Genomic DNA, 57,671 nt, shown 5'->3' on the forward strand with positions numbered 1-57,671 from the left:
GGTGTCTTTTCCCAATCCGCTTTACTGACCTCGGGAATCGATGGGAGAGCCTTGTCTTTCATCCGCTTACTCTAGCAGGTACTCTGCTGATTGAAACTCTCACAACTCAGACCCCCTGAATGCTTACGTTGAGAGACCTGATGGCCCGTGGGGAAGGGTTAGATATCACTTTGCTAGGTATTGCCTTGGCCAATGGCGCAGCTTATTTTGCCTTGGGTTTGCTGGTGTTTGGCTGGGCCGAACGTCAAGCAAAGCGCAAGGGGATTTTGGGCGGTTATTAGAGTCTTAGGAACGATTGGTAACGGGGGACTCTTCCGTGGAAATTTATTTGTCGTACCCTAGGTGCAGTTGCATGGCAGATGAGTTATGACATTCTGGACTGGCTGGTTAACCGTATTTATTTTGGGTCTAGTGGCCGTAGTCACCCCCGGTCCTGACTTTGTGCTCACGTTGCGCAGTAGCTTGACCTATTCCCGCCGAGCCGGTGTCTACACCGCAGTGGGCATTGGTTTAGGTAACACCATCCATGCCACTTACTGTTTGATTGGTATTGGTGCCCTGATTTCCCAGTCGATTTTGTTATTCAACGGACTCAAGCTGCTGGGGGCAGCATACTTGATTTATCTGGGGTTCAAGTCTCTGCGAGCCAAGCCAGTCAACGCCGAATCCTGGCAAGATAATCGACGGATCGTCAGTGCCTTGGCCGCTTTTCGTCTGGGGCTGTTTGGCAATCTGCTGAACCCCAAAGCCACGCTATTCTTCTTGGCTCTATTTACCCAGATTGTGCAACCCGGTACACCATTGGCCACCCAGGCAATCTATGGCGGCACAGTGGCTTTGCAGTCCCTGGCGTGGTTCGCCCTGTTGGCCATGCTGATTTCCCAACGGTGGATAAAACAACTGCTGAGCAGTATTTCCCATTGGCTGGAGCGGGTGACGGGGGTGTTGCTAATTTTACTGGGGTTGCGGTTGGCTGTGGCTAAGCTCAGCGACTAGCGGGTTTGAAATACACTGAGGCTAAAGGTATAGCTAAATCCTGCGAGAAATAGGACCAAAAACGGTAGGGAGAGATAATGGTGGTTGAGGAGTGCGATCGCAATTGTCAGCACCAAATACACCACCATGACTAATTCCAAATAGGGCACCCAGTTCTTCTCAAACTATAGTGACCATGTCGGACAGATACATGTTTTCAGGATTGAGGGCGTTACGTGGATATTGCCTTGGGTTTACTGGTTTCGTTTGTGGGTTTGCTACTCAGCGCCCTGTATGGTGTGCCTCTGGTGTGGCCCTTGGGGGGTGCGATCGCACTTTTCATCCTAATCCATCGCCGCCGTGGCCAGTCCCTCCCGACATTACTCAAATACTGCTGGCAAGGGGCCAAACAATCCTGGCCCGTATTCAGCATCCTGCTCCTAATCGGCGCACTTATGGCTACTTGGCTCGCCGCCGGTACCGTCCCCGCCCTCGTCTACTACGGCACCCAGCTGATCAATCCCCACTACTTTATCCTCTCCGCCTTTATCCTCACGGCCCTAGTCTCCACCCTCATCGGGACTGCCTTTGGTGCCGCCGGTACCATTGGCCTCGCCCTGATGATCATGGCCCGCAGCAGCGGCATGACCCACCTAAATCTCGTGGCCGGGGCCATTATTGCCGGAGCCTACGTGGGGGATCGCTGTTCGCCCCTATCCTCCAGTGCCCACCTCATCGCCACGATTACCGACACCCCCATTTACCAAAATCTCAGGCAGATGCTGCTGACGTCCCTGTGGCCCCTGATCCTGAGCTTCCTGATCTACGGTATTTTCTCCTGGTTCTATCCCCTAGAAATCTCCCCGCAATCAGACATCAGTCAGCACATCGCCGCCGCCTTTAACCTCCATGGCCTGACATTGTTACCGGCCCTACTGGTGTTGGTACTAGCAGGGGGGCGAGTCAATGTGAAACTCACGATTATTTTGAGTTGGGGAGCAGCGACAATAGTAGCGATGAGTCTCCAGCACTACTCTCCTTGGAACGTTCTACGTTTTACCCTATGGGGCTTTCAGATGGATAACAATCCGCAGCTAGGGGCCATTTTACTCGGAGGTGGGCTGTGGCCCATGGGTCAGACCTGTGCCGTAGTGTTGTTATCCACGACATTATCAGGGTTGCTCACTGGCACCCGCAGCTTAGATTGGTTGGGTCGCCAGCTGCGGACGGCCCAACAGCCGCGCCAGCTCTTTACCGGCACCACATTGATCAGTCTGCTCTCAGCCGCCTTTGGCTGTACCCAAACCATCACCATTTTGCTCACCCATCAGCTGGTGTCCCCCCACTATCGCCAGCCAGCCTACAGCCAGCAGCAAGTCGCCATCGATTTAGCAAACACTGCCGTTGTCCTCGCTCCGATGATTCCTTGGAACATCGCTGGGCTAGTCCCAGCTACATTACTCATGGTTGGTCCGGGATTTATTCCCTTTGCGGTGTATCTCTACCTCGTTCCCCTGCTTAACTGGCTTTGGCCCTCTCGGCTAGGGTCCTACCCCCTGCCCGTCGCCCCCCAAGACTCCCTAGATTCCCCTCTGTGTTAGATCTCCCCGACCCTATATTTCTAGTGCCAATCCCTTAGGCCAGCGCAGGCGACTGCCAGTGGGTAAAAATATGGGTGCCCTGCACTCGCAGATTGCAGGAATCCAGGTCAAAGATCATCGGTTCATACTTGGGGTTTGCCGCTTCTAACACCACCACCGACTCCTTCTGGTAAAAGTGTTTTAAGGTGGCTCCTTGCCCTTCTATATAGACCGCCACAATTTCACCGGGCTTGGGGCTATAGTCATCGGACACGGGCCGAATGCCCACGTAGGCTCCATGGGGAATACCCGCACCCACCATGCTATCCCCTGAAATTTTTAGGACATAGTCATTGCGCTTCCGGCCACTGTACTCGATGTTGAGATACTCAGAGTCTGCGATCGCTGGTTCGTGACAATAACCAGCGGCAATCTCACCGCGAATGGGTAACCCTGCGGATCGGGGCTGCTCAGCATAGGGCAGATTGGATGCCTCAAAGTTGACCAGTTTAATGCTACGGGATGTACGTTTTTGCCGGGTGATGTATTCGTTCCCCTCTAGCCACTTCAGACTGTTTTGTACACTGCCATGGGAGCGGTTGGTACCCGTGATAATTTCTCTCACGGTGGGGCTGTTTTGATGTTTACGGCAATACGCCTCAATGAAACTCAGGATAGTTCCGTGGGGGGTGCGAACAGCCATGGGCCAACATCGTATAGGACACATGTATCATAGTTCAAAAGAACTATAATGCCTAGGGGTTGTCCAAAAAGCCCCTAAGGGTGACATCATCAAGTATTGAAATGGCTATTGAAAGGTCACAGGGTCGGCTGTAACCCCTTTAATCCCTAAATTTGACCTCCCTCTTGCTCCTGGGATCCCCCGCTCCTCACCAACACTTTCACCCCCGTCTTATGCCTATCATCGATGTCCAAAACCTCACCAAGGTTTACCCCGTTGCCATTAAGCAAGCGGGCTTGGTGGGCACATTACGCCACTTTTTTCGGCGCCAATATCGCCAGGTGAAGGCGGTTGACAACGTGTCCTTCACCATCGAACCGGGGGAAGTGGTGGGCTTTTTGGGACCCAATGGAGCTGGGAAAACCACCACCCTAAAAATGCTGACCGGCTTGATTCATCCGTCCTCGGGCCAGGTCAGGGTGTCTGGTCACACCCCCTTCCAGCGACGGCGCCCATTTCTAGAGCAAATCACCCTGGTAATGGGGCAAAAGCAACAGTTGATTTGGGATCTGCCCACCCTAGACTCCCTGCGGATCAACGGCGCTATTTATAATCTCTCCCCCCCGGAACAGCGGCGACGGATCCATGAGCTAGCCGACATGCTGGACCTGAATGAACAGCTCACCCAGCCAGTGCGTAAGTTATCCCTAGGGGAGCGGATGAAGGCGGAAATGTTGGCCGCCCTACTCCATCACCCCAAGGTCCTATTTCTCGATGAGCCCACCCTGGGCCTGGATGTGAATGCCCAGATCGCTGTGCGCAAATTTCTTCAGGATTATAACCAGCGATACCAGGCCACCATTGTTTTGACCAGTCACTACATGGCGGATATTACGGCGCTTTGCGATCGCGTCTTACTGATCCACCAAGGACAGCTCATTTACGACGGCTCCCTAAACCACCTGGTGGAGCAGTTTGCCCCCTACCGTGAAGTCACCGCCGAACTCGCCCACCCAGTCACCGCCGAATCCCTTGGAGTCTATGGCGAAATCCAGTCCCTTGAAGAGGGCAAAGTCGTACTGCTAGTGCGGCGAGATGAACTGACCCAAACGGTATCCCGGGTACTGGCCCAGCTGCCTGTCCGCGACCTCACGGTGACCGATCCCCCCATTGAAGCGGTGATTGGCCGAGTCTTTGAGGCTGGGGAGGTTTAGAGTTTGAACGTTGGCGTTAACCCACTTCGCCGATAAACGGCGTGCCCCAGAACTGCCAATTTTCCTTATTAAACGGCGAGCGCCACTTATAAATTAGAGACGATTCCACTTTCTGCCGGGGCCGACGTTCGGCGGGGGCATGTCGCCAAAAGGCGATGCCCAGCTGACTATCTAACCCGTGGTGGTAATGGGCCTGACGATAGTTCATCAAATAGCGCTTACAGTCGTGCTCCCCTTTCCAACGCTGGTTGGACTTTACCGTTTCCCCTACGTACAGCAGGAGATCACTGTGGTAGTCAATCACAAAATAAAGGGCAGCCACCCCCACGTCGCTAAACTGCCAACGCCAAAATTCCGTATTTTGCTGGGGTAGCCCAAAGGGATCAATCGCCTCAGCCGGATCCAAGCAAGGCTCAAACAGGCTAACTTGCTCCATGGCAGGCGTCGTTTTTACGGATGTCTGAAATATGGCAATCTTCCGTTTCCAGTCTGAGAGTTCCTGTCTGCCTAGGTCGAGTTGAGGCTGTAAGTTCTGAAATCGAGACTGGCTAACAGCCCGTTGGGCTTCATCACTGAGCAGGGAGACTTGTTTTTGCGTACCCATGGCGGCATTCCAGACCCAACGCTAGATATGGCGTAATTATCGGATTAAACCATGATAGTACCTCTCTATCTAGCATCAAGAATACCTGCTTTACAATTCCCCTGGTTTAGACGTCTAGGTGTTGTGGAGCTTCACCTAAGTAAATTTAGTCAGGAAGTCGACCATGGACCTTGTAGATCTAAGTCATGACATCGGGCCCCACCGGTCAGGAACATGTTCTGGATGATGGTACGTCCTACAAAGTGATGTAAGCGTTACTCAGATTATGAAGACATCTACCGAATCCGCAGACGAGTTTGTATTGATTCTGTAGAAACGACCCTTTAACTAAGTCGAGTTTTATAACTCCTGTCTAAGATGTACTTAGGGCAAAGGGTGGCTACCGAGTAAATACTGAGTGCACCATGAGTATTCAAGTATTTAATGCTTGCTCGTTAGTCTAAAAAAGACAAACAGTATACGGATAACCTGTCTGATGGAAATTGTGGGCAACTTAAATTTGCCGCTCATTCTGCCAGCTCATTGTAAGTATTGCTATTAGAATTATGGTCGATAGTGTTAAGACGTCCTCTCCTGCGTCAGCGTTAGTCCAATCGGAGTTTCAAACCATTCAGCTGCCCATTAGCGTGGCGGTCGTTGAAGCGACAGCGTTTAAACAGCAGTGTCAAACCCTCTTTGCTGAACAGCCCAATCTATCTGAACTCGTATTAGACTTTTCGGCCACTCGCTTTATTGACAGTAGCGGGATTGGTGCATTAGTTATTTGCCATCGATTAAGTGCGGCCCATGGCTCCAAACTGCGGTTGGTCAATGTACCTCCCCAGGTGATGATGGTGCTGGCATTAACCGAATTAGATAAGGTTTTTGACATTACCTTAGCGGCTCCGGAAGACTCTGGCCCAGAGGACCAAGTTTTGCCGGAAACTCATCCTTCCGTTAACTCCCGCGCCAAGCGAGCCCTTGATATTATCGGGGGTTTAGTCGGAGTCCTTTTGACGGTCCTGGTTTATATCCCAGTGGCCATCATTATTAAGCTTGACGATGGCGGTCCTGTCTTTTTTGCCCAGACTCGCTGTTCTTGGCTCGGCAAGCGGTTTAAGATTTGGAAATTCCGCTCCATGGTGACCGATGCTGAGGCGCGGAAGAGCGAGGTGGTGAATGAGGTAGAAGGGCCTTTATTCAAAAACGAGAACGATCCTCGCATTACCAAGATTGGTGCTTTTCTCCGCAAAACTAGTTTGGATGAATTTCCCCAATTTTGGAATGTACTGAAGGGGGAAATGAGCCTAGTGGGCACCCGCCCGCCCACCCCTGATGAAATTGATCAGTATGAAGTGGGTGCATGGCAGCGGCTTAATGTTAAGCCTGGTATGACGGGGGAATGGCAGGTGAACGGTCGTTCGAGCATCACCAAGTTTGAAGACGTGATTAAGCTCGACCTGCGCTATCAGGAAAACTGGAGCTTCTTCTACGACATTAAACTCATTGTCAAAACCTTCACGGTGCTCCTGAGCAAAGACTCTGGTGCCCATTAACACCCACAGCTAAAACGGTTCCTTAGCCGGATCCAGAAAATACAGTAAAAAGGGTGATGAAACCTTGGTTTCATCACCCTTTTTCTTAGGTATTGGCGTTAGCCAATTTCTACTGCACTGGTATCAACGGCGGTGGCCCCGTCAACACCCTTAGCAACGGTGACCATCTTATCCAAAATGGCTTGGCTAGGAACCTTACCCTTTAGAACCACCTTGCTGCTGAGCTGAGCCACCCAGAGGGTCTCAACATCGTCTAGACCATCGGTTTCATCGAAGGCTAGGGCAACACGCTTGGCTAGGCCACTTTCATCAAATTCGCCCGTCAGGCCAATTTTGCAATCGGGAATGTCATCTGCTTCAGTTGCCGCATTGGCAGGGGCTGCAGCCGTGGTTTTGGGCTCAGCCTTCTTACCGGGACGACGACCAGCTGTAATACTGGCTCCTGCAGGCTTATCCTGCTTAAACATACGCTTTAGAAAACCCATGAAAACTTCCTCTGTGAATAACCACAAGTGATGGGGGCAAATGCCTCACAATTGACTAGGTTACAGGTGGAATTCTGATCCCATCTGCATCTTCAGAAATAAATAATTGTTAATCGCAAATTCTACGTTGATGGCGGGTTTTACTCCGCCGAATGGCAGATTTTACGGTGTTTTTTGCTGGCAAAGGGATCGGTAATCGCTGGCGTACGTAATAACAGAGTGGATATTGCGATCGCACTATCCACCGCCCTGGGTCTGATGCTGGGCCTCTTGGAGTATGGCTCGGAGGTGTGGCGCTGTCATAGCCGACGCTGCTGGCTCTGGGGATTGCCTTCACATCGGGTTAGCCCAGGGAAAAGTAGCCCTGAGCTGGGGCGCGACGCTACTTTACTTGACTAACCGCTTGACTAACCTGATCGGCATTACCCTATCCTGCATGCTGGCCTTTTGGTTGACAGGGTATGCCCCATTTCAGAAAGCATTTAAGATTCCTGGCCGACACCTTAACTGTTAACGCCCTAGAGTTTCCTATCCTCTCAATTCGCCCTCTTCCAATTCCTGGGTAAACCACACATACATCCCATAGCCCATGGGCACCGCAATCAACGCCATTAGGCAGCACTGCAGAGCCAACACATACATCCCACTACTCAAACCACCCACCAACGCTGCAATTACCCCAGCCCCTAGCTTCATTGCCGGGCTCCAAATGGGATGGGTGGGCTCATCTGGTTTATGGCGCAAACAAAACTCTAAAACCCCCATCATAAATAACGCCAATCCAATCGCTCCACCAATCAAGAAACCACTGTTGCGCTGCACAATCCAGTCCGTGTCAGAGATTAGGGTTTGGGTACCCACACCTGCAGCCGTAATCGCAATGGCCAGCGGCATATGGGCATATCCCCAAACAAACGTCCAGCCCGTACCTGACTTAGGTGCCCGCCGACCAATAAAGTCAAAGTAAACCCACCAAATACCAAATGTGAGGGCTATGCCCAAAATTGCAATCACCGCCATCGGTAGGGCCAAGGTCTCCCGCGCAGCCACCCCCTGCACCACACCCAGCACCGACTCCCCCAACACAATGATCATAAACAGACCATAGCGCTCTGGCAGCTTAGACGTACTAAATTTAGGCAGTTTCGCCTGTTGCTGAATGGTAAAGGCTGGGGTGATCATATCGATAAATAGCCCCAGCCCCCATAGCCAAAACCTTACTGGCGACGGCACAAACAGCGAAATATAAAACAACGCCACCGCCAGGGTAAAGCCAGTGACAAAGCGCCTAGCCACCGGACGAAACTGAGGGTCGTGGTAGCCACCGCGCCACCATAGGAAAATTTGGATAGTTCTTGCGATCGCATAGGCCGCCCCAAACCCCACCGAAGTCTCCCCCAGGCCATGGTGAACAAACACCGCCATCCCCGCAATCGGAATCATCTGTAAAAAAATAAACAGGCGATTTTCAACTCCCTCCGTCTCAAATCGTTCCAGGTAATAGGTAGCCCCAATCCAGATCCACCACACCGGCAAAAACAAAAAGGCAAACTCTCCCACACCATGCCAGGAGAGATGCCCCAATAAATAGTGCGCCAGTTCGGCAATCACAACAACAAAGTAGAGATCAAAAAACAGCTCCAACCAAGACACCTTACGTTCTAGATCCTGGTCCTCGTCGGTCCGCAGCATCGGCCGCTGCCACCACAGTCGTCTAGCCATTGATATCCCCCTCCGATTGTTTCAGTCCCAGCTGATCAAACCCACTCTTTAGCACCAGCTTAGTATCGATTGAACCCACTTCAATATCTGCTTTCAGTAACTCTATCAAACAACGCTGTCTGAGCAATCGCTGAACCCTGAGGTGCTTACCCGGCTTAACCTTTGTCCGGGTATAAATCATACAAATCTCTTCCGAGAAGGATTCCACCCCCACAATACAAGTGGGCTCCAGAATGTCATCCTCTGCTTCACACAGTTCCGCCCCTACCCGGCCAATGATCTCAAACGCCTTTTCCGGATCAACCTCATAGGTGATCGACACCTCCACCGCCGCATCGACTGGATGCTTGGAATAGTTCACAATCGACCCAATATCACCATTTCTCAAAATCTGAACCTGGCCATTGGGATGCAAAATCCGGGTAGTTCGTAGTTCGATGGACTGTACCGTACCCTGGGCATCTCCCGTCTCAATAAAGTCACCAACAAGATAATAATCCTCAAATAAAATAAAAAAGCCACTGACCAAATCCGTCACCAGCTTCTGTGCCCCCAGACCGACTGTGATACCAACAATTCCAGCCCCTGTCAAAATGGGAGCTGGATCAATATTGAGTACTTTTAAGATGAACAGGGCTGTCCCAAAATAAATCACATACCTGAGTGAACTCACAACCAGCGGCATAATCGTTACCCGCCGTTGATAGACCGCAGCCGAAGTGTCAGCCGTCGATAGCAAAGTCTCTGAAACCACCAGCTGCATAATGTTGGTAGCCAAGCGCCCCAAAAAGATTAAGGCAATGATCTGAACTGCCTGCACCCCATAGTCGGCCAAGTTAGCAATCAAAGAAATTTGCCCCACCATCAGCATGGCCATATAGAGCCAAACCACATACTCTAAACAGCGTTTCAGAAATGGCACTAAATGCTGCAGCTGTCCATAGAACCGAAACCAGTTGTGGGGGGTAGAATACTTTTCGCTTAGGGCATCGAGACTATCAACAACAACTGCAACTGACTTGTAAACAACGACGCCAATAGAGATGATGAGATAAACTCGCCAGATTGTATATAAATAAGGGGAAACCTGCTCCGGCAAGTGCAAAAAACGAGCACACCAAATCAGGGAGAGTAACCACATCCCCGTACTCACCACAGCTCCTAGGGCATCAAACAGTTGGTCAATACTGTCATCATTGACCGTAATCTGTTCTATCTGCTTAGCAAAGCGGCTAACTCGCTCCAACAACCGTCGCAACGGTCGTTGCAAAATCCCCACCAGTACCAAAATACATATACTTTTGCCCACCCCTGCAAACAAACCGAGCCATATCGATCGGGGTGTATTTTGAATCAGGGACAGCGTGTACGTATCGGGCTGTTCCCCTTGGAGCAAGATCCAGCTGTTAAAACCTACCGTCAAAAGCAGCAGCAAAAAACCTGAGATCAGAGCAGCTCCTAGCACATTCTGCCGTAATGATTGCAAACCACTGTCATCCAATCGCAGGGGCGTCACCTGCAAAACCTGACGGGCTCCCCAATTAAAAAAGAAGTATAAAAAACAACAAAGCAGAACAATAAACGTTAGCTCAATAGAAAGTAATACAAATGTAGCCATGACCTAACGGCCTCGCTGATGGGCAAGTAGCAGATGGAACTAGCAATTTTCCCATGGCTTGATACCCTAGGGAATGATTATACGCACCTTCCAAAATTTGCTCATTCCCTAGCAACGGTGGCTAAGGTTCTAGTTGATTTAAAGGTGATATAAATTGGGGCCGTTGCTGAGTTACGCGGTTAATTGTATGGGATCTACCTCACCCCACAGCCCTTTCCAGGAGGGAGCGAAGTAAAAAAGATCAGAAGAAGTTCACCGTTATTGAGTATTGAGAATGCTCCCACTGTGGGAGCTGTTAGGCTAATCCTATTGGGGGGAACCTTGAAAACACAACTTAAATAATGTCAATTAAGTTAGTGGATCAATCGATATCTTCGAATCAATGAATCCAAATGATACTGCTTTACTATTAATCGGATTTCAAAATGATTACTATGCCCCAGACGGTATCCTGAACGGAGTTGTGGAAGCATCTGCCAAAGCTAGCAATACCGTTGTTAATACTATTAAACTGATAGAACAACTGGTCGAAACACCGGTTTTGATTATTTCTGCCCCCATTTTCTTTACGGAAGGTTATGAAGAACTGGTGGACCCGGTCGGGATCTTAAATACAATTAAGGAAGTGGGCGCTTTTCAGGCAAGTGGGAAAGGCTCCCAAACCATTGAAGAGCTCAGCCCTTTTCAAGATAAGATTTTAGAAGTGCCGGGAAAACGAGGCTTGAACGCGTTCGTAAACACTAACTTGGCCACTACACTACAGCAAAGAGGCATTCGAAATCTAGTTTTAGCGGGTGCGGTTACATCCATTTGCATTGACTCCACCGGACGCTCGGCCTATGAACAGGGTTATAATGTAATTGTGTTGAGCGATTGTATTTCTGCTCGCACCATATTTGAGCAGGAATTCTACGTTGAGAATATTTTTCCGCTGTATGCAAAGACACTGGAATCGGTAGAGCTTTTGGGACAGCTAGATCTAGGCTCATGTACTCAGCCTTCGTGATAAACTCCTATGCAAGAGCACGATATGTCTAACGAGCTACACACGCAGATTCAGTATCGCCTAATTGAAAAGCTGACTGAATCAGAGCGGCGGTATCGCGAACTGGTAGAAAGCTTACGGGAAATTGTATTTGAGTGCGATCGCAACGGCTGTCTCATTTTCCTAAATAAAGCCTGGACAGAAATCCTGGGATATTCCAAGCAAGAAGCCCTGACGCAATCGTTAGGAGACTTTATCCTGGAAGCCGATAGAATAGCTTGGCAAGCTGCCCTGCAGCAACAAATAGAAAGTAGTTTAGAGCTGCGCTTTAAGCACCAAACCGGAGTAGTCCTGTGGCTAGAATTGGCGCTCAGATTTAGCTCAGATGCTAAAATCACCGGCTCACTAAATAATGTTACGGAGCGAAAAAAAGCTGAAATACTCCTTAAGCAAGCCAATGAGCAACTAGAGCACAGGGTTCAAATTCGAACCCGTGAGCTCAGTCAAGCCAATGAACAGCTGATCACCACCCTGAAGAAGCTTCAGCAGGCTCAAGGATGGCTGATACAGCAGGAGAAAATGTCGAGTTTAGGGCAGATGGTGGCAGGTGTTGCCCATGAAATCAATAACCCGCTCAGTTTTATCCATGGCAACCTCGAACATATTCAAAACTATATCCAAGATTTAATCGGGCTGGTGCAGCAGTATCAGGCCTACTGTCCCTGTCCGGCCCCCGTAATTCGAGCAGAAGCCGAAAGGATAGATCTCGATTTTATTTTGGCAGATCTGCCCAAGATTTTATCATCCATGAAAATGGGGAGCGATCGCATCTGCGAAATTGTTCTATCCCTACGTAACTTTTCACATCTGAATGAATCTGGAATCAAAGCAGTCAATATTCACAATGAGTTAGACAATACTCTCATCATCCTCAATCATCGGCTTAAGGCAAATCCAAAACGATCGGCTATTCAAGTGATCAAAGAGTGTGCAGACGATCTATTTCCCGTCGAATGCTATGCCGGTCTGTTGAACCAAGTTTTCATGAATATCCTGGCCAATGCCATTGATGCCATTGACGACGTGGAGCGAGAAGCTGACCCCCAGCAGTTGGTAAAAGAGGGGGGGCATATCACGTTAAGAACCTCTCTGATGGACTCGAAATGGGTTCGAATCTCGATTTCTGATACGGGTTCTGGCATCCCTTTAGCGGTTCAGCCACAGATCTTCAATCCATTTTTCACGACTAAATCTGTTGGGAAAGGAACTGGGATGGGTCTGGCCATCAGCTATCAAATTGTTACGGAACGACACGGCGGGAAACTAGAGTGTTTTTCGTCTCCGGGGAAGGGAACAGAATTTGTCATTCAGATTCCGCTTCAACAGACTGTTATTTGATGGGAAATACTTGTATTCCCCCCTATCCTGCCCTGCAAAACTCTAGCCCATGACCAGGCACCAAAAGAACTACAACCAGCAGCTGAATGATTCAGCCACCTATGTCCCAAACCGTTGATCACACTAGCTTCTTCACTACGGCCAATACATCCTGGGGCTCAGCTCGCTGGGTATAGTCTGCCTCAGCAAATGCGTAGCGAATGTGGCCTGACGAGTCTATGACATAGGTGGCGGGCAAGGGTAGTTCATAGCTATCGTCACCATTATTAGTGGGAATATCAATCCCAAAGCCCTGGTACAGTGGTTGCAGAGATGCATGCAGGGTAAACACTAGACCATATTGGCGTGACACTTTGTTACCCACATCGCTCAGAACAGAAAACTCTAAGCTATGCTTCTCAGTGACGCTGAGGGAATGATCCGGCAGCTCTGGGGAAATGGCAACCAGGGTGGCACCAGATTGTTTAAACTCAGGCAACAGATTCTGGAACGCCCGCAGCTCAAGATTACAATAGGGGCACCACTCACCCCGATAGAAGTTGATGACCACTGGACCTTGAGTCAGCAGTTCACTCAGACGAACGGACCGGCCAGTGGCATCGGGCAGTTCAAAATCAGGCGCAGTGTCGCCCACGGTCAGTACCTGGTTAGAAATACCTGAGGCTTCTAGGGCATCGGTGGCCGCTGCCATCGTGTCTTGAACGTCCTGGGAAACCTGTTGCTGAAAGCCTGCTCGGTAATCTGCCAGTTGTTCTGCCAGGGAATCGGTAGCTGTCGTCATGGGAATAGGCCTCTAGTAGATTGGCTTTGTTCGAAATTCTAGAACAACCATATCTACTTTAGATTAAAGTTGGCTGAGAGATTTGGATGACATGGGCTAGCAGTCATGACATCAACTGACTCAAAAAAATACTGTTGCAGATTTCCCTAGGGAAATCTGCAACAGTATTTTATTTAAAGCTTTACAGCTTGATCCATGCTGAGATCAGCAACACGTTGTCTCAAAATGGCTCAAAATAAGGTTACTTTTTCCGACGGGTGGTCGCCATTGCCCCCAGTCCTGTCAGCACAAAAGCCGCTGTGGTTGCCGGTTCAGGCACCTGAATAGGGATCTCATCAGGCTCGGTAGGTGGCTCTAAGGTTGGCGGTTCAATCACTGGCTGTACACCCAAGACATCAAAGGCCCACCTATTGGTGCGGCTGTTGCCAGTAAAGTCACAAAAAGCGCTGTCCGCAGCACATCTTGAGAAATTTCCAGTAAAGTTGCCTGTCTGGCCAAATCCATCGGCCAGGTTGGTGCTGTTGGTAAAATTGCCATACTGGGTCAACGAGACCGTATAGTTACCAGCTGCCAGAATTACCTTTAGAAAACTATCGTAGGCCTGGTTTGTGGCAGGATCCTTCAGCACGGTGCCCGATTTATCGTCATCATTGGCAAATAGCCGATTGCCGGTGGCATCAAACAGGTTCAACACAGGGTCAAACCCACCTGCTGCAATGGGGGTGCCATCGGCTTGGGTGCCACCGCCATAGGAATAGGTTCTGAGGGTAACCGTGGACTCCTTGTCTACGCTGAAATCAAACAGCTGTACGCCAGAGTCTTGGACGAAGCTGCCACGAAGAGAGAAATCTGCAGCATGAGCTGTCCCGCTTGTACCTAGGGCGGCCACCATCGCACCAGTGATCACGCCCATGAGGGTTGACAATGGTTTCATCGGATATTTCTTAAGGGAAGAACTGTGAAGCGTGTTAACTATTGCTTTGCCGTTTTATAGAAAACTTGCCCGTGGGCCTTTATGACGGCGTTTGTGCAACAACGGTAGAAATCTGATTAAGAGTGGTAGCGCTGAGCAGCCCTGCTGCACGATATCTGGAGTGACAAGCGGTAGGAGAAGGTCATCTTCTCTGCTAGAAACAATGCTTTGGGATTTTTGCCCATCTGATATTGACAATGTAGGTAAAAAATCAAATTATCAACAAGATCTGATGCACAACTTCAACAAGAACTCAATTAACCTCTGTTAGATGTGAAATTCCGCTGAGGTTGCTTCATATTTCTGGAAAACCTTAGGGAAGGTTTGGAATGGGTGACTTTTGATCGATCAAACAGCCGCTAAATTTTCGATGGGCTGTCAACCTTCTTAATGCTGGAATGGGTCGGGATTATGGCCGTTTCCATTGGGCAATATTCCAGGTGTGTAAGTCCCAGGGGGTGAGGTCGATGCCGGTGAGGCGATTGCTGACGGCGTCAATGTCGGCTCGATGGACAATGGGTAGGACGGCGTAGTCTTCGATCAGGGTGTCGTTCATTTGGATCAGCAGATTAGCCCGTTTGTTGACATCAAGTTCGGTGGTTGATTGTTGCCAGAGGGCGTCATAGTCAGGATTGCAGTAGCGACTATAGTTTTGGCCTGACCAGTTGTTTTCTTTTTGGCTGGCCTCATCACAGGTGTAGGTTTTGAGGTATGCGGCGGGGTCTGGGTTGGTGTTGCCGGTGGCAAACATTTGTAGGTCAGCATAGAAGTGCTCCACGGTGTCTTCGCTGGCGGGGTCGCCGGAAAAGTATACTGCCGGGTCGAGGGAGCGGAGCTCGGTGCCCACGCCGATGGTGGCTAGGTTCTGTTTAATAATTTCCTGGGTCTTTTGTCGGACGGGGTTAGCGGAGGTGACGAAGAGTACCTGCATTTCGGTGCCGTTGCGATCGCGAGTCCCATTGCCATTGCTATCCACCCACCCCGCCTGATCCAGTAGCTGGTTGGCCTGGTCCAGATCAAAGCGATAGCTCGTATTGGCTGAGCGATAGATTTCCGGGGAGACCAAAAAGTTCACCGTCCCCTGACCGGCAGGACCATAGAGCTGTTCGACAATGGTGTCCCGGTCAATGGCCAAGCTGAAGGCCTGACGCACCTTGATGTCACTCAAAAACGGATGGGGATACTCTAAACTAGAGCGCTCACCGCTATCAGCGGTCTGGTTGGGATCGGTAAAGTTGAACAAAATGCGCTCCGCCAAGGAGCCAAAGCTAGTGACAAACTGGCCCTGCCCCCCCGTTTCCAGCTGCTTGAGAATGGGGGCTTCCACCTGAATGTTATAGGCAAAGTCAGCATCGCCGGTTTGCATCACCGCCCGAGCTGCGGAGGCGGCATCCCCCCCACCTTTAAGTTCAATGCGTTCAAAGGCGAGGGGCTGGCGATAGTGGGGGTTGGGTTCATACACCACCACATCCCCTGGCTTAAAGGTTGTCACCTGGTAAGGGCCGGTGCCAATGGGCTGCAAATTCGCCGGAGCCGATCGCACATTGGCTCCATTAAAGTCCTTAAAGGCGTGGGCCGGTAGGATCATCCCCGTCGTGCCGGTAAATACCAGGGACCAGGCGGGATTTGGTGCTTTAAAGGTGATTTTGACTGTAGTGGGGTCTAGGGCCTCCACCGACTCGATGGTTTCATAGGTGCCCGCCGTCGTGCTACCCACCTCAGGATTGCTCAACAGCTCATAGGTAAAGGTCACATCCTCGGCGGTGAAGGGGGTGCCGTCTGACCACAGGACATCGGAGCGCAGCTTCCAGGTGACGGCGGTGCCATCGCTGGCCACCCCACCATTTTCGAGGGAGGGGATTTCGGCGGCCAAAAAGGGTTGCAGGTTACCGGCGGCATCAAAGCTGGCTAGGGGCTCTAGGGTAATGCGGCTGGCTTCTGAATCCTTGAATCCGTTGGATAGGTGGGGATTGAGAATGGTCGGAGCCTGCCAGTACAGCAGTTTGAGGGTGCTGTCATCGCTGGCGGCATTGGGCTGCGGACTTGGAGCGGGGCGGCAGGCCCCTAATCCGACCAGCATCCATAAGCAAGGGCCCATTAACCAGCGAGCAGAGTTTTTCATGGCAGCAGTAGGGGGTAAAACCCAAAAAAATCCCTCATAATTCTGAACTTTTGAGGGAAGTGGCATCATAAGATAATGCGTTAAAGATTTCTATGAAGCAACTTGTTGACTCTTTTTATGGTTGGTACCGCGGTGGTTTACGCCATCCCCAATATCGCTGGCTGATTATCTTTGGGACTCTGGCCTATTTATTGAGCCCCATTGATATTTCTCCCGATGTGTTTCCCATTGTGGGCTGGATTGACGATGGTATTTTGATCACCCTGCTGATTGCGGAGGTCACCCAGCTGCTGCAGGGGGCATTGAATCGTAATGGGGATGAGGAACCAGCAGCGGATGAAGCGGTGAGGGAGGATGACGATACGGTGGTGGTGGATGTTGACGCCCAAGAGGTGCCGTAGGGTGGGCAAGGTACACCCTACCAGATGTTGGTTCTATGGCTTTTTCCCCTTAGGGGGCGCTGTTGCAGGTGTACTAGCTCCTTCAGTTACAGAGTCTTCTACAGCCCCTGTTTCGGATGTGGTTTCAGTTTCTGCTTGGTTAACTGGCTCCACCGGTCTCCAATTGGCAATATCCCAAGTGCTGGCATCCCAGGGGGTAAAGGTGTAGCCGGTGATGCGATCGCTAACGGCGTTAGAAAGGGCCCGGTGCACGATGGGTAAAACGGCGACATCTTCGGCCAGTTTGCGATCCATCTGACGAAGTAGGTCGTTGCGTTTTTCGATGTCCTGTTCCTTGCGGGCGGCTTTCCACAGGTCGTCGTAGTCGGGATCGCAGTAGCGGGCGTTGTTGGGTTTTTGCCAGTTATTTGCCAAGGCTGCAATGTTGTCACAGGTCCACCAGCCCATATAGATCATCGGGTCTGGAATGTCGTTGCCGATGGCATACTCCTGCAGGTCGGCATAGAAGTGGTTGATGCTGTTGGTCTGGTCCGGGTCTGCCGAGAAAAAGTCCTCGGGCCGCACCCGTTCGATCACGATATCAATCCCTATTTCCGCTAGCTGCTCCTGTACCAATGTCTGAGTAGCTTGGCGAATGGTACCAATGGAGGTTTGGAATACGAACTGGAGAGGAACGCCGTTGCGATCGCGCACCCCATCCCCATCACTATCCACCCAGCCCGACTTTTCCAACAGCGCCTTGGCCGTATCCACATCATGTTTGTAGGGTACAGGCTGCTCCCCCGATAGCTCGGGAGTTACCAGCAACTGGGAAGTGGGTTTTCCCAAATCCCCATAGAGCTGCTCCACAATAGCCTCACGGTCAATGCCATAGTCAATCGCCTGGCGTACCCGCAAATCTTTCAAAATCGGATGGGGAAACTCAATGCTGGCCCGTTCCTTAGCGCTAGTTTCCTGGCGGGGATCGGCAAAATTCAACATAATCCGCTCCACCTGGCTGCCAAACGTCAGCATCAGGGAACCCGTTTCACCGGTTTGCACCAAATCCACCAGGGCCTCCGACTCCAGCTGAATATTATGGGCAAAGTCAGCCGTGCCATCCCGTAACACATTGCGGGCAGCCACATAGGGCGGCACATCCCCCACAATTTCAACCCGTTTAAAGCTGTCCAAGGGCTGACGATAAAGTTCATTAGGGACAAACAACAGGCGACCATTGGCCTGGGTCAAGTAGCGATAGGGCCCCGTACCCACGGGCTGAAAATTAGCCGGTGCCTCCCGGGCTTTGCGATTGTTAAAGTCTTTGAACAAATGCTCTGGCAAGATCAGGCCATTTAAGCCTGTAAACGGAGTCTGCCAGCTAGCGGTAGGCTGTTTGAAGGTGATTTTTACCGTGTGTTCATCTACCGCTTTTACCGATCTAATGTCCTGGTAATACTGGGCCGTGACGGCAGCCACGGTGGAATTAGTAATAAATTTATAGGTAAAGGCTACATCCTCAGCCGTCAGGGGTTCCCCATCTGACCAGCGCAAGGTTTCCTGCAGTCGCCAGGTGACCGAACGACCATCCTCACTCACATCGCCATTTTCCACGGACGGTAACTCAGCCGCCAAAATCGGCATGAGCTGGCCATCTGGCCCATAGCTGGCTAGGGGTTCATAGACAATGCGGGCAACCTCAAAATCCTGAAATCCAGTGGCCAAGTGAGGATTTAGGGTGATCGGTGGACGACTATAAATCAGCGTCAGCACATCCGGCGCAGCTACCACATCCTCCACCGAGTCACTGTGGGGAGAATCAGGATCGGTGGCGGAGGATTCAGGGGGGGCAGGCCGTTGGCAAGCGGCCAATGCGACCAATGCGACCAGGCTGACAATCCTTTTTTGCACGGAGGGGAGGGGCAGTAAGGAGTTAGACCCGGGAAAAACCATGTGTGCTTTCTTGCGTTGCTGTGATCATTTTTGATAGTAGCCTTTGCTGTTGCAAAGTTGGAGGGAGTGGATCACAGCTTGGATTACAGTAACGCAGCAACCATCCAGATTTTCTCCTGACCACTGTCCTTTTTTGCGAAGACTTAATTGGTAGATGCACCCTGATGTCCTCCCCAGCGGAATCCGCTGGGGATTTTTTTGTCTATTTTTAGGGCCCACAACGCTACAGCAACGCCATCATCAACAATACGCCTGTCAGTGCAATACCAACAGACGTATTGTGATCAATTGTTTCCCTGGATGCTACTCGGCAGCAGGTGCGTCAGCGCTGGCCTCATCTGTCGGTGCCTCTGCATCGGCTTCGGCACTGGCTTCGGCTGATGTTTCAGGCACTTCTGTTTCAGGCGCTTCCTCTTCAGTCACCTCGGGTTCTGGCTCGGGTTCCACTTTTTTGGTGGGCTTCGGGCCGCGCATCAGAGCGGGGTTAAGCGGTGCTCTGGGCTCCCGGTCATCCTTGTCCCCTCGGCCTTTGCCCTTACCTTTACTCTTGCTCTTGCTTTTGTCCTTATCCAACGAAGGCTTACGAGCTTCCCTTTCCTCTTCGGGGGGACGATCTTTCTTTAAAATCGGCTTATCTACCATGGCACTCCGTCAATTCTGCTTTGTGATCCTAACATTTGCTTAAGGATTTACTATGGTAGCTTTTGAGCCAAAGCAAACCTTTTTTTGTCCCACCTGTTTTTGCCATCTACTCTGCCGTATGCCCTGGCTACCTGTTCTGGTCACCTGCTCTAGCTAACGACCGACGGGCGATCGGACTAAAAGTTCGGGTTGCTCGGGTGACGGAACCTTGACAGGGGCGGTTAAGGCCTCCTCCAAGGGAGCCAAGCCCACCCGCTCCTCCAAAATATCCATCACTTCCCGGCCAAAATCGTTGGGGTTTTGGCGAAATGCTTGGAGACAGACCTCCCCAAAGAATGAACCCAGGGGTTCTGGATTCCACAGCAGCTTATTGGCAACCCAAGGCAAATGAATGGCTAGGGGGTTGTAATCCTTTTTGAGGATATTGTTTTCGATGGCATAGGTTTCCAAATGGGTGTGGGGCTGCAAACCAATGAAGAAGATGGCAGGCTCTACTTTGTCACGCCCAAAAACAGATTCCAGGGCTCGGTGGTAGGCCAGGGTCTGGCGAATGGTCTCAGTCCGTTCGTCGATCACATTAAAAGAATAGTTGACCGATACTAACTCGTTAAAACCGGCTGCTTTAAGGTCACGACAGTTTTGTAATACGGTGCGCAGGTTATAGCCCATGCGCATCTTGCGCACCAGCTCCTGGGAACCACTGGTAATGCCAATCTCAAAGTAGTTCATCCCCGTTTTGACCATCAGGTCGCACAGCTCAGGGGTGAGGTTGTCAGCGCGAATGTAAGCGGCCCAGTGGATATCCTCCATGCCCGAATCGACAATCTTTTGCAACAGCTCAACGGCATCGTCCATAAATCGGCGAGCTGGAATAAACTGGGCGTCGGTAAACCAAAAATTACGAATGCCCCGGTCATAGAGCTGCCGCATTTCCTTCACCACTTCATCGCTGGGATTAATCCGGACCTGCTTGCCTTCTACAACGGTATAAATACAGTAGCAACAGTTGTGGGGACAGCCCCGCTTGGTTTGCACCCCAATGTAAAAGTCGTTTTCCTGTAGATAGTATTCAAACTCGGGCCAGATTTTTTCGATGTAGCCGTAGTCACAGGCACTTTTCTCAAGGGCGGTGGGCCATTCGTGAATCAGGCGCTCTCGAGGTTTGGTTTCGCCGACGATGTAGCAGCGTTCATCACTAATAGATTCTTGGCGAATTAGTTTTTCTAGGAGCTGTTCCCCTTCGCCGACAGAAACGATGGTGCCCTTGGGCATCATCGTGGCCATTTGCTCATAGAAAACACTGACGGCCCCACCACCAACCACTAATTTCGCATCAGGATAATACCGTTTAGCCCGTTTAATCCCTCGTTTAATTAATCCTGTGTTCTGCCACAGTTCATTGAGATAGGTACTGATCATGCGCAGCCCCCCCATGGCTCCACGCATTTTGATCAGGGGGTTGCGAGCATAGTTGAATTCAAAGGCATTTTGCAGGGGGTTACCACCGCGCCCCCCTACGGGGGCATAAATTTGAATATCTCTCCAGGAAAAGACCAGTAAATTGGGTTGAAAGTCGTCAATGCAACGATCCAAGGCTAGGCCAAAGTCTAATGGGGGAGTGGTGCCCAAATCAAAAATTTTCTGTTCTATGTCTGGAAAAACTTTATGCAGATGATCTGCCAGATAAACCACCCCAATGGGAAAGATAGGGTTGCAGGGCAGGCGGACATATAGAACTCGGTTAGCCATGGCTAGACTGGTTGCCTTACGTTATTCACTGTGAAAAAAGTGATGTAAATTTTCAGGTTTTTCACATATCTTTACGATAGCATTGCTAATCTGGGATTTCACCATTGCATTAGATGCATTGCCTTAGGGAACGGGACCCAGGGGGCGATAGTCAGAGAATGGATTAAAACCAAGCTACGAATGGACGGATAAATCAATTCTCCACAAGAACTTTTTGGTAGCTATTGAGTCACTATTCATGTCATCTGCTCCAAACATTGGTGACAGTTCTTAACCTTTCAAAAGTTTTAAGTAGCTATCCTAATTCAAATTAGAGAATATTCATTTCTTTGGCTAGATTCGGACCTAACTCTGACTAGTTAAATCCTAGTTAAATCTTAGGTAGTGACATATTCCGAAAGAGTCGAAAGGGACGAAATATTTTTTATTATTCCTCCGTAGTAATACTGTGGTAATGCTCTATTTTACCCATAAGTGGATCGATTAAAAGAAACTGAAAGCCTGATTGGTAGCAGCTTTTACAGTTGTTTGGGATCGGTAAATGCTATCCTAAGGTATTAATATCGACATCCCTCTCCTCACACATCACACACCATGGCACAAATACTTGATCCCGTACCGTTTGAAAACACTGAAACCGCCCTATGTTGCTATGTGAATAGGGCTAGTAAAATTCAGGTAGTTAGAATTACAAATATTCAGAATTGGTACTTTGAGCGTGTCGTTTTTCCAGGTCAACGATTGATGTTTGAATCTTCGGTTAGTGGACAGTTAGAAGTACACTCCGGAGCCATGGCCAGTTCTATTTTGGAAGACACGATTCCCTGTAACCGTTTGATCATTACCGAGGCTGAAGATGAGGTGGGAGCAGCCCCTGTCACCTCCATCGATGTCATGCAGCCCGTCCACAGCTAATTGCTAAAGGTTAAGTTGCCAATATTAAAATTACGGTCTCTTAATGGACGAGGGGTTAAATATTTATTAATGGGTGGGGGTAGTCGGTCAGCTGAACTGGTCTTGGGTTACCTATCTGTGATATGGCTTACACAGCCCTTGGTTTCACCTTAGAGTGCCAGGGGCTGTATGTCGTTTGAGCTGCTCTTAGCCCATGGATTTGCCTTCATTTATTTGGTTGTGGCGTATCGCAGCTTGGTCCATGGGCCTGTCGCTAACGGTTTATGCCGGTTTGTTGGTGACGGGGACCGGGGTTTGGTATGTTCGCTCCCATCAATTGTCACAGCCTAACTGGCTGCGCATTCTGCATATTGTTCTGGGCGGCGTACTGGTGACATTGGTACTGTTGCTGCTGAGCGTTGGGATTGTGGGGACCCTGGGGGAGCACGGTAGTCTGGGGCACTCTTGGCATTTGGGGGCGGGTCTGTCGGTGGTTAGTCTAGTACTGGCATCGGTGGGGGCGGCATCCCAGATTGCCGCTCGACCCTGGGCGCGGTCGTTGCATGTCGCCATTAATGGGGTGCTCTTTATAGCCTTTGCGGCGGTTAGCTATAGCGGTTGGAGCGTGGTGCAGCAGTATTTGCCTTAGGAGCATGGCCCTAGGTCAAAGGTAGTTGATTCGAACCCGTAGGTTTTCCTGTGGTCAAACGACCGTCTTGGTTGTGGAGGAGATTTATATATTTATGGCTTCGGTTGATGTGGATGAGTCGTTGGATCGATTTCGGATTTCACCGCTGATTCAGGTGACGTTGCTGAGCTTTTATGGAGCTTTGCTATTGCCGTTGCCGTTTTTAGCCCAGGCAACGGATGCACCGGTGGGGCCTGGAGTGTTGGTGACATTGGCCCTGCTGGGGGCTATTTTTTTGGCGGCTGGGTTAGGTGAGCAGGTCCACACTTCTGATCAGGGAATTGCCCTGGTGTCACCGCTGCCATGGCGGGGCTGGTCACTAAAATGGTCGGAGATTAAGTCCTTGAAGCCCCGTTCGACTGGACAGAATGGAACGGTTTATTACTTTGTTACGGCGGCGGCGGATCGGGCCTATCTGTTGCCGATGCGGGTGGTGGGGTTTGCTCGTTTGGTGCGTACGGTGGAGGCAAAGACAGGGATTGATACCCAGGATGTGGTGCCTTTGGCTCAGCCTTGGATGTATCTGTTTTTGCTAGTGATGACGTTTTTTCTCTTTTTAATGGATGGCTGGACGATTTGGATGTCTACCCAGATTGGTGTGGGTTGAATTTGTGCAGTGGACAAGGGTTAATGGACAGGGCAATCGGGCGGTGGTCATTAAAGTGGTGACTGAAGGATCATGAACGATGACAGCATCCTAGAGTTTTCAGAGGTGTCCTTACGGGCTGGGGTAGGCACTGGGCTGCTGTTGAACCGTATCTCTTTTGCGATCGCACCCCAAACCCGCCTCGCCATTGTCGGCCCCTCCGGCGCAGGCAAAACTTCACTCCTACGGCTAATGAACCGGCTGAGTGAACCCACCAGTGGCTACATTACCTATCGACAGCAGCCCCTCACCCAATATCCGGTGGTGGCCCTGCGGCGACAGATTGGCCTAGTGATGCAGGATAGTAAGCTGCTGGGGCAAACCGTGGAGGAGGCTCTGTGCTATCCGGCTCGGTTACAGCATAGAGATTTGGCTCAAGCCAGACAAATGCTGCAGCCGTGGTTAGAGCGTTTAAAGATCCCCCAAGATTGGCTGGGGCGACAGGCGGTGGAACTATCCATGGGCCAGCGTCAGCGAGTTGCGATCGCTCGCACCCTAGCCACCGAGCCCGATATTCTGCTGCTCGACGAACCCACCTCAGCCCAGGACATGGGCTATGGACAGCACTTGCTCACCTACCTCGCCAACCCAGAAAACATCAGCACCGTGGTGATGGTCAACCATCAGTTGGAACTGATGACGGCCTGGGCCACCCACGTCATGTACCTGCACCGGGGCAACCTCGTCAGTTACCAGGCTGCCGACCAGGTAAATTGGCTCACCCTAAAGCAGGACATCATTGCCCACCAAACGGATGATGACTGGGCCGATGATGATTGGAGTAATGAAAAGTAACCGGAGATTAACCGACAGCAAGGCCGCCCCCCCTAACCCACTGAATTAACTGCATTATTAACTGCATTCACAGCCCCAATGCCAACGACAGCAGCAGCAGCATGATGGCCATTATTCGTTTGTTGGATGCGCTCGATATTGAGACGGTAACCCACATTGCGAACAGTTTGGATCACATTGGGCTGGCGTGGATCAACCTCGATTTTTTTGCGTAGGGACAAGACGTGGGTATCAACGGTGCGCGGGTTATCAATGGCATCGGGCCAAGCCCGTCGCAGGAGGTCGGCCCGACTCAACGGCGAACCTTCAGCTTGGGTCAGCACATAGATCAGGCTAAATTCCTGGGGGGTTAGGTCAATAAATTGATCCTTGAACCGCACCCGCCGCTGCACCAGGTCAATATTGAGATCGCCGTAGGTGAGGGAAACCGGAGCCGTTATCTTCCGATTGCGGCGGGTCAACGCCTCGACCCGAGCCAAAAATTCTTGCATGCCAAAGGGCTTCTTCAAATAATCATCCGCCCCTGCCTGTAGGCCAGCCACCACATCGGGTTCTCCTGCTTTGGCCGAAAGAATCATCACCAGGGGACGCCCCCGCTGCTGTAGCCACTGACAAAGATCTAACCCACTGCCGTCCGACAGCTCCGTTTCCATAATCACCAGGTTCGGTTGGGCTGTCTGAAACGTTTCCTTTGCCCGGGTAATATCAGCAGATTGATTGACGCGATAACCGGCCTGCTGAAGATGCCAACTAAGTAGCGATCGCAGGTGGGGATTACCCTCAATAATTTGAACACACGTAGAGGCCACAGCTAACTTTAGGAAGCCCAGGCTTCATAACACTCTCGTAGAACACTATCAAAGACCTTAAGAATATTTTGTAGTTGCGGCTACGGGGAATGCATCCGTATTTATATATGAGCATTGTGTAGATCCCCATAGCGGCAAGTACATAGTTACCATTTAGTCCCGTAAACCTACTGGGTGAACCCTATACATTTGCAAAAGAAAATGTAATTACCCTTAGTTAAGCTGATAAAATCTTAGAGAGACTATGGAAAAAACAAAAAAACTTTACATAACTATTTCCATAGCTATTTCAATTACAGAACGGACATCCCTGTATCTACCCTTTGTATCTACCCTTCAATTCTCGTTCCTGGCCCCGTTGATTAGTTACCACTTTTGACAGCATGACCCTGACCCCTCCAGGTAAATGTTGGTTATCTAGCAGAAAGTCGCACCGTAAACCCACCATTATTGGATTACCCCTAGCAATAGCAGATTGGTCACGAGTGATCGGTATAGAGGAGACCCAAACATCATGCTTCAAGATGCAAAATCAATTCGCTATTACCAGAGAATTACAGACGCCTTAGTGGATCAATGGAATCGTGGATATCGTTCCGATGATCTGAGGCGCTATGCTGCAGGCTATCTGGCGGCCCTCCATCATAGTGATGCCCTAGAGCCGTACCTGATTCATCGCCTCGAAGCAGAAGTCAATCGATTTATGTTTGACACTTCAAACTTTGCGATCGCCCAACCGGAACCCGAGCCAGATTACCGCTAAACAGCTTTAGATCGCAATCAATAGCAATTAATCATGTAGTTAGTGGGGACATCCATCCTTTTTAGATGTCCCCACTTAAAAATAAGACGCCAACCTAGGACGCTAGGGCGACTTCGACCATTTCCTGGAGCTTACCGTTTTGGTACAGCTCAATCATGATGTCTGAGCCACCGATAAACTCCCCATTGATGTAAACCTGGGGAATCGTTGGCCAGTTGGAATATTCCTTAATGCCCTGACGAATGTCCTGGTCCGCCAGGACGTCAATGGTTTCGTAAGAGGCACCTAGGGAGTTGAGAATCTGAGCCACATTGTTGGAAAAACCACACTGGGGCATCAGTTTAGTGCCCTTCATGAACACAAGAATTTTGTTGGATGTGACCAAGCTGTCAATTTTTTCTTTAACTTCTGGAGACATGACTGCAGTACTCAATGATTGGGATAAGGATTGGGATATGTATTCGCTGTGATTGCTGTCTAGGGATGAACCTGTCTAGGGCAATCACGAAATGATTTTATCGGACCCAGCTATCAGGTGACATTAAGTCAGGTAGCATTAAGCCTGCTGAGCCCACTCGTCAGGAGTGAAGGTTCTGAGGGTGAGCGCATGGAGAGCGCCAGAGGCCATGACGGCATTGACAGACCCGTAAACCAGCTGATGCTGCTTAACCAGGCTAAGGCCCTCAAACAATGTGGATACAATCGTAGCCTGATAATGATCTTGGGTACCCGTCAGGTCTTGGACGATCACCTCAGCATCAGGCATTTTGGCTTTAATCAGTTGCTCTACTTGGTCTGAAGGAATCATAGGATTAAGGTTCGGTAGTTGCTGTTTCCTCGGTCTCAACATATGGCTGGGCCACAAACCCAATTTCGAGCAGCTGATCGTAAGCTTGTTTGCCCAAAGGTCGGGTCGGGTTTTGGCTAGCCAAAACTTCCACCAATAGGGGAATGGCAAAGTTGGGTTGCTGCTGGGCCTGATAGGCCAGGGCCAGGCTTAATGTGGCCTGATCCCTGAGTTCAGCAGCTTCCAGAGCTTTTTCACGCATCTCGGTGCTAACGCGACTGTCAATGCCCGTAAACGTAGTGAATAGGGTTTGATAGTAGCTGGATGAGGTGTTCAATGTTGTCCGCGCATTCTGTAAACGGGTTACGGCGGTACCATAGTCGGCAGCAGCATAGGCCTGATCTGCCTCTGCCATCAAAAGTTTAGCGGCACTAATGCCCGTGGGGCTATCGCTTTGATTGAGGGGACGAGCCACGTCGACCACCGCCGCACTGGGATCTTCAGAACCCGTGCGCCGATAGGGACGGCTGACAAAGCCCAGTTCAAATAGCTGTTGGTAAGAATCTAAACCTAAATCACGAGCTGGTCCCTGACTTTGAACCACTTCCACCAATAGCGGCACAGCCAATTCGGATTGGCCCTGGGCGCGATAAATTAAAGCCTGACGCAGGGTGGCCAAGTCACGCATCTGGGCCGCATCTCGAGCGCTAGTTCGCAGGGTGCCACTAATCTCAGCATCAACGCCTGTAAAAGCTGCAGCGATTTCCTGGTAGCTATTAGAGGTTTGGTTTAAATTTTCCCTGGCTGCCTGCAGCTTGCGGATGGCCAAATCATAGTCTTGACCATCGATGGCAGCTTCTGCCTCTGCCAGCAGACTCTCTCCAGCAGCCAGACCTAGGCCATCCAGATCTAATTGGGCTAAAAGGGTAGGCTGTTGTAGTACTGTTTCCGTAGCGGTCTCTGCGGCTGGGGCCGGGGTAGACAGCAGAGCTAGACTAGCGGCTGCGCCCAAAAAGGAGAACATACTTGGTTGGATAATGCGGGATAAGGAGACCATGGAGCCAACTAAATGGATGACAAGGCAGGATAACAAAGCGTAACAATTTGCCCGATGGCGATGCTTTAGTTCTCAGACCCTAATATATCGTTACAGAGGCTATCAATACACATGCTTTAGATTTTCAGGCATTGTGCCTATTGTCAAAGTGGATACTATCCCTAAAATACCTGAAATGATTGTTGGAGAAAGCTTACAGGGAGTTAGCCCAGGGCAGACAGGATTAATCTTACAACGTGGCGGAGAGGAACTACGAGTTCATAAAGTTCCCGATTGGTTGACGATTCGGTTTGAGAACCTGGCCCAGCAGCAGGCCCAGATTGATTGGATCCAGGCCCACTGGCACCCCTTGGCCGTGAAACCGGTGGCCAGGGGGCAGCTGGTGGCGTTCAAGCTGCGTCGCCAACAGCTAGAAACCTGCCTGCAAGAGGCTCGCCAGATAGAGAGTGTAAAATTTGCCAGCCATGTGTATGAATTAACCGCTAGCCCCAATACCCACCTCTATCTGCTGGAGCAGATTACGGTGCAGTTTTCCACCGGCTTCCCTCTGAGAACCATTGATGAACTGACTAAAGAGCTGGGGCTGACCCGTGAGAAAGGCTTGGCTGGGACAGAACGCACCTATGTTTTTCGAGTTGAGAAGACAGCGGTGGAAAATCCGATTAAGCTGGCCAACCGCTTAATGCGATATGGCCAAGTACTGGTGGCAGAGCCCAATGTGGTGGTATCCACCGCGCCGCTATATCGTCCTAAGGATCAGCTCTATGGCCAGCAATGGCATCTGCAGCACCAGGGCGGTCAGGGATTGGCGGCCAATTCCCACATTGCGGCAGAGAAAGCTTGGGATATTACCCGTGGCAGCCGTTCGGTGGTGATTGCGGTGACTGACGATGCCTTTGATCTCAATCATCCTGATTTACAGGGCATGGGCAAACTGGTGGCCCCCTGGGATCTCAAGTATCGAGATGGACTGCCCATGCCCAGCCAAAACTATGAAAATCATGGTACGGCGGTAGCTGGGTTAGCCGTGGCGGAAGAAACCGGCAATGGTGTCGTAGGGGTGGCCCCAGGCTGTAGCTTTATGCCCATTCAAACCACGGGCTATTTGGATGATGAATCGATTGAGCAGCTGTTTGAATGGACGGTGAGTCAGGGGGCCTCGGTCATTTCCTGTAGCTGGTCTCCCGCAGCGGTGTATTTTCCCCTGTCCCTACGGCAGCGCAATGCAATCAACCAAGCGGCCACTCGGGGCCGCAATGGGAAAGGCTGTGTGGTGCTGTTTTCGGCAGGCAATGCCAATCGACCGTTGAACGGCAAAGTGAATGAGTTGGGCTGGCCCAAAAATGCCTTGCGGGGAATTACCGAGTGGCTGGGGGGCTTTGCTATGCATCCAGACGTGATCACCGTGTCCGCCAGCACTAGCTTGAATCGGAAGGCGGCCTATAGCAACTGGGGGAAGCATATTTCGGTGGCCGCCCCCAGCAACAATGGGCCTCCAAGTATGGCCCTGCCGGATGTGGGGCAGGTGGAAACGGGACCACCGATCAGCGGGGCCTTGGACGGATTGGGCATGACCACATCCGACCGCATTGGCGACACCGGTTACAGCAGCAGCAGCTATACCAGTAGCTTTGGGGGGACCTCCAGCGCCTGTCCAGTGGTGGCTGGTGTGGTGGGACTGATGCTATCGGCCAATCCAGATCTGACCGCTGGAGATGTCAAGCAAATTTTGCAGGATACCGCCGATAAAATTGAAGACAATAACCCCGATCCTCAGCTGGGGCTGAAATATGGCCGCTATGACAACCGTGGCCATTCGCTTTGGTTTGGCTATGGCAAGGTGAATGCATACAAAGCAGTCAAAGCCGCCCGCGAGCGACACCTGGCCAATCGGCAGCTGAGCAAAACAATTGAGCAGACTAGTGGCGTGACCTTAACTATTCCGAGTGATCGAACGGCGATGCAAGAGGCCGGGATTACGATTAACCAGTATGGTCAGGTGCAGGACATTCAGGTTTATGTGGATATTCGCCATGGATTTTTGGGCGATTTATCTATTGAACTCATTGCACCCGAGGGAATGTCTGTGCTGTTGCAGGGGCGCACCCTAGGACGGCAGACTCAGCTACGGAAGACCTATACCTTTGAGACAACGCCTGCCCTGAGCTTGTTAATGAATCAAGGAATCCATGGTCGTTGGCAGTTGAAGATTATGGACCATACTGAAACCCACCAGGGGCAATTGTTACAATGGTTGCTAAGATTGGGCGTTTAGCAGATATCTGTACGCAATTTGTCGTACAGGTAAAATCCTTGCCCCGTAGGCTTCTTAGTTTGAGTTATATCTATTAGGTAAGGTTGGTAGCATAGCTTACTCATTTTTATCCTTGGGATGCTAAATTTACGTTATGCCGGTTTTATGAGCGCATAACGGAACCCTAACATTTACCTAGGTGACTGGCTTTACTGGTGTTATCTACCGATCCTAACCTTGTAGCCTCGTGTGGGGGATTTGTGAGGACATCGCTGATTATTTGAGGGCATTTAACCATCAGGGTTTAAATTGATTTACTCCTACTAGCGTTAGTCAGGGATGCTAGGGGAGATAGGACGATTAGCAGCGGCTCCATAGGCGCTGTCTGGATAAGTCAAAAAATCGAAATGACTGGATTTGTAGTCAGACTTCTCACAGATTACTAGCGGTCCATAGGCCACTAGCCTAATAGGTTGTCTACAAAAAATCGGGATGACTGGATTCGAACCAGCGGCCCCTTCGTCCCGAACGAAGTGCGCTACCAAGCTGCGCCACATCCCGTTTCAGCTCACATTAAGCAACCACTCATGCAACCAAACTATATTTGAAGCATTGGTGGGCCTTGCTACTGTTACCAGACTAGGTTATCACACTAGTCTGATGTGGTCCCTAGATAAATACTGGGAGGTATTTCTCCAGGGAAATAGGTTGAAAATCAATGGTGTGTATCCCCCTTGCCAGAGGCTTTATCGATTTTTCAAGGTTGTAGGCCTATGTTCGTTAGTTTCTTTATATACCTAACGTTTCAATCTGGTTTGGTCCGTGCATTCTTAACGTAGGGTGCAGATGATTTTTGTTTCGCTTATTAACATTAGTTTTGCTGTTATGAATCGCTGTCATTTTATGTAGACAGGTAAGGAATCACCGAGTCCGATCATGTAGCGAAAAATAACCGCTTAGGAGACAATCCGTGTTTGCCCTTAATATTGACTGTTTAAATGCTGCCGGTACGTTAGATGTAACGGCAAATATATTAAACATTACCGATGTGCCTACGGGATTTGATTTCCAGAGTTTGGCTTCTTTGGAAATGGTAACTAGCCAATTTAATGAGGTGATTTTTGCCTGTGCGATCGCACTCATTCCATCCAATCCACGGTTTGTGGCCAAAGCGGGTCAGCGGGTGATTATGCCGACGGGGAATGACAACCACCTGTCCATCGCCGTCGATAACGCCATCGACTCCTTTTGTCTATGGGGTCGCTGCACCCAACCCATGGTGCTGAAAGTATTAGAAAGCAGTGGCAAGGTACTCAATATCCACACTGACAAAGCTTTTCGGTGGCCCGATAGTTCCGAAACGGCCCTGCTACCGCTGCAAATACTAAAATTAGAAAACATGAGCAATATTGCCATGATCGAGTTATCTGCCAAGGCCCCCTTCACTATAGAAGGCCTATCCGTATAGTGGTTCCCACCAGTCACTTTCCCGGCTATTTCACCATGGTGATCATCCGAGCTGAGACCGGGTTGACCCAAACCTCACTGCCAAATGCCTAGCCAGATACCCATCCTAGATGTCACCTGGCTAGGCAACTCTTTTAGGCTTAGTCAGTCTATTTCAGTAAGGCGAAGTTCAAAAAACACGATGCTACTGAGTTCTACCCTCTAGCATTTACTAAGGACACTGTTTAAACTGCGGGAGGATCAATCAGGATCCCTAGTTGCATCCGTGTATTCCTTAGACGTTGCATTACTGAAATTATTATGGAATCTGTATTATCTCCATCGGTATTTGTTGGTAAGTCAATACAATTTGGTACGGACGGTTGGCGTGGCATGATTGCCGCCGACTTTACCTTTGAACGGGTGGACCTCGTGGCGGCCCTGTCTGCCAAGGTCCTGGAAGAATGCTACGGCAGCAATGGCAGTCGTACGGTAATTGTGGGATATGACCGTCGTTTTCTCTCCCCTGAATTTGCCAGCCATGCGGCTGAGTCCGTAGCCCAGGCGGGGTACGATGTGTTGCTATCAGAATGCTTTGCCCCCACCCCGGCCTTTAGCTGGGCGGCCCATGCAAAAGGAGCCCTAGGGGCCATCGTTATTACGGCCAGCCATAATCCAGCGGCCTATTCTGGTTTGAAGGTTAAAGGAGCCTTTGGCGGCTCGGTGCCGCCAGAGGTGACGCAAAAAGTGGAGGCGTTACTGTCTGACGGTAAGCCTGTGGCGGAGACACCGGGAACCATCACGTCCTTCAACCCTTGGCCCAGCTACTGCGAAGCCCTCCAGGGCATGGTAGATATCGAGGCGATTCGGGGGGCTATTGCCGATGGCCAGCTCACCGTATTTGCCGATGTGATGCACGGTTCAGCCGCCAGCGGATTTGAACAGATTCTCGGCATGCCGATCCATGAAATCAACGGTGATGCCGATCCACTATTTGAAGGTGGGGCTCCAGAACCGCTGCCCAAGTATATCCCGAAACTCTACAAAGCCATTAAAGAACGCTATCAGTCCGGTGCTGAAGGCCTAACTGTCGGCATCATCTTCGATGGCGATAGCGATCGCGTCGCTGGCATGGACGGCCAAGGTGAATTCCTGAGCTCCCAGGTGCTGATTCCAATTTTGATCGATCACCTGAAAGCCCATCGCGGTTTTGAGGGTGAAGTGATCAAAACTATCAGTGGCTCTAACCTGATGCAAAAGGTCGCTGAAATGCATGGTCTATCGGTGCATGAAACTCCCATTGGCTATAAGTACATTGCCGACCGGATGCTAGAAACCCAAGTGTTGATCGGTGGGGAAGAATCTGGTGGAATTGGCTATGGCCATCACATTCCTGAGCGGGATGCCCTGCTATCGGCGTTATATCTACTGGAAGCCGTGGTGAAAAGCGGTAAGGACTTTGGCCAGCTCAACCAGGCTCTGCGCCAGCAAACCAGTTTTTCAGCCGCCTACGACCGGATTGACCTGCCCTTGGCCAATATGGAAGTGCGGGCCAAGCTGCTAGATAGCTTGCAAAATGCGACCCCCACTGAGGTAGCGGGCAAGGCCGTTGACAATGTGTTGTCTATTGATGGTTACAAGTTCAACTTGGCCGATGGCAGCTGGTTGCTGATTCGCTTTAGTGGGACTGAGCCAGTGTTGCGGCTTTATTCTGAGGCGGCAACCATCGAAGACGTGCATCAGCACTTGAACTGGGCGAAGGACTGGGCTAACTCGATCGGTTAGCCCCCACGGGTAATAGATCTTTTTGAATTGGGATGAGAACCATGTCTCTTGGGATGTGGTTCTTTTTTAGCAACTGTGGCGAATTTAACACAGTAGACGATGATCCGTCTTTGTTCGATTTACGCCGACCGAAACACCCCCAAAAGGGGTGAAGACAACTCAGTTACTGATCCCCATTGATGGTAGCCGAACCGAGCCTGATCCATCGAGAAATCTAGTAATGACAGGAGCTTATCTAAACTGTCCAATCCAGGGGTATCAACTTAACCCGGAAAATCCTGGCTAGGTGGGGAATCAGGGGCCAGGAGTCATAAGCCAGTGAGGCCCTGATTCCTGACTCCTGACTTCTGAATACTATTCTTGGGAAAACGTCCCGCTTTGAGTTGGTACCCCAATCCAGCCGTGCCCGTATTATTCTGGGAAGGTCTTTGACCCAGCTGTCTGATGGTTGCCGAGGTTACGTTTACTCCCATTGCCTACATTGAATCCTGCTATCCCGATCGATTTGGAATTCCTCGACAGGCTGGGTTAGTGGCGTCGGCCTATGGGGATATTGTGTTTGAGGCCACCGAGGAGAACAAGCTGGCGTTACGGGGCATCGAAGAGTTTTCCCACCTGTGGGTGCTGTTTGTGTTCCATGGGCAGTCCTATGGTGAGTTTAAGCCTCTGGTGAGACCCCCTCGTCTAGGGGGAAATAAGGCAGTTGGGGTATATGCAACACGCAGTCCAAATCGGCCCAATCCCATTGGCATGAGTGCGGTGAAGTTATTGGGGGTAACGGCACAAAAAGGCACTTTGCGAGTACAGGTGCAGGGGGGAGATTTTTTGGATGGCACCCCGGTGCTGGATGTGAAGCCCTATGTGCCCTATGCCGATGCCATGAGCCATGCGTCTACGGCCTGGGCGATCTATCAAGAGCCGTCCCTGCCAGTCAGTTGGAGTGCCGACGCAGATACTGTTTTGCAAGGCAGTACAGATCCAGAGGGCATACGTTGTTTGATTACTGAAACCTTAGCCCAGGACCCACGCCCTGGCTATGAACGAGGCAAAGATGGTAAGTCGGGGCAGCGATGGAATATGCAAATCAGCTGCTACAGTGTTTTTTGGGTCGTGCACAACGGCATGGCGGAAGTGACTCAGTTAGTGAAAGTGGATCGATAACTAGGGTTGTTTTGGCCTTTTAGGAGGTAAGACAATTGTTGCTAGCATCTGGGTAGTTCCACATTTTTCATCAATGGCATCAATGGCATTGGTGAGTACTTGAAAAAGGGCTTGATTGAGTAACTGAGGGTAACACTCAATTATGTTCAGGCTAAAGCCATAGTCTTTTGCGACCATAATTTCAGCTCTTGATGGAGAAGATTTTAATCGATAGTTGATCATGAGAAGGATGCGATCAAGGGCTTGGTGAATATCGATGGTTTTCTCAGCGGATTGATCTAAATGGGCAAAGTCCTGTAACCCCTTAATCATTCCTTCTAGGCGCTTGGTGCCGGTCCTCATGGAGCGAAGAATGTTGGGGATATCTTGGAAGATAAAGTCCAGATCGATGGCGTCTAGTTTTACTTGGATGGACTGGGGTATCTCGAGGTCGAGCGATTGATAGAGTTTGAACACTCTTTTGAGCTCGTGGGCATATTGAGCCATGGGGGCTAAATTGCCATCAATTAAGGTAAGGGGGTTATTCATTTCATGGGCAATACCACCAACCATTTTTCCTAGGCTAGATAGTTCTTCTGCTTGGATGAGTTTACTCTGGGTGTTTTGGAGGGTGGAAAGAGTGGACCTTAATTGTTCTTCTGTTAGGGCTTGTTGGCGTATTTTCTCTTCTAAAACGGTGTTAGTTATTTGTATCCTTTGGAGAGACTGGTGTAATTTTAAATGGGTTTTAACCCGGCAATAACTTCGGCCTCTTGAAAAGGTTTTGTGACATAGTCGGCATATGGCCCATCAAGGGAATTTACGCACCACCGATGCCTTGCCATAACAGAAACGTCCCCATGCCGATGAGGATGGTTAATAGCAGATTCTTTTGCCAGAGACCGATGCCGAGGGCGGCCAGGGCTCCGATGATGCGAGGATTGCTCGGGTCAAGCCATAGGCTGTCACCATTAACTAAAACAGCGGGAATGACAATGGCAGTGAGGACGGCTGGGGGCACATAGTTTAAAGCCTGTAGCAGACGTGGTGAGAGGGTGATGCGATCGCTCATAGCTAGGAGGGGATAGCGGATGAGGAAGGTGACGAGGGTCATGCCGCAGAGGAGGGCGATTTCGTTAGTCATGGGTGGTCTTGAGGTGGTTTTCGGTGAGGATGCCGGTGAGGATGCCTGCGATCGCAGCCACCATCAGTCCCAATTGGTGGGGCATCCCCCTAGCTAATAGGGCTGTAATACCCGATACGGTTACTGTGGCCACCATAGGGCGACTGGTCAGGTAAGGAATAGTCATACCAATAAAGGTGGCCACCATGGCGAAGTCCAGCCCCCAGGCACCGGCGTCGGGAATCTGCTGACCCAGGGTAAGACCAATCAGGGTGCAGAGCAGCCAGTTGATATACATCGCTAGGGCCGAACCCAACTGAAACCAATGTTTATAAGGGGACGGGTCATCCTGACGGTAGCGCTGGATGGCCACCATAAAGTTTTCGTCGGTGAGCCAGAAGCCTAGGGGCAGTTTCCAGCCTTGGCTGAGGTGTTTAACATAGGGCACCAGGCTGACGGCATAGAGCAGATGCCGCAGGTTTACCACCCAGGTGGTAAGGATAATAATACCGACAGGTGTGCCTGCAGCCAGTAGACCGAGGGCAATAAATTGGGATGAACCGGCAAAGACAATGGCGGACATACCCATGGCTCCGGCAAAGGATAGACCGCTGGACTGGGCCAGGGTGCCAAAGATAATACCAAAGGGAATTGCGCCAACGATCAGCGGCATGGTTTGTCTGGCCCCGGCCCAAAATTCAGACCAGGGATGCTGCGCCAGCTTAGACGCGGTAGTCATGGAGATACCCAATGTAAGTACCCGTTTAGGGTAAACTGAGCCGGTTAATATTGCCTGGAAGTTGTCTGGAACATTTTTGTCAGGAGCTACTGATGTTGAGGTCTGTGGCTTTTAATATCCATGGTCCATGCCATGGAGGACCTATGAATTTGATTCATGGAATCCGATGGATAAACAGACCCATAAAAAAATAGATATGCGCTATGGTGGACTCTATAAGATTTAACGTCCGCACCCTAATGTCTATAAGGACTAGAGGGTGTGCATAATCCAACCTACAAAAATCGCTTTTTTTGTTGTGTCAAGTTCTTTAAAGGCTGATATTGCGGAATTAACATTTTCCACCACAATACCTACGCAAGAGCAGCAATTTTTTTACAGCCATCTGATGTCTTAATAGTTTCATTGTGGTGAACGACGATGGATTTGTAGGTATTTAGGGGAGCTGACTAGGGCATTGAAAGTCGAAACCCATTTGACTAAATGAATTAGTATATTTTTACTAAAGTTCGATAACATGGAACTATAAAATCCAGGTTCGTGGCCAACGATTCCTGCTAACAGGGCTTGTTATGACTTCACCTTCTACCCCGTCAGTCTCTAATTCTTCAGTAGCACCAGAGAAACATCCAGAGACATCTCCTATGCAGTCTTCTTCAGTAGCTGAGCCGGTCCAACGTAATTGGTTGATTTGGCTAGCTGCCTTGATTGTTCTCTTGGGCGGAGGCTTTGCCCTGTGGCGACTGTTGAGTGGTGGCGGTGCAGCCCCTGGGGGTCCACCCATGGGCGGAGCAGTGCCGGTGACCCTGGAGCGGCTGCAACCGACAACGCTGCGGGATCAGGCTTCGTTTGTCGGGACATTGGATGCCGAGGCGGGGGTGGTGCTGCAGCCCGAGGCCAATGGCCGGATTACGCGAATCTATGTGTCCTCGGGAGATCGGGTAGCGGCGGGCGATCCGATTATGGAGCTGAGTGCCGACCGTTCCCAGGCGGAACTGAGTGCAGCCCTGGCCAGTATCAGTGCCGCCCAGTCGGCGCGAGATAATTCTCGGTCTCGGCTCCAGGCCCTGGTAGCGCAGCGAATCCGCCTGGAAGCAGAGGTGAAGTTGCAAGAGACTGAATTTGGTCGGACAAAGCGCCTGGTACAGGCGGGAGCCCAGTCCCAGCAAGAACTGGATGAGGTGGAACGGGATTTCAGCGCAGCCGTTGCGTCCCTGGCCGCCGCCCAAGAAGAAATTGAAGCGGCCCAGGCCAGTTTGGGCCAGTCCGAAGCGTTTTTAGAACAGTCCCAGGCGACGGCCGAGGCCACCCGTGAAGACCTGCTAGATAAAACCGTGACGGCTCCCATTGCTGGTGTGGTGGGCAATATTCCCGTAGCGTTAGGGGACTACGTACAGCCCGGCGGTACCCTCACCACCATTACCCAAAATGAAACCCTAGAACTGGAAATCTCTGTTCCCGCCGAGCAGATCGGTCAGATCCAGCTGGGGATGCCGGTGGAGCTGTTAACCTTTGGTGCAGAGGCCCCCGTGGCGGCAGGTGCCCTAAGTTTTATTTCACCCCAGACCGATGCCGCCACCCAAACGGTACTGGCTAAGGCCCAGTTTGATAACGTCACGGGGGTCCTTCAAGACAATCAGCGGGTGGATGTGCGGGTCACTTTGTCAGAACGTTTGGGTCTTTTGGTGCCAGCCAATGCGATCACCCGGTTGGGGGGGCAATCCTTTGTTTATGTGGCGGCAGATGCCCCATCGCCGCCAGAGGGGCAGCCCCCGGTAGCAGGGCCGGTGGCCCTGCTGCGACCCGTCACCCTAGGGGCCATGCAGGGAAATAATTTCCAGATTTTAGAGGGGCTTACGAAAGATGAGGAGATTGTTGTCACCGGTCTGTTGAATTTGCAGGATGGGGTGCCGATTGCTCCCCAGGCAGATGCTACTGCTCCTTAAGGGTGATTTTAGCCATAGGACATCATCCCTGTCCCCGGAGGAAAGGCCAGCCGCTAAATTCCCCTTTCCCTTTTTCCCCCTTCCCCCAAAAAGAGCAGGCACAAAAACCAGCCCCCACATTCCTCCTCACCCATATCTCCCATGGTCAACTACTTCATTAAACGGCCTGTTTTTGCTACCGTTTGTGCCCTTATCATTCTGTTGATTGGTGCGGTGAGTATTCCTACCCTGCCCATTGCCCAGTACCCAGACATTAGTCCCACCCAGATTAATGTTACGGCTGCCTACATTGGGGCCGACGCTGAAACCGTGGAGAAGGCGGTGACCACGGTGCTGGAGCGGGAAATTAATGGGGTGGAGGGAATGCGGTATATCTCCTCCAATAGCAGCAACAACGGTGTTAGCAATATTGTTGTCACCTTTGACTCCAGTCGAGATAAAGATATCGCGGCGGTGGATGTGCAAAACCGGGTGTCGTTAGCCGAGCCCCAGCTACCGGAAGAAGTGCGACAGACGGGAGTGGTGGTATCCAAGCAAAACAGTAACATTCTCATGGCCATGAGTCTGTTTTCGGAAGATGGCACCTTTGACAATGTGTTTTTGAGTAACTACGCTGATCTCTACGTTGTGGATTCGTTGCGACGGGTGCCCGGTGTGGGGGATGTGGTAATTTTTGGTGAACGTACCTATGCCATGCGACTGTGGTTAGATCCGCAACGGTTGGCCAGTCGAGAGTTGACGGCTGAGGATGTGGTGGATGCGTTGCGAGAGCAAAATATTCAGGTGGGGGCGGGGCAAATTGGTCAGCCCCCATCGCCCGATGACCAAAACTTTCAGATTGACCTGCGGGCGGTGAGCCGCTTGCAAGAGGTGTCTGAGTTTGAGGAACTGGTAATCCAAACCGGTGAGAACGGTGCCCTGGTGAAGCTGAAGGATGTGGGTCGGGCGGAGCTGGGGGCGGAGAGTTACAACACGTTTTTGCGGTTTAAGGGTAATGAATCGGTGGGTCTGGGGATTTTCCAACTGCCGGGGAGTAACGCGTTGCAAGTTGCCCAGGGCATTAAGGATACCATGGCAAACCTGGCGGAAGAGTTTCCCCAGGGCATGGAGTATGGCATCGGGTTTGATACTACTGAGTTTGTGGAGCAGTCCCTCTCTGAGGTGGTGTGGACGTTGATCCAGGCGGTGGTCCTAGTGGTGCTGGTGATTTATTTGTTTCTCCAGGACTGGCGGACGACGATAATTCCAGCGATTACTATCCCGGTGGCGCTAATTGGCACGTTTGCCATTGTGAAAATCTTTGGCTTTTCCATTAACAGTTTGACCTTGTTTGGTCTCACCCTGGCGACGGGGGTAGTGGTGGATGATGCCATTGTGGTGGTGGAGGATATTTCCTCGAAGATTCAAACGGGTGGCATGCCGCCAAAGCGGGCGGCCATGGAGTCGATGCGGGAACTGACGGGGGCGGTGATTGCCACGTCGTTGGTGCTGATGGCGGTGTTTATTCCGGTGGCCTTCTTTCCGGGAACGACAGGGGCGCTCTATCGGCAGTTTGCGTTGACTATTGCGTTTGCGATCGCACTTTCCACTTTCAACGCCCTCACCCTCACCCCCTCCCTGGCCGGTCTGCTGCTGCGCCAAAACCCAGGTGGCCACGGCTGGCTCGACATTATCTTTAACCCTTTCAACCGTTTTTTAGATAATCTGCGGGAGCAGTACGGCGACACCCTGCGCATCCTCAACCAATTCAAGATTTTTGTCATTGCCGCCTTCGTCGCTTCCCTCGTATTAACCGGCTGGCTTTACAACAGTGTACCCTCCGCCTTTTTACCCGACGAAGACCAGGGCTATTTCATCACCCTGATCCAAGGGCCAGACGGCTCATCCCTCAACCAAACCAGCCAGGTGATGCGCCAGGTGGAAGAAATTATTTTGGCCCAGGACGGAGTGCGCGCCACCTTTGCCGTGGGCGGCTTTGGCTTTACCGGCAACACCGCCAACAACGGAGTGATATTCACCACCCTGTTACCCTGGGAGGAACGTCCCCCAGGAGTGACATCCTTTAGTCTGATTGGCCAGCTATTTGGCCAGTTTTCCAGCATTACCGAAGCCCGGGTGTTTCCGGTCAATCCCCCATCCATTCAGGGTCTCAGCAGCTTTAGCGGCTTTCAGTTTCAGCTCCAGGACCGACGCGGCACTCTCGGCATCGATAGCCTGGTGCAAAACATGTATGGTCTGCTGGGGGCGGCCAACCAAAACCCCAACCTGCAGGCGGTGTTTAGCACCTATGCCGCCAACTCTCCTCTGATTGAAATCGATGTGGACCGCAACAAGGCCAAGTCACTCAACGTGGACATTGACGAAGTCTTTGGCACCTTACAAACCTATCTCGGGTCCCGCTATGTCAACGACTTTACCCTCCAGGGCCGTACCTATCGCGTCTATGTCCAGGCCGATCAGCAGTACCGTTCCACCCCAGACGACATCAACAAGCTCTACGTGCGCTCCAACAACGACGCGATGATTCCCATGGGGAACCTGGTATCCCTCAGGGACACCACCGGAGCCCAAACCATTAACCATTACAATCTTTTCCGGTCAATTGAAATTAACGGTGCCGCAGCTCCCGGCGTTAGTTCCGGCGCGGCCATCGACGCTATGGAAGAGATTGCCGCCCAGGCATTACCCGCTAGCCTGGGCTACGAATGGACCGGCAGCGCCTTAGAAGAGATTGAGTCCGGCAATCAGGCCCCGATTATCTTTGGGCTGGGGATTGTCTTGGTATTCCTGGTGCTGGCGGCCCAGTACGAGAGCTATGTGGACCCGGTGATTATCCTCTTTGCCGTACCGCTGGCGGTATTTGGGGCATTGTTGGCCCAGACCATGCGGGGATTGCCCAATGATGTGTACTGCCAGATTGGTCTGGTGATGTTAATTGGTTTAGCTAGTAAGAATTCCATTTTGATTGTGGAGTTTGCCAACCAGCTGCGGGACCGGGGCCTGTCCATTACTAATGCGGCCATGGAAGCGTCCCAGGCCAGGATGCGGCCGATTTTGATGACGGCGATCTCAACGCTGAGTAGTATTTTTCCGTTGATGATTGCGACGGGGGCCGGGGCGGGCAGTCGTCAGTCGTTAGGTACTGCGGTATTTGGTGGCATGTTTGTGGCGACATTTTTGAGTCTATTTATAGTGCCGATTTTGTACATTGTGGTGAAGAACCTGACTGAGCCGTTTGAGTCGCCGAAGGGGCCAGGGGATGATCAGCTGGTTATTTATGAGAGAGAACGGACAGGCACAGGAGTTTGAGAACTTAATGAGTTACCAACGGCACTGATATTGGCGGTGATTGGGATTCATTCAGCAATGAGACCTTGCCAAAAACTCCCCCCTCCTGAGAGGGGCGCGGGGTGGGTTCCGAGAAGCCTTCTACTATCGGATCGGGGGCTTGGTTGGCAAAGCTAGAAAACCACGTCGGAGCGATTTGGAATTTTATTCATGAGTACAACCACTCAATCAGAGAAAAGATAGCAGAGAAGGATACCAGCGATATTTTCTCTATCCTTTACTAAAATGGCCTACCTCGAAAGGCTCTCAGTAATTCCAAAAAAATATTGGTGCACCTTTGTACCTGATGTACCTGAAGTCTAGAACCCTTGGAATTCAAAGAGTTAGGGCTTTGTAAAAAACATATTAAACAGTCCGGGTTAGTCCGGAACTGTACGAAGAGTAGAACGGAAAGAAAGTCTGACCCAAGACTGCATCAAACCGCATTTATCAACCCGACTGATCAGCCTAGCTGATCACCCAAGCGTAGTTGGCCTATCCACCTACGTAAAATTACCCAGTCCAAGCAAGATTCCTAAGGCATCTCACCATACCTAACCACGGTACCATAGGCGATCCCCAGGATAATCACTATCCCAAAGATAGCGAACCTTGCTTACTGCATCTATCAAAAAAAATAATTCTTCCTTGGAGATTCTATTTCTTCTTTGGGAAGTTTAAGGATGCCTTGATTGCAGTCCCTGAAAAAAAGGTCCGAGCTTGAGGTGAGAAAAATCCCTGGCTATGGGAGTTAGCAGCCACGCATCAGAATCCATAGTGAATTCTGCATTCTGCCCGCTAATTTCTATCCAGTCAGGACTTCTTGACCTAAGCTGGTACCCGAGTCATTATTTCTTCCGCCTATGTCACATCACTCTGCTTTGACCCAGCGAACTGCCATGAAACAGCAACGATTTTGGCACACCAAGCGCCGCTGCCACCTGTACCTGACCATTTCCGACGCCCCCGGCATGTTTATGTTTATGGGCAAACCCTGGAGCCCAAAAGCCCTCCAAGCTCTAGGCTTTATCCAAGAACCCAATCAGCCCGCACAACCTGAGCAAACCCCCCTTGTTTTTGGCGATCCCTCCCGATTTCAAGGATCATTTTGCAAAACCCAAGGTAAAGGGTCCTCACCGTCATGGGGCGGCAAAGGAGGCTCTGGTGGCAAGGTGGGACGAGCCCCTAAAAGCTAAGGGTTAACTCCATAGTTTAAGGGCGATCCATGAGGAATGCAGAAGTCAGGAGTCAGGAGCCACAGAGTAAAATCTGTCTCCTCCCTTTTGTTTTCTGCATTCTGTCTCTTCCCTTCTGTATTTTTACTGCCGGTCCCTATTTCCCTTCTCCTGCTGCCATTATCAAGATGCCCAAAATTAGCACCACATCTTGGCTGTAATTCTCCACCGCATCCAGCCAAACCGTCATTTCTCTTCTCCTGCCGCCATTATCAAGATGCCCAAAATCGACACCACATCTTGTCTGTAATTCTCCGCCGCATCCAGCCAAATCGTCTTAGCGTTTAGCTTCAAAAAACGCCAGGTGATACCAGTAGTGACGGCTCCATAAAGTCGCTATAGACCAGATGCTCGGATGAAAGGGTACAAATTATCTATTTGGCAAGGACACTTTAACCCCCCAGGGTTTAAAACCCAGGGCTAACTGGATCAACACCCGCTGAAAGGGGTTAGTCACTGCAAAGCGATCCCCATTGGTATGGATGGCTTGTCTTTGGGGGCCTACATGGTAAGGGTTGGCATCAATCAGCCGCTACAAAACAAAACCATAGAGCAAGGCCAAAGGCTTAACATCGATTCATTCATCCCCACATTCCATCATTTTGCCTCACATTGCTTAAGGTTTATTTCAGATAACCCTTAAGGCTCAACCATATGAGATCCTAGTATCCTCACGGATTTACAAACGTTAGCCACGTCCAGAACGGTGGGTTTACCGTCAAGGAAACCGTCGATTTTACCTGGGTCGTGGTATGCAGTTTATACGCGCTTTTAGACATCTATACCCATGGACCAATCTCAGCAATCAACCGCAATTGTCACCGGGGCCTCTGCCGGCGTTGGCCTCTATGCAGCAAAGACATTGGCCGAACGGGGCTGGCACGTGGTGATGGCCTGTCGCAACCTGCCTAAAACTGAAAAGGTGGCGAAGGAAGTCGGCATGGCCGATGGCACCTACACCATCATGAAGCTGGACCTGGCTAGCTTAGATAGCGTCCGGAGCTTTGTAAATCAGTTTCGGGCCAGTGGTAAAACCCTAGACTCCCTGGTGTGCAACGCGGCGGTATATCTGCCCCTGTTGAAGGAGCCCCTGCGTAGTGAAGAGGGCTACGAGCTGAGCATGGCTACGAATCATCTGGGCCACTTTCTGCTGTGTAACCTCATGCTGGAGGACTTGAAAAAATCTTCCCATCCCCGTCTGGTGATTCTGGGTACGGTAACGGCGAACCCCAAGGAACTGGGGGGCAAGATCCCATTCCCCGCCCCGCCGGACCTGGGCAACTTGGAAGGGTTCGAACAGGGCTTCAAGGCTCCTGTGACCATGGCCAATGGCAAAAAGTTTAAGCCGGGCAAGGCCTATAAGGACAGTAAGCTGTGCAACGTGCTGACTATGCGGGAGCTGCACCGGCGCTATGGCGACTCGACCAATATTGTATTTAGCTCGCTCTATCCTGGCTGTGTGGCGGAAACCCAACTGTTCCGCAATCACTATCCTGCATTTCGCACCATTTTCCCCTGGTTCCAAAAGAACGTTACTAAGGGCTATGTGACGGAAGCATTGGCTGGGGATCGGGTGGCGGCGGTGGCGGCTGATCCTGGCTATGAGCAGTCGGGCTATTACTGGAGCTGGGGCAACCGTCAGCAGGAAGGGCGAAAGTCCTTTGTGCAGGAAATGTCGAACGAGGCCCTGGATGATGTGAAGGCCCGTCGGCTGTGGGAGCTGAGTGAGAAGCTGGTGGGGTTGGCTTAGAAAACTTTTTGCCCATAGCGTTAGTGGGTGACCCACCCCGTTGCCCCTCCCAGGAGGGGAGAGTTTTTGGCTGGTTGCATAGAAAGGTGGTTTAGAAGCTTGGTTTTGCTCTGCAGCTGAGGGGGAAACCTGCCATGATAGGCACTTATTCAGGGGCTTCAGTTCGGGCTCATTAGCGCTAGTGGGTAACCCACCCCGTTGCCCCTCCCAGGACGGGAGAGTTTTTGGCTGGTTGCATAGAAAGGTGGTTTAGAAGCTTGGTTTTGCTCTGCAGCTGAGGGGGAACCTGCCATGATAGGCACTTATTCAGGGGCTTCAGTTCGGGCTCATTAGCGCTAGTGGGTAACCCACCCCGTTGCCCCTCCCAGGAGGGGAGAGTTTTTGGCTGGTTGCATAGAAAGGTGGTTTAGAAGCTTGGTTTTGCTCTGCAGCTGAGGGGGAACCTGCCATGATAGGCACTTATTCAGGGGCTTCAGTTCGGGCTATCAGCGCTAGTGGGTAACCCACCCCGTTGCCCCTCCCAGGAGGGGAGAGTTTTTGGCTGGTTGCATAGAAAGGTGGTTTAGAAGCTTGGTTTTGCTCTGCAGATGAGGGGGAACCTGCCATGATAGGTACTTATTCAGGGGCTTCAGTTCGGGCTATCAGCGCTAGTGGATAACCCACCCCGTTGCCCCTCCCAGGAGGGGAGAGTTTTTGGCTGGTTGCATAGAAAGGTGGTTTAGAAGCTTGGTTTTGCTCTGCAGCTGAGGGGGGAACCTGCCATGATAGGCACTTATTCAAGGGCCTTAGTTCGGGCTCATCTATAACTCATCTATAAACAGATCCCTAAAAAATGGCTTGCCTGGGGTTACCTCTAGTACTATGGCTGGCGGACCGTTATGGTCCTTAACCCAACGCAGTTTTAGAGCAGGACATCTCCATGGCCCAGGCAGACATTGGCATCATCGGCGGCAGCGGTCTTTATAAAATGGATGCCCTGACGGATGTGGAAGAGATTACGATCGATACGCCCTTTGGTAAACCCTCCGATGCGTTGATTTGCGGCCAGCTGGATGGTACGCCTGTGGCTTTTTTGGCCCGCCATGGCCGGGGCCATAGTCTGATGCCGACGGAACTGCCGTTTCGGGCTAATGTCTATGCCATGAAAAGTCTGGGGGTGAAGTACCTGGTGTCAGCCTCGGCGGTGGGCTCCCTGAAGGAAGAGGTGAAGCCGTTGGATATGGTGATTCCGGATCAGTTTATTGATCGGACTAAGGACCGGGTGGCGACATTTTTTGGTGAGGGCATTGTGGCCCATATCTCCTTTGGGGATCCGATTTGCAAAAATCTGGCGGCACTCCTGGGGGATGCGGTAGAAAGCCTCGATTTGGCAGGGGTGACCCTCCACCGAGGGGGCACCTATGTGTGTATGGAGGGCCCGGCGTTTTCCACTAAGGCGGAATCCCATCTGTATCGCAGCTGGGGGGCTACGGTAATTGGCATGACCAACCTGACAGAGGCTAAGCTGGCGCGGGAGGCGGAGATGGCCTATGCCACTTTGGCCATGGCAACGGACTATGACTGTTGGCACCCGGACCATGACAGTGTGACGGTGGAAATGGTAATTGGCAATTTACAAAAGAATGCGGTGAATGCCCAGTTGGTGATTCGAGATGTCGTACGACGACTGACGGAGAATCCGCCGTCTTCAGAGGCCCATTCTGCTTTGCAATATGCGGTGATTACTCCCTTGGCTACGGCACCTGCTGCAACAAAGGCTAAGTTGGGTCTTTTGTTGGATAAGTATATGTAAGGTGGATAAGAATATGTAAGGGTCTGTAGTTGTTATTACAGACCCTGTGTGGTAGAGGTGAAAAAGTGAAGGAGTAAAGGGGCAGAGGGGACAAAGGTAATAGCCTGCCCAGGGGACCGCTATTTGTTGACATCTGGCAGTTTTTGCCGGTAATGAGTCGGGTTGAAACTCAGGATGGATAAAATGTCCTTGGGTGCATATTTTTGCGTTGTGAACCTTAGAACCTTATATGGGCTAGACCCTTTTCAGTCTTTTTAGGACTATTTCTGGGCTTTTTGGCCCATTGATGTGGTTGGGATGAGACTTGTGATCTATGGTTGATTTTTCGGATGGATCATTGCTCAATGATACAGATTATTGGGGTATGGTCCCAAGGATTGTAGTATCGAGTAAATTCATTCTTAGACAACCTTAATATGGACGGTTCGCTCATTTTCCAAATATAGAGGTTCTAAATTCTGACATCTACTGTGGATAGTATGTTCAAAATTACGAGTACCACATCGGTGGGTTTCTCTCTAGTGAAACACACTAAATATAGTTATCGACGAACCTTGGGTCAATAGATAAAGAGGAAGATCTATCGGGTTTGCTAGTTGCTCAACTCATTTCGACCCATTGCGGTTGTGGGCTTCCTGACCGCCTAATAACTAAATAGGCCGATTGTTAGTCGGACATCTACCGATGATGAATGTTTTAGAGACAATCAATGCATTGGAAGCGGGTGATGTAGCATCCCCGTTAGACTTAGTTTCTTCGGTCGAGGATGTAGTATCTTTTGCTGTACCTGCGGCGGGGCAGGCCATTGCTAAGGAAGATGCGATTCTGCCCATGGCCGATGGGACAGGGGGCCGTTGGCTGTTGTGTAATGGCAATTTTGAAGCTGGTTTTGCCCATTGGGTCACCTTGGAAGGGACGGAGCGGATATCCCAGACGGATGGCGGCAGGGCAGCTCTGGTACTCTCGACGGTGGATAGTGGGACGACTCAGAATGTCAGGGTTGCCCCTGGACGAATTTATCGGCTGATGGGCTATGGCTACTCCACATCCCAGGAATACAGCTCCTTTGGCATGACGTTTTTTAATGCAAAGGGGAGTTTTTTAGCCCGGACTGATGTGGGTCGGATTGATGCGGTGAAGTGGCATGACTATTTTGCGGGTGCGATCGCACCCGCCCAATCCGCCTATGTCCAAATCTGGACCTACCAGAGCTTTAACCATGGCCACACCTACATTGACGGCCTCACCTTCCAGCAGATCACCCCTGACGATATCCCCCCGCGCGCCCTTAAGCGGTTTACCTTAGTCAATCAACCTTTGGACCCCATGGACAATACATTTTCCTTTAGCCCCTCTGAAATGGCTATAGGAAACCATATCGGCCCTAAGGTTTACCAATCGGGTCAAGAATGTCAAGATAACGTTGGTCACATTGGCTAGGATTGATAAATATTCCTAAAAAAGCCCCTAAAAAGGCCGAGGTTACCTAACCTCCGTGACCTGCAACGATCCTGCTAATTTTCTACCCTTGGGGAATTGGCTAAGGACAGTTGCTATGGATAGAGACGTTTCTGGAACCCATTATGACCGGTGAACTTGGTTACTCCCTACCCCCAGCCGTTCGTCGAATTGCCAATAACTTTCGCCTAGTGGGCTGGCTCAGCTTTTGGGTCCAAATCGTTAGTGGTGTAATCGCCACCCTGTTATTTGTTACCTCTCTGTTAGGGCTACAGTCGGTCACTAATCGGGGGGGCGGGGCTGAAAATGCTGCAGCAGGCGGCGGCTTTCTGCTGGCGGCCCTAGGACTGGTAGCCGTCTATGTCGGTGCATTTTGGGCGTTTCAATATACCCTCTTTGCCCGCAAACTCAAATCCACCAATCCGGACCTGCGACCCAAACCTAAGGCCGCCGCTAAGATCATCGCCACAGGCTTGGTTATCAGCATACTAGGTATGTTTTTTGGTTTGCTGGGGGCTGGGGGCGTAGTGGGGGCCTTGATGCTCAAGGTGATTTCCCAACCCCAGGGCAATGTGGCCCTCGCAAACCCTTCCCTGGCAGTGGAGCCCCTGGATGTGTTTTTGGTACAGTCCACCGTTAATACTTTGATTTCCCATTTTGCGGGTCTGGTGGGGTGCTTGTGGCTGTCGCGGACGATTAATAAACAATCTTAGGCCAGCGTTTAGAAAGGAGGCAGTGGAGAAAGGAAGAAAGGGGGAAGGGGAGCCATTGCTGCTTAGGAGAAAATCAAGGCTAATAGACTTTAGGAAAGGGCTTCAATTCTGGTGTAGTTCCACTAGGCCCCCAAAGGGTCAATTCTTTGACAGGGTTTGAGTGTCTAGATCGACCAGTCTCCAGGTTGGCACCTCCACAACCGCCATTTGGCCTGGCCTGGCTAGAGTAGACATAGCCCCCTATGTTCCTGGGAGTTACACCATGCAAAAAGGTCCATGCAGCCGTATTTGGTTGCTCTATCTTCAAGGCCGACTTTCCCCAGCACAGGTGCTGGCATTGTGTAAGCTAGCTAATGAGAACAGAGAGCGCACCCTTAACCATGACCATCCCCCATCCGCCGCCTAAGTTCAATTCCCTTCCCCTTTCTCCCTTCCTTTTTCCCCCTTCCCCCCTGCGCCCCTGCTTTCCCTGGCCGCATCCTTCCCAGCTCCCTACATAAGTGCAAACCTCCTTAACAGACCGCATCCCAGCGCCGACGCTGGTCCTGCTGGCGGGATTCACGGTGCAGTTGGGTTCGGCCCTGGCCAAGTCCGTATTTGAGCTGGCAGGCCCCCTGGGTACGGTATTTTTGCGGGTCTTCCTATCGGCAGTGTTGCTGTTGGTGCTGTGGCGACCGCGTTGGCAGGGGGCTCGTAACCACTGGCCCCTGGTGCTGGCCTATGGTGGTGCGCTGGCCCTAATGAACACTTTGTTTTATTTAGCTATCGACCGGGTTCCCCTGGGGGTGGTGGTGGCGATTGAATTTACCGGCCCCCTGGGACTGGCGGTGATTAAATCGCGCCGCTGGTTAGATGTGCTGTGGGTGACCCTAGCGATGTTTGGCGTCATCCTGTTAGCACCGCTCCAGGGCAGTGGGCTGGACCCGCTCGGGTTAGGCTTCGCCATCCTGTCTGCCCTCGCCTGGGCCGGGCATATTTTGCTGACCCAGGCGACGGGGGAAGTGGTACCTGGCTTGGAAGGACTGGCCTGGGGCATGGTCTTTGCCTCAATTCTACTGCTGCCCATGGGAGTGGGGGCAGCGGGGACGACGTTGTTGGATTGGCGGTTGCTTGCGATCGCAACCGCCGTGGCCGCCCTCTCCTCCGTCACCTATGCCCTAGAAATGGTGGCCCTGAGGCGGCTACCGGTAAATGTGTTCGGGGTGTTGCTCAGTGTGGAGCCCATGCTGGCCGCTGCCGCTGGATTTTTGGTATTGGGTGAAACCTTGACGGTACGGGCGATGGCAGCGGTGGTGTTAATTTCCATCGCGGCGGCGGGCGCTGCTAAGTACGGCATACCAGAGGTGGAATAACGGTGGGCGGGCGCGGCTAAGTACGGTATACCAGAGGCGGAATAACGCGGGCGGGCGCTGCTAAGTATGGCGTACCAGAGGCGGAATAACGGCGGGCGGGCGCTGCTAGGTACGGCATACCGGAGGCGGAATAATCAAAAAGCCCTGGCAAATGCCAGGGCTTTTGGGTGCACTTTTTTGGGCAGGAAGGTGGGTATTGCCCACCCTACGTTACCGGCCTAAACCGTAGGGTTCATACCAAAGCTTCGTTCAGCAATTCGGTAATAGCCCGATGCTCAATCGGGGGCTCCGACAGGACCGCTTGACGAGTATCGGTGATCAACCAATCGAGGGCGGCCTCTTGCATATCGATGGAGGCACCGGTCTTATCCACACAGAAGCGACCAAACACCAGCTTATCGATCAGCCTTACCCCAGGACCAATGCGAGAGTATTCAAAGATCACGCTCTTGTCCACCACGGCACCGCTACAGATGCAACAGTTGGGACCAATCATGCTGGGACCGATGATGGTAGTATCGTCTTCGATTTTGGCCATACCACCGATATAAACCGGGCCTTGAATATCAATTTTGTCCCAGTTTGCCTGCACATTTAGACCGACGAACACCCCAGGCTTTACTTCCTGGCCAGGAATGCTAACGCCCTTAACTTGACCGGTGAGGACATCTTGAATGGCCTGCCAGTAGTCGGGCACCTTCCCAATGTCCACCCACTCAAAGTCCATTCTGATGCCGTAGAACGCTTCCTTCGCTTCAACCAGTTTGGGGAACAGGTCACCACCAATGTCAAACTCTTGGCCGGAGGGAATGTAATTAAAGATCTCCGGTTCAAAGATGTAAATACCGGTGTTGATATCGGTACTGAGGGCTTCTTCGACCGTGGGCTTTTCTTGGAAGGACTGGATGCGACCCGTGTCGTCAGTCACTACCACACCATAGCTAGGCACCTGCATCAGGGGCACCGACTTCATGACGATGGTGGCGATGGACCCCTTTTCCTTGTGCTGTCGGACCGCTTCCGTCAGGTCCAGATCGATCAGGGCATCACCGCACAGCACAACGAAGGTATCGTCAAAAAACGGAGAGAAGTCTTGAATCTTGCGCATACCACCCGCAGAACCCAGGGCATCACCCACCAATTCCCCGTCGGTAATGCGGCCCTCAAAGGAATAGGCTAGTTCTACACCAAAGCGCTGACCATCGCGGAAATAGCCTTCAATTTCATTGGCCAGGTGGCTGACATTGGCCACGACCTGATTGAATCCGTGCTGTTTGAGTAGCTCCAATAGGAACTCCATCACTGGCTTTTGCAGGATGGGGATCATCGGCTTCGGAATAGTGTAGGTGATTGGGCGTACACGAGTACCTTTCCCTGCGGCCAAGATCATGGCTTTCATAAATGTTCTCTCTAGTCCTTAGTTAACAGCTAAAAAGTAAAAATAAACGGATATCACTGGATGATTCCGTCACAACAGCAAACGCTGGGCTCTAAATCTATTACTAAACCTACTAATCTAAATTTAAGTTAGGTGATCAGAGCTGTACCAAAACAAACTTCAGAAGCATTCTAAAATTTGCAATTGATTACCGAAGTTAGTCTGGCAAAGCCAGAAATAAGAACATCGGCAACGTCAAGATATTAACAAGAGGCGTTTACAGTATACCCACGCATATAGATGCTCTTCATCGATGCCTCACAGTGGCCAGGAAAATATTGATTTTTGTATATTTGTATCCTAGCTTGACACTTACAAAATATCTTTCATTACGGATGTCTGACGCCTATTCATTTGTTCCAATGCCCCTGGCTTGATCGGTCCTTAATCCGACAGCACGTATTAATCCGGCAATACATAGGCGGGCACATCGGCCATGGTGACTTCGTTTAACTGTCTAATTTTGAGGTCACGGTAAAAGCGGTCCTGGGCTAGCTCTACCTTAGACTGGGAGGACAAAAATAACAGCCCCCAAAATACGCCAACTTTTTCATGGCGATAGTCTTCGTCGGTTAATTCTGTCGTAATGGGGCCGCCGAGGATAGCGGGGCGGAAGTGGGCCCAATGTTCTAGCAGGCGCTCAAAGTCCATCCAGTCAATGGCACTTTCCAACTCTTCCCAATATTGATCGAGGAATGTGGAGAGGGCGTCGGCAATTTCCGATAGGTTTTCCTGGTGGGCCAGCTGGGCGATGGTGCTGATGGCTTTGCTTTTGGAGTGGGGTTTTGCACCCCGGTGGCGATTGCGCGGCGTTGGGTTGGCCATGGCCACGGCCATCATTTCCAACTGGGCGATCAGCTCCTGTAGGGTTACCTGCCGTTTTTCCGGGGGGTTGGCTACCGCCCGGCGGTGAATATAGTGTTCTAGGTTGCGGGGTAGGCGTTTGGCATAGCCCTGGGGTTCAAAGGATTCTTCGGGTTCCTCAAACTCGGTGACTTCCTCTTCGATTTCGGTGCGGATCAGGGTGTCGGCTTTGAGCAACACCAGCATGGCGGCATAGAGAAAGGCCTGGCCCGATTCGGACAGATTTTTTTCGTAGGGGGAACGGCCGTTGGTGTCGGTTGGGGGTTCCTGCTCCTTGAGGCTTTTGAGAAACCGATCTACCACATCAATCACGTTGACATCCCACGGGTCAATTTCGCCCCGTTCGGATAGGTCAATGAGAAATGCGATCGCACGTTGAGCTAAGGAATTAGCCATGGCCACCCAATGCTGAGCAATTGCTAACGCGTCGTTGTCGATTACCTAGTCGATTACCTAAACCAACAACGCCAACGCTACATATAGCGTGAACAAATGCACTATAGCCTAGAAGAATTGAAATTTCAAAATAAACTGCCAAATTCAGCTCCAAAGACCCATAGACAGCTTTCAAAACCAGCAAAAATCACTTGGCAACCGAGGGGTTCAAGGCACTAGGCGCCCTTTGATTAATTTTTATTTAGCAAATAAAAAAGGAAGGGGAAAAGGCGCTCTCCCACACCTTTACCCCTTCCCTTCCATCCAATGGTTTGTGACTACCCCATGTGCCAGCAGTCATCAACCTGGCATTGCGCCTGAGCGTCTAGGCTAAGCTGTTGCCTCTTCCGTTTCAGTTCCCTTGGCTGAGCCAGGCAACATTGGTTGTAAATCTTCGAGTTCTACCCGATAGCGCTCAACATCTTCTTCCAATTGCTGAATCTTCATTTCCCGCTGCTGCACCTGAGGATTGACGTTGAAGTAACCCTGCACCTGCACCCATACGCTAAATACCCAGGCCAGGACAGCACCTATCCCTAGGGAAATCATGAGCTCTATACACAGCGGTGCTTGAATATCGATTCCACTGACCACATGGATGGTGGCGGGGTCTGTATTTTCGATGGCAAACAGTACGAGGGCCAAGCAAATGACAAAGATGACGACAAAGTTAATCTGCCGCATGGTAGTCACCTCAACTCATAAATAATTTAAGACAGGTACAGGCTACTACAGGACCGTCAGGATCGGTGGAAGGTTTTTTATTTATTAAACAGAGCAGGGTGGACTCTCCCCACTGTCACCGATGAGATGGCGATTTTCCTCACCGCCGATTCAACCCATGGCGCACCCCATAGCCCGCTCCACAAAGCAACGTGATCACCACCGCCCCGATGCCGATGGGGCTCGGCACCCAAAAAGTCGTAGCAATCCTATTCATCTGTCCAGGTGTTAAAGGCCAATGGTGACTATCCCCAAAGGAGTCAATCCGAAAACTCAGATCTAACCCTCGCCAGCGGTCTAGGGCACCGCCATCCCCGATGGCGCTGTCGGCTCCGAGGGCGCTGAGGTCAATGTCGGCCTGGAGCTGATTGGCTAGGGCCACGCCCCAGTTTTTCTGGGTGAGGTCCATATGGGCCAGCAATGGTGGTGCCCCTGGTACCTGGGTCATGAGGCCATCTTGCGCAAACAGCTGATTGAACTTTTTCACCAGGTCCGTCCCGTTATTAAAGTCAATCCGGAGTTGGAGGGTGCCATCCTCCAGGGAGGTGACCTTACCTGAAAAAGTTTTGGCTTCCTGGATAAATACCTGGAGCCACTGCTGGCGGGCTTCGCTATTGAGGGCGACAAACCCCTCGTCTAGGTGCAGGGTTTGCACCAGAACACCGTGGGTTTGGCTATCAAACTGAATGCCCAGCTCATAGTCAACACAGCCGCTGAGCCCGAGGGCCAATGCCAGCACCATCAGGAGTCGGATAGCGGCCCTTAACTTAACCACCATAGGCCCCCTAATAAGAGCACAGAGCCAATCAGGGCGACCCATCCAAAGCCACTGTCTTCGGTATTCACTTCACTGAGGGGTAATGGCGGCGGCGGTGGCTTGATGGGGCGGGGTTTGGTGGGGACTTTTTGCCAGGGCTTTTCATCCGCATCCTGCAGCTCCGCCAGGTCTGGAATTTTGGTCAGCCATTCTTCCTTGGCCTGTAGTTTGGGGGCTTTAATGATATAGAGCAGATGTTTGCTTTGCTTTCTGACGCCAAAGTCTGGATGCTGGGCCAGCTTGCCACAGAGTTCAATCGCTTCTTCCCGACGATCGACGGCGGTTAGGGCATTGACCAACCAGAGTTTGAGTTCACCATCGAGGGCCAAGCTGTGTTCCTGCTCTAGGGCTTGTTCAAAGGCTTGTACGGCGTCAGCATATCGGCCTCGCTCAAAGGCTTCCTGCCCTAGTTGGTAGTTGGCTTGGGCAAGCTGATAGACGTCATCTGGCATGGTCTCTGGGAGAAATTGGCTGCCAGGTTATTTTACGCTGCTGAACCTGATTACAGGCAACTGAAGTTGGGCCTATGGGTTAATTAACGTGAGTTCGGGGTAAGAAAAAGCAGTTTTCGGCTCCTAGAGCTGGTTACAGAGCCTTGTAACCGAATTCAAAAGCCGGATTTTGAGAAAAGGTGATTGTCTGGGGGCGACAAAACCCGAGGACGACTGCGGATGCGCGGGCCAAAATTTCTGACACAGCAGAACGGGATTGAGCTAGTGCAGTAGAAATGGGATTGAGCGCTTCAAGGTTGGAACGATGGAATGAGGTTTTGGAGGATATAGATTCAGAGCTTTAGGGCCATCTGATACCTGGAACGAACCTTTTAAAGTAGCCTCTAAGCATTTCCTAAAACCTCCATCCTTGCTGAGCCATAAACCCTGCCAAATTCATGCAAGGGATCTGAAAATGCTTGCAGACATTGGGAACCTTGGCCGCATTAGGTTTAAGTCGTTCCTCAGTTACCCCTGTGCCACTCTTGGCCTTTGCAACTGCAATCACAAACGGGTCTGCGACTGGAGTACCCCTAAGTCGAGCCTGCTGACTAATCAATGCCTGAAAATGCTTAATGGCAAAAATCTGCGCTATAAACATCAGCGCATCAGGACCAGGAATCTCAAACATCGTTTTGTGCTCCTTCACCCATTGCTGAATAAAATCTGGACTGTCACGGTTCTCTAGCTCATTTTTGACTTCACGCACAGACGTAATTATCTCGTTCTCTACCATCTCATCCCAGGCTTGCCAAAAAGACGGAAAATTGTCTGGATAAAAATTTTTCAACACAATCAACGAACTCGTATCGAACACGTAAATCACGCGGCAATCCCCTTGCCCGTTAACTGTGCTTCAATACCGCTGACATTTTTAGCCTTGATTCCCAGATGCCCGGCTACCTGATCAACATCCAATCGACCCTGATAATATCGGTCAAACACCAGCCGTAAATAGTTTTCGCCTAAATAAGCCACCTGGGTCGCGTAGTAGCTTCCACCTGGTCTTTTATTCTCTGGCTGTTGAGCGCCTGCTTGCCATCGGATAGTTTTGCTCACATACTCATCCCGAGCAATCTTGTCCGCATCCAGCAGCCGTCGTAAAATCACCTCTCGACTAACCCAATAGCGATTTGTCCAGCCTTCTAAAACCGAATCATCAAATTCCTGGACACCATCGATCTGCATAGCAAAATCATCCAAGGGCACCAAGATTTCCGCAGCTAGCGCATTACAGAGTTGTTCGATTTTCTTGTCTTCTTGAGGTAAGTCATCTGCATAATTGTCATCTATCTTGCCAATAGTATTAACCCCCATCAATACATGGGCCAGCTCATGGAATAGGGTAAAAATCTGTCGGGTTTTCGCAGTGCTGTTGTTAATGAAAATAATTGGAAATTCATCATCCACTAGACAAAAACCGGAAATCGCCTTTTGCTCAAAAGATTGCTTAAACACATACACCCCTGACTGCTCTAACGCGTGTCGCCACGCCTTAAGGGCATCATCAGCTGAGCGCCACTCTGCTCGATCGGTTAGACCAATTCCCAAAGAATTCTGTATTTTTTGGGCGGTTTGCTTAACGTTTTCCCTAAATTTAATCGCCTTAAAAATTGGCTGTTCTACTGAATTTGTTCCATCATTTAACTCCCTCAGAGAAAGCTGAAACGCCTGGGCCGTGCGCAGCAAATAGCGAGTCTGGGGTAATAATGTATCGATCTCCGCCATCGGCAATGTACGAAATTCTTGCTTTAAGGGAGGTTCTTCGGGTGGCGCTGGCATGAAAAACAATGCCAACGGTCGTTTATAAAATTTATAGGCCAGCTTTTCCAGCTGTACGTAGGTAGGGGCCGCCTCACCTGTTTCCCAAGCAGCAACTTCTGTAGGTTCACGTTTGAGTTTACGGGCAATGTCGTTAATCGAGTAACCAGACTGCTGCCTTGCCCATGCTAAGACTTTAGGTTGTATACCAGCGACTGGTTTTGTCATGGTGTCTCTTTCCCTATCAGCCTATTTTCCCTATCCCAACTGTCCTATCCTATGTTCTAACCATAATGTGCCAAACACAATGTGCCATAGGTTTTGACCACATATTTGACCACACAATTTAAAAAATAGCTGTAGCCACCCCAATAGCATGGGCATATCATCAATTCCAGTCAACACTGAAAGCTATAGATAGCAAAAGCTATGTTCGGCATAATCGGCTTAATGCTTTCAGCCGATTACTATACTCTTGGTGTGTAAGCTGCATCCAATTACACTCATAGAAATGCCCCATCAGCTATTACCAATAGGGCGTTTGAACGGATTATCAAAACAGTAGGAGCATTGTATGCCCCTACTTCTTATATGGATCTACCGCGAATTCTTATGCCCCAACTGCTTCCTTGGCGGCGTACATGACCTCGGCGGTGATTTCCGTATGGCCTTGCTCACGGGCAAACTTTTCGGTATTGCGCTTGACCTTGCCCCGGACAAACCCAGGCACCCGCTTCAGTTCGGTGAGGCCGTCGGCACTCCAGTTTAGGTCGCTCTCTGCCGATAGGGTTTGGGTGAGGACTTCCTTGGTGTCATGGCCGCCAAAGATTTCCAGCAGATGGTCTTCCATGCCTAGGGTAAAGGAGTTGTAGATCAGGTCTACGAGCTGGTTGGCTCCTTCGTAGCCGAGGAAGGGGCGATAGCCGACAGGGAAGTTTTGCACGTGGATGGGGGCGGCGATCACACCGCAGGGGATGTTCAGACGTTTGCCCACGTGGCGTTCCATTTGGGTGCCAAAGATGGCGGCGGGTTCTAGCTTGGCGATTTTATCTGCGATCGCACCATTATCTTCACTAATCAGCACCTCATCGCAGTAACCTTCCACTTCCTGACGGAACCAGGCTTCGTCATACTTGCAGTAGGTCCCGGCTAGCACCACCTTCAGCCCCATTTCCCGGGTCAGCACCTTGGTTAGGGCGGCAGCGTGGGTATTGTCCCCAAAGACCACACAGCGCTTGCCTGTCA

At 51.0% G+C, this 57,671-nt stretch carries 54 protein-coding genes and 1 tRNA gene (1 of these 55 running past the window's edge); 27 read left to right on the forward strand and 28 right to left on the reverse strand.

The window, feature by feature from the left end; translation table 11 throughout:
• Positions 1-119 precede the first annotated feature (119 nt).
• On the forward strand, positions 120-281 hold the full coding sequence (locus tag VB741_RS05260) for a hypothetical protein (RefSeq protein ID WP_323364098.1): 162 nt from the start codon (positions 120-122) through the stop codon (positions 279-281).
• A gap of 85 nt (positions 282-366) precedes the next feature.
• Positions 367-996 carry a LysE family transporter gene (locus VB741_RS05265; protein WP_323364099.1) on the forward strand — a complete coding sequence of 210 codons (630 nt, stop codon included), beginning with the start codon at positions 367-369 and terminating at the stop codon, positions 994-996.
• Here the strand turns inward: VB741_RS05265 and VB741_RS05270 are convergent.
• Complete coding sequence (locus VB741_RS05270) at positions 993-1,145, reverse strand: hypothetical protein (protein WP_323364100.1); 153 nt, start codon at positions 1,143-1,145, stop codon at positions 993-995. The genes VB741_RS05265 and VB741_RS05270 overlap by 4 nt on opposite strands.
• Positions 1,146-1,211: 66 nt before the next feature.
• Here VB741_RS05270 and VB741_RS05275 point away from each other — a divergent pair, with 66 nt between their 5' ends.
• Positions 1,212-2,576 carry a Na+/H+ antiporter NhaC family protein gene (locus tag VB741_RS05275; protein ID WP_323364101.1) on the forward strand — a complete coding sequence of 455 codons (1,365 nt, stop codon included), beginning with the start codon at positions 1,212-1,214 and terminating at the stop codon, positions 2,574-2,576.
• A gap of 34 nt (positions 2,577-2,610) precedes the next feature.
• Here VB741_RS05275 and VB741_RS05280 read toward each other — a convergent pair whose 3' ends face one another.
• Positions 2,611-3,258, reverse strand: coding sequence for a LexA family protein (locus VB741_RS05280; RefSeq protein ID WP_323364102.1), 648 nt, complete (start codon positions 3,256-3,258; stop codon positions 2,611-2,613).
• Between the two features lie 212 nt (positions 3,259-3,470).
• On the opposite strand from VB741_RS05280, the gene VB741_RS05285 reads away from it, so the two are divergent.
• Positions 3,471-4,451, forward strand: a complete 981-nt coding sequence (locus VB741_RS05285; protein WP_323364103.1) for an ABC transporter ATP-binding protein — start codon at positions 3,471-3,473, stop codon at positions 4,449-4,451.
• Positions 4,452-4,467: 16 nt separating this feature from the next.
• Here VB741_RS05285 and VB741_RS05290 read toward each other — a convergent pair whose 3' ends face one another.
• Positions 4,468-5,055: a GIY-YIG nuclease family protein gene (locus VB741_RS05290; protein ID WP_323364104.1), complete on the reverse strand. Its 588-nt coding sequence runs from the start codon at positions 5,053-5,055 to the stop codon at positions 4,468-4,470.
• A 545-nt stretch (positions 5,056-5,600) separates the two neighbouring features.
• On the opposite strand from VB741_RS05290, the gene VB741_RS05295 reads away from it, so the two are divergent.
• Positions 5,601-6,590 carry a sugar transferase gene (locus VB741_RS05295; RefSeq protein ID WP_323364105.1) on the forward strand — a complete coding sequence of 330 codons (990 nt, stop codon included), beginning with the start codon at positions 5,601-5,603 and terminating at the stop codon, positions 6,588-6,590.
• Between the two features lie 98 nt (positions 6,591-6,688).
• Here the strand turns inward: VB741_RS05295 and VB741_RS05300 are convergent, their stop codons facing one another.
• On the reverse strand, positions 6,689-7,075 hold the full coding sequence (locus VB741_RS05300; RefSeq protein ID WP_323364106.1) for a phospholipid-binding protein: 387 nt from the start codon (positions 7,073-7,075) through the stop codon (positions 6,689-6,691).
• A 174-nt stretch (positions 7,076-7,249) separates the two neighbouring features.
• On the opposite strand from VB741_RS05300, the gene VB741_RS05305 reads away from it, so the two are divergent.
• Complete coding sequence (locus tag VB741_RS05305; RefSeq protein WP_323364107.1) at positions 7,250-7,474, forward strand: hypothetical protein; 225 nt, start codon at positions 7,250-7,252, stop codon at positions 7,472-7,474.
• A gap of 129 nt (positions 7,475-7,603) precedes the next feature.
• Here the strand turns inward: VB741_RS05305 and VB741_RS05310 are convergent, their stop codons facing one another.
• Positions 7,604-8,797, reverse strand: coding sequence for a low temperature requirement protein A (locus tag VB741_RS05310; RefSeq protein WP_323364108.1), 1,194 nt, complete (start codon positions 8,795-8,797; stop codon positions 7,604-7,606).
• Positions 8,790-10,415 carry a mechanosensitive ion channel family protein gene (locus tag VB741_RS05315; RefSeq protein WP_323364109.1) on the reverse strand — a complete coding sequence of 542 codons (1,626 nt, stop codon included), beginning with the start codon at positions 10,413-10,415 and terminating at the stop codon, positions 8,790-8,792. Before VB741_RS05315 ends, VB741_RS05310 begins: the two co-directional genes overlap by 8 nt.
• A gap of 382 nt (positions 10,416-10,797) precedes the next feature.
• Between VB741_RS05315 and VB741_RS05320 the strand changes: the two genes are divergently transcribed.
• Complete coding sequence (locus tag VB741_RS05320) at positions 10,798-11,421, forward strand: isochorismatase family cysteine hydrolase (protein ID WP_323364110.1); 624 nt, start codon at positions 10,798-10,800, stop codon at positions 11,419-11,421.
• A gap of 9 nt (positions 11,422-11,430) precedes the next feature.
• Positions 11,431-12,798, forward strand: a complete 1,368-nt coding sequence (locus tag VB741_RS05325; protein ID WP_323364111.1) for a PAS domain-containing sensor histidine kinase — start codon at positions 11,431-11,433, stop codon at positions 12,796-12,798.
• 118 nt (positions 12,799-12,916) lie between these two features.
• Here the strand turns inward: VB741_RS05325 and VB741_RS05330 are convergent, their stop codons facing one another.
• From VB741_RS05330 to VB741_RS05340, 3 genes are all read right to left on the reverse strand, one after another.
• Positions 12,917-13,579 (reverse strand): peroxiredoxin-like family protein, encoded by a 663-nt coding sequence (locus VB741_RS05330; RefSeq protein ID WP_323364112.1) that lies wholly within the window; start codon positions 13,577-13,579, stop codon positions 12,917-12,919.
• A 241-nt stretch (positions 13,580-13,820) separates the two neighbouring features.
• Positions 13,821-14,513: a DVUA0089 family protein gene (locus VB741_RS05335; protein WP_323364113.1), complete on the reverse strand. Its 693-nt coding sequence runs from the start codon at positions 14,511-14,513 to the stop codon at positions 13,821-13,823.
• A 448-nt stretch (positions 14,514-14,961) separates the two neighbouring features.
• Positions 14,962-16,674: a peptide ABC transporter substrate-binding protein gene (locus VB741_RS05340; protein WP_323364114.1), complete on the reverse strand. Its 1,713-nt coding sequence runs from the start codon at positions 16,672-16,674 to the stop codon at positions 14,962-14,964.
• A gap of 92 nt (positions 16,675-16,766) precedes the next feature.
• On the opposite strand from VB741_RS05340, the gene VB741_RS05345 reads away from it, so the two are divergent.
• The gene (locus VB741_RS05345; protein WP_323364115.1) at positions 16,767-17,075 is read left to right on the forward strand and encodes a YkvA family protein; all 309 of its coding nucleotides are present in this window, start codon (positions 16,767-16,769) and stop codon (positions 17,073-17,075) included.
• A 33-nt stretch (positions 17,076-17,108) separates the two neighbouring features.
• Here VB741_RS05345 and VB741_RS05350 read toward each other — a convergent pair whose 3' ends face one another.
• The 3 genes from VB741_RS05350 to VB741_RS05360 form a co-directional block, all read right to left on the reverse strand.
• Entirely contained in the window at positions 17,109-18,965 is a 1,857-nt protein-coding gene (locus VB741_RS05350; RefSeq protein WP_323364116.1) for a peptide ABC transporter substrate-binding protein, read from the reverse strand.
• Positions 18,966-19,310: 345 nt separating this feature from the next.
• Positions 19,311-19,649, reverse strand: a complete 339-nt coding sequence (locus VB741_RS05355) for a hypothetical protein (protein ID WP_323364117.1) — start codon at positions 19,647-19,649, stop codon at positions 19,311-19,313.
• A gap of 153 nt (positions 19,650-19,802) precedes the next feature.
• Positions 19,803-21,398 (reverse strand): photosystem II high light acclimation radical SAM protein, encoded by a 1,596-nt coding sequence (locus tag VB741_RS05360; RefSeq protein ID WP_323364118.1) that lies wholly within the window; start codon positions 21,396-21,398, stop codon positions 19,803-19,805.
• Positions 21,399-21,992: 594 nt separating this feature from the next.
• Between VB741_RS05360 and VB741_RS05365 the strand changes: the two genes are divergently transcribed.
• The 4 genes from VB741_RS05365 to VB741_RS05380 all read left to right on the forward strand — a co-directional run bounded on the left by VB741_RS05365 (position 21,993) and on the right by VB741_RS05380 (position 24,421).
• Positions 21,993-22,313, forward strand: a complete 321-nt coding sequence (locus tag VB741_RS05365; protein WP_323364119.1) for a DUF1830 domain-containing protein — start codon at positions 21,993-21,995, stop codon at positions 22,311-22,313.
• A gap of 193 nt (positions 22,314-22,506) precedes the next feature.
• On the forward strand, positions 22,507-22,941 hold the full coding sequence (locus tag VB741_RS05370; RefSeq protein ID WP_323364120.1) for a DUF4079 domain-containing protein: 435 nt from the start codon (positions 22,507-22,509) through the stop codon (positions 22,939-22,941).
• A 94-nt stretch (positions 22,942-23,035) separates the two neighbouring features.
• The gene (locus tag VB741_RS05375; RefSeq protein ID WP_323364121.1) at positions 23,036-23,587 is read left to right on the forward strand and encodes a hypothetical protein; all 552 of its coding nucleotides are present in this window, start codon (positions 23,036-23,038) and stop codon (positions 23,585-23,587) included.
• Between the two features lie 72 nt (positions 23,588-23,659).
• Positions 23,660-24,421, forward strand: coding sequence for an ABC transporter ATP-binding protein (locus VB741_RS05380; RefSeq protein WP_323364122.1), 762 nt, complete (start codon positions 23,660-23,662; stop codon positions 24,419-24,421).
• Between the two features lie 32 nt (positions 24,422-24,453).
• Here VB741_RS05380 and VB741_RS05385 read toward each other — a convergent pair whose 3' ends face one another.
• Positions 24,454-25,230 carry a response regulator transcription factor gene (locus VB741_RS05385; protein WP_323364123.1) on the reverse strand — a complete coding sequence of 259 codons (777 nt, stop codon included), beginning with the start codon at positions 25,228-25,230 and terminating at the stop codon, positions 24,454-24,456.
• A 514-nt stretch (positions 25,231-25,744) separates the two neighbouring features.
• On the opposite strand from VB741_RS05385, the gene VB741_RS05390 reads away from it, so the two are divergent.
• Complete coding sequence (locus VB741_RS05390; RefSeq protein ID WP_323364124.1) at positions 25,745-25,993, forward strand: DUF6761 family protein; 249 nt, start codon at positions 25,745-25,747, stop codon at positions 25,991-25,993.
• A 94-nt stretch (positions 25,994-26,087) separates the two neighbouring features.
• Here VB741_RS05390 and grxD read toward each other — a convergent pair whose 3' ends face one another.
• From grxD to VB741_RS05405, 3 genes are all read right to left on the reverse strand, one after another.
• The gene (grxD, locus tag VB741_RS05395) at positions 26,088-26,411 is read right to left on the reverse strand and encodes a Grx4 family monothiol glutaredoxin (protein WP_323364125.1); all 324 of its coding nucleotides are present in this window, start codon (positions 26,409-26,411) and stop codon (positions 26,088-26,090) included.
• Positions 26,412-26,549: 138 nt separating this feature from the next.
• Positions 26,550-26,801 carry a BolA family protein gene (locus tag VB741_RS05400; protein WP_323364126.1) on the reverse strand — a complete coding sequence of 84 codons (252 nt, stop codon included), beginning with the start codon at positions 26,799-26,801 and terminating at the stop codon, positions 26,550-26,552.
• A 4-nt stretch (positions 26,802-26,805) separates the two neighbouring features.
• Positions 26,806-27,837: a hypothetical protein gene (locus VB741_RS05405; protein ID WP_323364127.1), complete on the reverse strand. Its 1,032-nt coding sequence runs from the start codon at positions 27,835-27,837 to the stop codon at positions 26,806-26,808.
• Positions 27,838-27,970: 133 nt separating this feature from the next.
• Between VB741_RS05405 and VB741_RS05410 the strand changes: the two genes are divergently transcribed.
• A complete protein-coding gene (locus tag VB741_RS05410) occupies positions 27,971-30,112 on the forward strand; it encodes a S8 family serine peptidase (RefSeq protein ID WP_323364128.1) in 2,142 nt (713 codons plus the stop codon).
• 466 nt (positions 30,113-30,578) lie between these two features.
• Here the strand turns inward: VB741_RS05410 and VB741_RS05415 are convergent.
• A tRNA-Pro gene (locus tag VB741_RS05415) sits at positions 30,579-30,652 on the reverse strand.
• A 409-nt stretch (positions 30,653-31,061) separates the two neighbouring features.
• On the opposite strand from VB741_RS05415, the gene VB741_RS05420 reads away from it, so the two are divergent.
• The 3 genes from VB741_RS05420 to tsaA all read left to right on the forward strand — a co-directional run bounded on the left by VB741_RS05420 (position 31,062) and on the right by tsaA (position 34,483).
• Entirely contained in the window at positions 31,062-31,559 is a 498-nt protein-coding gene (locus tag VB741_RS05420; protein ID WP_323364129.1) for a hypothetical protein, read from the forward strand.
• Between the two features lie 299 nt (positions 31,560-31,858).
• On the forward strand, positions 31,859-33,322 hold the full coding sequence (locus tag VB741_RS05425; protein ID WP_323364130.1) for a phosphoglucomutase/phosphomannomutase family protein: 1,464 nt from the start codon (positions 31,859-31,861) through the stop codon (positions 33,320-33,322).
• Between the two features lie 444 nt (positions 33,323-33,766).
• Positions 33,767-34,483 (forward strand): tRNA (N6-threonylcarbamoyladenosine(37)-N6)-methyltransferase TrmO, encoded by a 717-nt coding sequence (tsaA, locus tag VB741_RS05430; protein WP_323364131.1) that lies wholly within the window; start codon positions 33,767-33,769, stop codon positions 34,481-34,483.
• On the opposite strand, the gene VB741_RS05435 is transcribed toward tsaA, so the two are convergent.
• The 3 genes from VB741_RS05435 to VB741_RS05445 all read right to left on the reverse strand — a co-directional run bounded on the left by VB741_RS05435 (position 34,484) and on the right by VB741_RS05445 (position 36,324).
• The gene (locus tag VB741_RS05435; protein ID WP_323364132.1) at positions 34,484-35,035 is read right to left on the reverse strand and encodes a hypothetical protein; all 552 of its coding nucleotides are present in this window, start codon (positions 35,033-35,035) and stop codon (positions 34,484-34,486) included.
• Between the two features lie 247 nt (positions 35,036-35,282).
• Entirely contained in the window at positions 35,283-35,606 is a 324-nt protein-coding gene (locus VB741_RS05440) for an AzlD domain-containing protein (RefSeq protein ID WP_323364133.1), read from the reverse strand.
• Positions 35,599-36,324, reverse strand: a complete 726-nt coding sequence (locus tag VB741_RS05445; RefSeq protein ID WP_323364134.1) for an AzlC family ABC transporter permease — start codon at positions 36,322-36,324, stop codon at positions 35,599-35,601. Before VB741_RS05445 ends, VB741_RS05440 begins: the two co-directional genes overlap by 8 nt.
• A gap of 644 nt (positions 36,325-36,968) precedes the next feature.
• On the opposite strand from VB741_RS05445, the gene VB741_RS05450 reads away from it, so the two are divergent.
• The 9 genes from VB741_RS05450 (at position 36,969) to VB741_RS05490 (ending at position 49,897) form a co-directional block, all read left to right on the forward strand.
• Entirely contained in the window at positions 36,969-38,270 is a 1,302-nt protein-coding gene (locus tag VB741_RS05450; protein WP_323364135.1) for an efflux RND transporter periplasmic adaptor subunit, read from the forward strand.
• 141 nt (positions 38,271-38,411) lie between these two features.
• Positions 38,412-41,579 (forward strand): efflux RND transporter permease subunit, encoded by a 3,168-nt coding sequence (locus tag VB741_RS05455; protein WP_323364136.1) that lies wholly within the window; start codon positions 38,412-38,414, stop codon positions 41,577-41,579.
• A gap of 881 nt (positions 41,580-42,460) precedes the next feature.
• A complete protein-coding gene (locus VB741_RS05460; RefSeq protein WP_323364137.1) occupies positions 42,461-42,793 on the forward strand; it encodes a hypothetical protein in 333 nt (110 codons plus the stop codon).
• Between the two features lie 826 nt (positions 42,794-43,619).
• On the forward strand, positions 43,620-44,582 hold the full coding sequence (locus tag VB741_RS05465) for a protochlorophyllide reductase (RefSeq protein ID WP_323364138.1): 963 nt from the start codon (positions 43,620-43,622) through the stop codon (positions 44,580-44,582).
• Positions 44,583-45,501: 919 nt separating this feature from the next.
• Positions 45,502-46,374 carry an S-methyl-5'-thioadenosine phosphorylase gene (locus VB741_RS05470; protein ID WP_323364139.1) on the forward strand — a complete coding sequence of 291 codons (873 nt, stop codon included), beginning with the start codon at positions 45,502-45,504 and terminating at the stop codon, positions 46,372-46,374.
• A 684-nt stretch (positions 46,375-47,058) separates the two neighbouring features.
• Positions 47,059-47,814: a hypothetical protein gene (locus tag VB741_RS05475; protein WP_323364140.1), complete on the forward strand. Its 756-nt coding sequence runs from the start codon at positions 47,059-47,061 to the stop codon at positions 47,812-47,814.
• Positions 47,815-47,957: 143 nt separating this feature from the next.
• On the forward strand, positions 47,958-48,545 hold the full coding sequence (locus VB741_RS05480; protein WP_323364141.1) for a DUF3611 family protein: 588 nt from the start codon (positions 47,958-47,960) through the stop codon (positions 48,543-48,545).
• 262 nt (positions 48,546-48,807) lie between these two features.
• A complete protein-coding gene (locus VB741_RS05485; RefSeq protein WP_323364142.1) occupies positions 48,808-48,951 on the forward strand; it encodes a hypothetical protein in 144 nt (47 codons plus the stop codon).
• A gap of 94 nt (positions 48,952-49,045) precedes the next feature.
• Entirely contained in the window at positions 49,046-49,897 is an 852-nt protein-coding gene (locus tag VB741_RS05490; protein ID WP_323364143.1) for an EamA family transporter, read from the forward strand.
• Positions 49,898-50,129: 232 nt separating this feature from the next.
• On the opposite strand, the gene VB741_RS05495 is transcribed toward VB741_RS05490, so the two are convergent.
• The 8 genes from VB741_RS05495 to bchB all read right to left on the reverse strand — a co-directional run.
• On the reverse strand, positions 50,130-51,296 hold the full coding sequence (locus VB741_RS05495; protein WP_323364144.1) for an NDP-sugar synthase: 1,167 nt from the start codon (positions 51,294-51,296) through the stop codon (positions 50,130-50,132).
• A 441-nt stretch (positions 51,297-51,737) separates the two neighbouring features.
• Positions 51,738-52,595, reverse strand: coding sequence for a segregation/condensation protein A (locus tag VB741_RS05500; RefSeq protein WP_323364145.1), 858 nt, complete (start codon positions 52,593-52,595; stop codon positions 51,738-51,740).
• A gap of 369 nt (positions 52,596-52,964) precedes the next feature.
• Complete coding sequence (locus VB741_RS05505; RefSeq protein WP_323364146.1) at positions 52,965-53,318, reverse strand: LapA family protein; 354 nt, start codon at positions 53,316-53,318, stop codon at positions 52,965-52,967.
• Positions 53,319-53,457: 139 nt separating this feature from the next.
• Positions 53,458-54,135, reverse strand: coding sequence for a DUF3153 domain-containing protein (locus VB741_RS05510; RefSeq protein ID WP_323364147.1), 678 nt, complete (start codon positions 54,133-54,135; stop codon positions 53,458-53,460).
• A complete protein-coding gene (locus VB741_RS05515) occupies positions 54,120-54,626 on the reverse strand; it encodes a tetratricopeptide repeat protein (RefSeq protein ID WP_323364148.1) in 507 nt (168 codons plus the stop codon). Before VB741_RS05515 ends, VB741_RS05510 begins: the two co-directional genes overlap by 16 nt.
• A 394-nt stretch (positions 54,627-55,020) precedes the next feature.
• The gene (locus VB741_RS05520) at positions 55,021-55,491 is read right to left on the reverse strand and encodes a PIN domain-containing protein (RefSeq protein WP_323364149.1); all 471 of its coding nucleotides are present in this window, start codon (positions 55,489-55,491) and stop codon (positions 55,021-55,023) included.
• Positions 55,488-56,654: an ImmA/IrrE family metallo-endopeptidase gene (locus VB741_RS05525; RefSeq protein WP_323364150.1), complete on the reverse strand. Its 1,167-nt coding sequence runs from the start codon at positions 56,652-56,654 to the stop codon at positions 55,488-55,490. The genes VB741_RS05520 and VB741_RS05525 overlap by 4 nt, the downstream gene beginning before the upstream one ends.
• Before the next feature lie 382 nt (positions 56,655-57,036).
• Positions 57,037-57,671, reverse strand: partial view of a ferredoxin:protochlorophyllide reductase (ATP-dependent) subunit B gene (gene bchB, locus VB741_RS05530; RefSeq protein WP_323364151.1) — the end only. The gene runs 892 nt beyond the window's last position; only the last 635 of its 1,527 coding nucleotides appear in the window; the start codon falls outside the window, past its right edge; it ends in the stop codon at positions 57,037-57,039.

Source organism: Leptothoe sp. PORK10 BA2, assembly GCF_034932105.1.
GTDB lineage: Bacteria > Cyanobacteriota > Cyanobacteriia > Phormidesmidales > Phormidesmidaceae > Leptothoe.

What these genes read in the sequence shown, in the direction of transcription:
- VB741_RS05435 (WP_323364132.1), bottom strand. Translation starts at nt 35,035, where the DNA reads ATGGTTGGTGGTATTGCCCATGAAATGAATAACCCCCTTACCTTAATT.
- VB741_RS05310 (WP_323364108.1), bottom strand. Translation starts at nt 8,797, where the DNA reads ATGGCTAGACGACTGTGGTGGCAGCGGCCGATGCTGCGGACCGACGAG.
- VB741_RS05375 (WP_323364121.1), top strand. Translation starts at nt 23,036, where the DNA reads ATGGCTTCGGTTGATGTGGATGAGTCGTTGGATCGATTTCGGATTTCA.
- VB741_RS05325 (WP_323364111.1), top strand. Translation starts at nt 11,431, where the DNA reads ATGCAAGAGCACGATATGTCTAACGAGCTACACACGCAGATTCAGTAT.
- grxD (WP_323364125.1), bottom strand. Translation starts at nt 26,411, where the DNA reads ATGTCTCCAGAAGTTAAAGAAAAAATTGACAGCTTGGTCACATCCAAC.
- VB741_RS05510 (WP_323364147.1), bottom strand. Translation starts at nt 54,135, where the DNA reads ATGGTGGTTAAGTTAAGGGCCGCTATCCGACTCCTGATGGTGCTGGCA.
- VB741_RS05330 (WP_323364112.1), bottom strand. Translation starts at nt 13,579, where the DNA reads ATGACGACAGCTACCGATTCCCTGGCAGAACAACTGGCAGATTACCGA.
- VB741_RS05475 (WP_323364140.1), top strand. Translation starts at nt 47,059, where the DNA reads ATGATGAATGTTTTAGAGACAATCAATGCATTGGAAGCGGGTGATGTA.
- VB741_RS05265 (WP_323364099.1), top strand. Translation starts at nt 367, where the DNA reads ATGACATTCTGGACTGGCTGGTTAACCGTATTTATTTTGGGTCTAGTG.
- VB741_RS05425 (WP_323364130.1), top strand. Translation starts at nt 31,859, where the DNA reads ATGGAATCTGTATTATCTCCATCGGTATTTGTTGGTAAGTCAATACAA.
- VB741_RS05400 (WP_323364126.1), bottom strand. Translation starts at nt 26,801, where the DNA reads ATGATTCCTTCAGACCAAGTAGAGCAACTGATTAAAGCCAAAATGCCT.
- VB741_RS05290 (WP_323364104.1), bottom strand. Translation starts at nt 5,055, where the DNA reads ATGGGTACGCAAAAACAAGTCTCCCTGCTCAGTGATGAAGCCCAACGG.
- VB741_RS05370 (WP_323364120.1), top strand. Translation starts at nt 22,507, where the DNA reads ATGGATTTGCCTTCATTTATTTGGTTGTGGCGTATCGCAGCTTGGTCC.
- tsaA (WP_323364131.1), top strand. Translation starts at nt 33,767, where the DNA reads ATGGTTGCCGAGGTTACGTTTACTCCCATTGCCTACATTGAATCCTGC.
- VB741_RS05380 (WP_323364122.1), top strand. Translation starts at nt 23,660, where the DNA reads ATGAACGATGACAGCATCCTAGAGTTTTCAGAGGTGTCCTTACGGGCT.
- VB741_RS05455 (WP_323364136.1), top strand. Translation starts at nt 38,412, where the DNA reads ATGGTCAACTACTTCATTAAACGGCCTGTTTTTGCTACCGTTTGTGCC.
- VB741_RS05495 (WP_323364144.1), bottom strand. Translation starts at nt 51,296, where the DNA reads ATGAAAGCCATGATCTTGGCCGCAGGGAAAGGTACTCGTGTACGCCCA.
- VB741_RS05470 (WP_323364139.1), top strand. Translation starts at nt 45,502, where the DNA reads ATGGCCCAGGCAGACATTGGCATCATCGGCGGCAGCGGTCTTTATAAA.
- VB741_RS05315 (WP_323364109.1), bottom strand. Translation starts at nt 10,415, where the DNA reads ATGGCTACATTTGTATTACTTTCTATTGAGCTAACGTTTATTGTTCTG.
- VB741_RS05280 (WP_323364102.1), bottom strand. Translation starts at nt 3,258, where the DNA reads ATGGCTGTTCGCACCCCCCACGGAACTATCCTGAGTTTCATTGAGGCG.
- VB741_RS05260 (WP_323364098.1), top strand. Translation starts at nt 120, where the DNA reads ATGCTTACGTTGAGAGACCTGATGGCCCGTGGGGAAGGGTTAGATATC.
- VB741_RS05365 (WP_323364119.1), top strand. Translation starts at nt 21,993, where the DNA reads ATGGCACAAATACTTGATCCCGTACCGTTTGAAAACACTGAAACCGCC.
- VB741_RS05445 (WP_323364134.1), bottom strand. Translation starts at nt 36,324, where the DNA reads ATGACTACCGCGTCTAAGCTGGCGCAGCATCCCTGGTCTGAATTTTGG.
- VB741_RS05360 (WP_323364118.1), bottom strand. Translation starts at nt 21,398, where the DNA reads ATGGCTAACCGAGTTCTATATGTCCGCCTGCCCTGCAACCCTATCTTT.
- VB741_RS05405 (WP_323364127.1), bottom strand. Translation starts at nt 27,837, where the DNA reads ATGGTCTCCTTATCCCGCATTATCCAACCAAGTATGTTCTCCTTTTTG.
- VB741_RS05345 (WP_323364115.1), top strand. Translation starts at nt 16,767, where the DNA reads ATGAAGCAACTTGTTGACTCTTTTTATGGTTGGTACCGCGGTGGTTTA.
- VB741_RS05285 (WP_323364103.1), top strand. Translation starts at nt 3,471, where the DNA reads ATGCCTATCATCGATGTCCAAAACCTCACCAAGGTTTACCCCGTTGCC.
- VB741_RS05515 (WP_323364148.1), bottom strand. Translation starts at nt 54,626, where the DNA reads ATGCCAGATGACGTCTATCAGCTTGCCCAAGCCAACTACCAACTAGGG.
- VB741_RS05505 (WP_323364146.1), bottom strand. Translation starts at nt 53,318, where the DNA reads ATGCGGCAGATTAACTTTGTCGTCATCTTTGTCATTTGCTTGGCCCTC.
- VB741_RS05485 (WP_323364142.1), top strand. Translation starts at nt 48,808, where the DNA reads ATGCAAAAAGGTCCATGCAGCCGTATTTGGTTGCTCTATCTTCAAGGC.
- VB741_RS05355 (WP_323364117.1), bottom strand. Translation starts at nt 19,649, where the DNA reads ATGGTAGATAAGCCGATTTTAAAGAAAGATCGTCCCCCCGAAGAGGAA.
- VB741_RS05390 (WP_323364124.1), top strand. Translation starts at nt 25,745, where the DNA reads ATGCTTCAAGATGCAAAATCAATTCGCTATTACCAGAGAATTACAGAC.
- VB741_RS05460 (WP_323364137.1), top strand. Translation starts at nt 42,461, where the DNA reads ATGTCACATCACTCTGCTTTGACCCAGCGAACTGCCATGAAACAGCAA.
- VB741_RS05295 (WP_323364105.1), top strand. Translation starts at nt 5,601, where the DNA reads ATGGTCGATAGTGTTAAGACGTCCTCTCCTGCGTCAGCGTTAGTCCAA.
- VB741_RS05335 (WP_323364113.1), bottom strand. Translation starts at nt 14,513, where the DNA reads ATGAAACCATTGTCAACCCTCATGGGCGTGATCACTGGTGCGATGGTG.
- VB741_RS05300 (WP_323364106.1), bottom strand. Translation starts at nt 7,075, where the DNA reads ATGGGTTTTCTAAAGCGTATGTTTAAGCAGGATAAGCCTGCAGGAGCC.
- VB741_RS05340 (WP_323364114.1), bottom strand. Translation starts at nt 16,674, where the DNA reads ATGAAAAACTCTGCTCGCTGGTTAATGGGCCCTTGCTTATGGATGCTG.
- VB741_RS05440 (WP_323364133.1), bottom strand. Translation starts at nt 35,606, where the DNA reads ATGACTAACGAAATCGCCCTCCTCTGCGGCATGACCCTCGTCACCTTC.
- VB741_RS05465 (WP_323364138.1), top strand. Translation starts at nt 43,620, where the DNA reads ATGGACCAATCTCAGCAATCAACCGCAATTGTCACCGGGGCCTCTGCC.
- VB741_RS05525 (WP_323364150.1), bottom strand. Translation starts at nt 56,654, where the DNA reads ATGACAAAACCAGTCGCTGGTATACAACCTAAAGTCTTAGCATGGGCA.
- VB741_RS05320 (WP_323364110.1), top strand. Translation starts at nt 10,798, where the DNA reads ATGAATCCAAATGATACTGCTTTACTATTAATCGGATTTCAAAATGAT.
- VB741_RS05450 (WP_323364135.1), top strand. Translation starts at nt 36,969, where the DNA reads ATGCAGTCTTCTTCAGTAGCTGAGCCGGTCCAACGTAATTGGTTGATT.
- VB741_RS05500 (WP_323364145.1), bottom strand. Translation starts at nt 52,595, where the DNA reads ATGGCTAATTCCTTAGCTCAACGTGCGATCGCATTTCTCATTGACCTA.
- VB741_RS05480 (WP_323364141.1), top strand. Translation starts at nt 47,958, where the DNA reads ATGACCGGTGAACTTGGTTACTCCCTACCCCCAGCCGTTCGTCGAATT.